The following is a 57671-nucleotide window of genomic DNA, read 5'->3' as shown; positions in this document are numbered from 1 at the left end:
GAACACTTATGTAACTGATAATCAACATTATAAATTCAATTATTAACTTATGATTAAAATTAAGCTGGCGGACTGTAGTTCGATATCTGAATTTATCTCGCGCAAAGACGCAAAGTGATTTACTTCTTTTTTCTTTGTTGGTTAATTTCTATATAGTGTTCCTGTTTTCACTATAAATGCACTTTTTTGAAGAAAAATCAATTTATATCGGGATATATAGAGCCGGACTAATTGGAAACTTATCATCCGCCTATCTCACAAATCCGGCTAATTTTAGCCTCAATTTAAGAACCACAAAAGTTATAAATCAAAAAACCATAGTTTAATGGAACTTAGAAGCTGTCTAAAAATAAAAAAACAGACCGTCGAGGTACGAAGCAATCCCAAACTATACAGATCGGATTTACAAAGCTACTCTGTAAGGCGGGGATTGCTTCGTGCCTCACAATGACGCGTGGAGATGGCCTTCATTAGAAGTTAAAAAAATTAATAAATCAAATTTAGACAGCTTCTTAGATATGTCGCAAATTAAAAATATCAGCATCCCTAAACCTTGTCGTGAATCATGGCATAAAATGACAGCCGTTGACCCTTCTGTTTTTTTAGTTTATTAAAATACTAATCTTATTTGTGGAAATATCCAGACGCTATCTTAATAGTTTTTGAATCCAGTCTATACAGTTTGAAGAGGAAACTATCGACCATGAATGTGGATGCCTTGTTCCATCTAACCTATAGCCCTTACCAAGAGCTGGTACCAATTCAGCGTTGTTATTGCCATTTAAATTTAAAAAATTAATCATAGCTGATAAATCTGCTGCATTTATATCATAATAGTCTCGATTTCGTTCTTTTAATTGCCACAAGATATCGGGGTCACAATAAAGTCTGATAGGAACTTTTAGAAGATATTTAGCATTTCCACCATCTTTTTGGGATCTTGAATACATTGAGCGTTTAATATATTGTTCCGGATACTGGTCGGGTGAACCACCATACATTTTATTACAACTATTTACAATCGATTTGGATTCTATGAGGCCATTCAATCTTCCTACACTTAGATTGTCTCTGCCATCGTTCATTGATATGAATCGTTTAGAAGTATGATAAAGACCTGCAATGTCAACAGGTGGATCAACGCCAATCACAGCAACAGGAACCACAAAAGTTTTGGCGCTATCTTCTCTTGATATTTCGGTATATCTCAGCGCAAGCATTCCGCCACCTGACAAACCACTTAAAATGAACTTATCTTTTGGTACATGGTAAATAGCTGTAACTTCTTTAAACGCTTTGTTTAAGAATTTTAATGTTGTGTTATCACCATCAATGTCGCCATTATTGATCGATAAGATTAATGTTAAAATGTGATTTTCTGATGCCGATTGTATTAACTCCTTATTACAGCAAATTACACTTTCTGCCGACTCGCCGCTGCTGGGTAGCAAAACTAAAGTGCCTATAAATGGAGCTTTAGGAGGCAAGGTATAGTAGTATAAAGAATCTGGAGTTACATTATTTGAATAAATATTTTCATTGTCAAAACGAGTTGGGCTGTTTTTCTTTAGTGAATTCAAATAAGGTTCATCTAAATTTACAAATTGACCATCTAAAAAATGCCCTTCAAGTGATAATCCTGATTCAAAAGTAATCTTGCCTTTACCCTGTAAAACATTATTTACAAAGGAACCACTCAGAATGTCTCCATCATCATTTATTTTACCATTGCCTTGAAGAATTCCATTATTAAATAGGCCTTCAAGTGAATAATTATTAGGCAACAAATATTTACCCTGACCATTCAATTTACCTTTTTTTAAATAGCCAATATATTTGCCAGCCTCTTTACCGTTTCTTCTCCAAATAACTGTCCCATATCCATTACCGTAGCCCTCATTGCAATCTCCTTTCCAAATAATAGAATCTTTGGGTGAATAATTATAATCCCATATCCGGCATCCTGAACCTTCAACTTTTACGTATTTTCCTATAGTTTTTTGAGCGAAAGTGGCATAAGCTAATAAACAGAATATTGGAGTAAGAATAAACTTCATGTAGTATTTTATAGTAAGGTTTATGTTAATGAAGAAGTAAATATCTTACATTTATGGATCTCTAAGAATAGTTTAACGTTATTTAACAAAGGAAGATTTTGCTAAATAACGCTTTTTTGTTTCAAAATGGGAAGATGGCTCTTTGATGCTTAAATGTACACGAGTATTAGTTCGGTTGACCTTATAGTCGGAGGCATTTCTGTACGATATTCTTTTACCAGGGGCATGTGGCATAAAATAAAAAGAATATTTTAGTGTTTTACTAAACATCTCATTTTGCACTTCCCCGTAAACCTCCCCATAGGCAAATCCTCCATCCCGGTACATTTTGTGTGCGAAACATTGGCCTATTTTTTAGGTTACCGTTATTATGCCTGGTTGCGCCGGAATACCCGTGACCAGATCAGTACCGAAAACCGGCTCATCATTTTTATCGGCGCAGCCTTCGGTGCATTTGTAGGCTCGCATGTGGTTGGGATTTTAGAAAATCCTACATTGCTGTCAAAGTTTAACCTTATTTATTTTATGGGCAATAAAACCATAGTGGGCGGGATGTTAGGTGGGCTGATAGGAGTAGAGCTTACCAAAAAAAAGATTGGCGTAAACGTGTCTTCCGGCGATATGATGGTTTACCCTTTGATATTGGCCATGATCATCGGCCGTACAGGCTGCCTCCTGGCCGGACTGGAAGACGGTACCTATGGCATAGCTTCTAAACTTCCCTGGGCAATTAACTTTGGCGATGGTATTCGCAGGCATCCCACCAACCTGTACGAAATTCTATTCTGGATAATGCTTTGGATTGTATTAAAAACGATTGAAAAGCGCCATCATTTTACCGATGGTTCAAAGTTTAAGCTATTTATGGTGAGTTACCTGCTATTCAGGCTTTTGGATGAGTTTATTAAACCCGATTACTTTTTTAGTTTCGGTCTTTCGGTAATACAGTTAGTTTGTATCGCAGGTATTTTGTATTATTATAAAGTATTTCTGTATCCATCAAAACTGATAAAAACCTATGCCTGAACGCCCGTATATTTATTATGATTTTACCCTAAGTATTTGTTCTACTTGCCTGCGCAGGGTTGATGCCAAGATAGTTTTTGAGGACGATAAGGTGTACATGCTTAAAAACTGCCGTCAGCATGGTTTTGAAAAGGTGCTTATAGCCACCGATATAGCGTATTATAAAAACTGCCGCAATTATGCCAAGCGTAGTGAAATGCCGTTAAAATTTAATGCTAAAACACATTATGGCTGCCCTTATGATTGTGGTTTGTGCCAGGATCATGAACAGCATTCCTGCTTAACGGTTATCGAGGTTACAGATAGGTGCAATTTAAGCTGCCCAACCTGTTATGCCATGTCGTCGCCCACGTATGGCAGGCACCGTACCCTGCAGGAAATTGAGCAAATGCTGGATGTAATTGTAGAAAATGAAGGCCAGCCTGATGTGGTACAGATAAGCGGGGGAGAGCCAACCGTACACCCACAATTTTTTGAGATCCTGGATATCGCCAAAACAAAACCCATCAAACACCTGATGCTGAATACCAATGGCATAAGGATAGCCAAGGACGAAAACTTTGTAAAACGACTGGCCACTTATATGCCCGATTTTGAGATCTACCTGCAATTTGATTCTTTTAAAAAAGAGGCGCTGGAACAGCTAAGAGGAGAAGATCTGCGCGAAGTACGATTAAAAGCCATAGAACATCTTAATAAATATAACCTATCCACCACATTGGTAGTCACTCTGCAAAAAGGCTTAAATACCGATGAGATAGGTGCGATAATTGAATACGCGCTTAAACAACCATGCATCCGCGGCGTAACCTTTCAACCAACGCAACAGGCTGGCAGATTGGAGAATTTTAATGAGCAAACCGACCGTTATACACTTACCGAAGTGCGTACCGCTATATTGGAGCAAACCAACATCTTTAATAAAAACGACCTGATCCCGGTACCCTGCAATCCCGATGCGCTGGTAATGGCTTATGCTTTAAAATTGGGCGACCAGGTATTCCCGCTCACCAGGATGATAAACCCTGATGACCTGCTGGATAATTCCAAAAACACCATTGTTTATGAGCAGGATGAACAATTGAAAGGGCATTTACTCAATATGTTCAGCACCGGTAATTCGGTTGATAAGGCTAAGGAGCATTTGCATTCTATATTATGCTGCCTGCCGGAGATTGATGCGCCAAGCCTAAGCTACGATAACCTTTTCAGGGTAATTATTATGCAGTTTATTGATGCGCAAAACTTTGATGTGCGCGCCATTAAAAAATCATGCGTGCATATTGTAAACAAGGATATGCAGATCATCCCGTTTGAAACCATGAATATTTTTTATCGCGATGACAAGCGGGAATATTTGGAACAATTAAGAAATGAAATATTGATATGACAGAAGAAGAAAATAAAATTAACCTTCCGGAAGACGAGCCAGGAGCTAAACCAACCACAGGTATGCGATTAGTTGGCATCAATTTGGGCGTGTTGGTTGGTTATACTGTTATTTGTGCCGTAGCCGGCGATAGCGGGTTAATACTCGATGCATTTATCATTGCAATTCATGTTATCATTTGTATTGGCATGGCTGCTGCAGCACGCAGATGGGCGTGGCTGCTAAGTGGCTTAATAGTTTTGGTAATTGGGTTTTCCACATGTGTGGGTGTTATGAATCTTCGGGGCGGGATAGGATAATGGGGGGAAGTAAACCAAAAACAAATCCTCAAATGCTTATCATCGGCATAAATTTATTGGTGCTTATTGTTTATACACTATATCTAAAAATTGAGTACCAAAAAGATGAGTTTGCTTTAATTGGTGAAGCGTTTTTTATAGCCATTCAGATTATAATATGTTTAGTTATGGCGATTGCTGTTTTTCACAAAGAGTTTTTACTAAGCGCCCTGGTGGTTTTGCTCATCGGTTTTTCAACTTGCTGGGCTGTTTTTGTAAGTTAACCCCAACATATCCGCCAAAATCCCTTCCTTTAATGAGTTACTACACATGCTCACGTTATGAATTTCCAGTTTATGCATAATAAAACGGGTGATGAGTGATGCTGTTACTATCATATCCACCCTTACCGGGATAATCGCTTTGTTGGCAGCTCTTTCTTTATGTGTTGAAAGCACGAATTTATTGGTGAGTGTTAAAAGTTCATCCTCATCAAAACTATAATTTTTGGTTACTTTTAAATCAAAGGTATTACCTTTTTCGGTTTCAATCACTTCGGCAAAAGTTTCAAACGCGCCCGATGAACCAATGAGCTTATCAATTTTAAGGTCAGCTACTGCTGCAAAAAGATCGGTTAGATGATCTTCTACGTACAGGTTCAGGGCCTCAATAGAAGAGGGCGGGATCGGGTCGGTGCGGTGGAACAGGTCCATTAAGCGGGCTGCGCCAATTTCAAAGCTTTGTTTCCAGATAATGTTATCGGTATTGCCTAAAATAAACTCAACGCTGCCGCCGCCTATATCCATAATGAGGGAGTTTTGGGCCGATAAACAGCCGGTGATCTTTACGCCCTGGTAAATAAATGCTGCTTCGTCTTCGCCATTAATAATTTCTATGCTAATGCCGGTTTTATCTTTTACCTCTTTAATAAAATCTTTCCCGTTTGATGCGCCACGCAATGCCGATGTGGCAACGGCCCTTGCCTCGGTAACATTACTGGCCTTTATCTCTTCATGAAACTGCTGCATCGTATTGATACCGCGCTGATAAGCCTCGGGCAAAATATAGCCTTTGTTAATGCCGCCGCCTTCGCCAAGCTTTACAGCTTCGTGATAATGAACTAATTCGTGGTAATCGTGGATCTCGCCATCGGCAATCAATAAATGGAAGGTATTGGTACCAAGGTCCATTACGGCAACGCGTTTACTCATACAGCTAAAATAAATAATCTCCCAAATTGTTTAGCAATTACAGGGATTTAAATAATTTAATGACAGTAAAATGGGTTATTCTTTATAAAAGAACCATTTAGAAAGCTCTTTAAAGTTCACCTTTTTACCGTACATCAGGATGCCCACACGGTAAATACGTGATGCTACCCAGGTAGTAAATACAAAACCAACTACCATCAATGCCATTGATAAACCTAACTCCCAGCCCGGTACTCCAAAAGGCACACGCACCATCATTGCAACAGGCGCGGTTAACGGTATTATTGATAACCAAAAGGCCAGTGTACTATCGGGTTTTTGAAATAGATACGATACAGATAGTATGTAAGTGAATAATAACGGCAGTGTAATGGGAAACATAAACTGCTGTGTTTCGGTTTCGCTGTCAACTGCCGAGCCCACTGCGGCGAATAATGCGCTATACAGCAAGAAACCACTGATCCAGAAAAACAGAAAACAACCCAGTTCATAACCTGCATTTGCACCCAGGTTATGGATAAAAGTGTAAACCGGGCTTGCCTGCGCCGCGTTTTGCCCCGCCAGGTAACTCACCAATGCCGACAGGCTTATCCATAAAGCAAATTGAGTTAAACCTACAAGCCCCACACCAATGATCTTACCCATCATGAGCTGGAATGGCTTAACAGACGATACTATCACTTCAATTATCCGGCTGGTCTTTTCTTCAATTACACCACGCATTACCTGTGCTCCATAAATAAATAGTGACATGTAGATCAATATCGCCCCTGCAAAACTAAGGGCATAAGTTGCCGCCATACTGGTGCTTTGATCGCCAGTTTCGGTTATTTCGTTTGCATTAACAGTGATGTCGCTTTTTATTTTATGTAAACGGGCAGTATCAATGCCTGCTTTTACAAGCGCCGAGCCCGATGCAATATCGTTAAGCTGGCGCTCCATATCGTCGCTTAAAGATAAGGTCGACTTTTTTTTTGCAAACACTTCGGCCTTTTCTGGTTTGTGAGTAGGGATATATAACACAAGGTCGTTCTCCTGTTCCTTTACTTCGGCCTTTAACGCTTTTAGTGATTTGGAGGAATAGTTGAACACAATATACTGGCTATCCTTGAATTTTCCCTTATATATTTCTGCGCTATCAACCACATTTACTATGTGCATAGCTTTTACCTCGTTTTTGTCATCTGCAACATAGGCAATTACTTTATACATTAAAGCAAACAAAGCCGGAACAAGCAGGGTCATCACAATGAACGATTTTTTTCTTACCCTGGTAAGGTATTCACGCTGTATAATAAGTAATACTTTATTCATGGCTTAGGGATTTAGCATTCACTTTTTCAATAAATATCTCGTTCATACTGGGGATTACCTCCTGCAGCATATTGACGCGGGTTTTGGGAATAAGGTATTGCAGTACATCGTTTGATGTTTTACCCTCATTTAGTTTTATGCGGATGGTATGGCTGTCATCATCGGTAATAGTTTCGCCTATCTGCGCGAATGGCTGTATCCCGTTAAAGTTTAAAGGTTCGCCCGTATATTCAATTAGGTAAGTATCGTTGCGGTAAGAGTTACGGATATTTTTAACTTTCCCATCCAGTATCTTGTGCGATTTGTGGATGAGGGCAATGGCATCGCAAAGTTCCTCAACAGATTCCATACGGTGGGTTGAGAAAAGGATGGTAGCGCCTTTGCGGTTAAGCTCCAGGATCTCGTCTTTAATCACTTCGGCATTTACCGGGTCGAAACCGCTGAAGGGTTCATCTAAAATAATCAGGTCGGGCTCATGCAGTACGGTGGCCACAAACTGGGCTTTTTGTTGCATGCCTTTGGATAATTCTTCTATCTTTTTCTTCCACCAGGTTTCCATGCCCAGCTTATCAAACCAAAACTTGAGTCGTTTTTGGGCCTCATCACGGCTTAGACCCTTCAGGCGGGCCAGGTAGATCATCTGCTCGCCGATCTCCATTTTTTTATACAAACCGCGTTCTTCGGGCAGGTAGCCAATGCGTTCGATATGCGATTGATTGAGCTTCTCGCCATTGAAGTAAATCTCGCCCGAGTCGGGTGCGGTGATCTGGTTAACGATACGGATCAGTGAGGTTTTACCGGCGCCATTCGGGCCAAGCAAGCCGAAGATCTGCCCGCTTTCAACTTCCAGGCTTACATCGTCCAGCGCGCGGTGACCGGCGTATTGCTTAACAATATTACGGATGCTTAACATTTTTGCAAAGGGTTTATCATAGTTAATAGTACGTTTTAGATACGGCCGGTTTTAAAATGTTACAATATTTATTGAAACACGAATTGCACCAATTTATTCGAATTACACGAATTGTATAAAACACAAATTGCACGAATTTATTCGAATTACACGAATTGAATAAGACACGAATTTCACGAATGGGGCTAATTACACAAATCAATTCGAGAAATTAGCACCCATCATTCAATTCGTGTAATTCGAAAGAATTCGTGAAATTCGTGTCTATTTCATTTTAATTGGTTGATGCTGAACCTTAGTGCTTCTATAGCTTCCTTTTGCCTCGAAATAATTACATAAATATAACCATGATAGATGATGGTATGCGGATATCCGTATTGTCCTCCTTTCCAAAGGCCTTCTTTTTTGAGGTGATAAAGTTCATTGGCGATGATATAGTTTTTATCAAAAGTATCGCCGTTTTTGGATAAGGAGATCACTAAAGGATTCCGATCGTAATGATGTAATGTATCGGGGATGCCTACATAATAAAAACGTTTATCGGGCAGGCGGCCAAAGTGGAATTTGCTGTCGTTATCAGAAAAAGCAGCCTCCACGGGGCGCGACCAATGGGTGCCATTATCCTTACTTTCGGTTAACCAAAGTTTACCCTTCCAGCCCTTCCCGGTTACCCTGAGTAACATGTGCAGTATACCATCGTCTGTTTGAAAAAAAGATCCCTCGCACAAAGGCGGCAAACCCAATTTTGCCGCCGGTGCATAAAAGGCGGCGGAATTATCCTGCTTATAAAGCGAATCGGGATAAAAGCTGCTCAACTTCCAGCCCGAGATGCCGCGCGGGTCATCGGTATAGGGGAACAGAAAATTACCGCTGATGATGAGCCTGCCGTTTTTGATGGCCTCCGGTCCGTGGTTTGGGATTAAAGGCACATGCATATCAATGGGATTGCTCCAATGCAAGCCATCGGCACTTGTTTTGGCCCAAAGGTGGGTATTTTGCCGGTGTTTGGTGTACTCGCCATAGTAGGCTACCAACGTGCCTTTATATTGGTATAAACCAGCGGCAGTTAAAACGGTTAAAGTATCATTAACCTTGCCCGGCGATGCCAGCACAGCAGGTGCCGACCAGTGTACAAAATCCTTAGAGGTAGCATAAACCACCCGCTGGCCCGGCGAATCCTCGTCTATTAAACCATTACTCCATATGGCGATAAACTTATCCTTAAAATGGATGATAGCAGGGTGATGATTATACAGCCATTCCTTATCAGGCGAGTAGATCATCGACCGTTCAATGTTTAATTTTGGAACACCGGCCTCGGTTTGGTAATTATTACTGATGGATGGGGTTTGGGCGTATGATTGATTGAAAATTATAAACAGCCAGGCTGTAAAGGATACTATTTTTTTATATAAATTCATCTCGGTAATGCGAATTGCAATATACCCAATCCCAAAAACAAAAAAACCTGGAATGATAAAGATTAATCGTTTCTATGGCTATAACTATTAATCACCTGCATCAACTTATTATGCGGGATAGCATAAACAGTGTTGCCGTTTATGCCCGTCATATCCTTAGCAGCTATCATAGCGTTCACAATAGCTTCTTCAACAGCTTCAACCGTAGCCTGGTAAACCTTGTCCATTTGTTCTTTGGGTAGTACAGTCCATGTTTGCAGGGTGCCTTTGGCGTTATCTTTCGGGCCTACAGTACTAAATGCCAGGAAAATATCGCCCGAACTGTTACGCCCAAGGCCGCCGCAACGCGCAACACCCAGCGAAGCCCGTTTGGCAACCATTTTTAGCTGGGCTGGTAACAATGGAGCATCTGTAGCTATGATGATAATAATGGAGCCATCTTTTGGTTTGGAGTTGATAACCGGCATATCGCCTTTCCACTCCTTACCAACAGGAACGCCGGATATGACGAGATCTGTACGCCGGCCAAAATTGCCCTGAACAAACGCGCCAATGGTATAAGCAGCGGTGTCGATTTTAATTACCCGTGATGATGTACCGCTGCCTCCTTTAAACATAAACAACGACATCCCTGTACCACCGCCTACATTGCCTTCCTCAATTTTGCCGCCATGAGCGCTGTTTAAGGCATCAAAAACATCCTCTTTTTTAACATGGAAGCCATTGATGTCATTCAACACCCCATCAAAAGTTTCGGCTGCCACCGGCAGGCCGAAAGAGAAATCAACTGTGGCGCCTTTGCTGAAGTTTTTAACATTCCACTCGCCAATTGCATCCCTTACCACACCCACGCTATTGGTATTGGTTATGCCGATTGGGCCGTAGTTAAGGCCGTACTCCTCAATTACAGTTGTGCCGGTCATCTCGCCATCGCCGTTGAGGCAAAACCACCCGGCGGGTAGGGGATTGATAGATTTTCCATTGGGCATAATCACCGTAACACCGGTACGCACCGGCCCTTTACCGCTAACTAAAGCGCCATCACCCTTAATTAAAGTTTTATAGCCTACCAAAACGCCTTTAACATCTGTAATGGCATTGTAATGGCCGGGTGTACCATCAAATTTTATCCCCAGATCGCGGGCACGTTCTTGTGCCTGTGTGCCGCAGATACCTGCAATTACAAACAGTGCGACTGGCCCGATTGCTTTAATTAATGATCCCTTTTTATTGGATGGTGTAAAATAAGTGGAGCGTATTACAAGAGTGGGTAAAAATGTTTTCATTTTTGCTGGCAAGAATGTTACTGATGTCGGCCTACAATTTAATGAATATTTTAAACCAAAAAAGCCCAAAGTCATAAACTCCGGGCTTTTGATATGTTTTAAGCTTTCCGCCTTCGGCTTTCAGCTTTACTCAAAATATTCCTTCATCCTTTCAAAGAAGCTTTTCTCGTTCTTACCAGGATTTGGTTTAAAGTTGGGTGATGATTGTAGTTTTTCCAATATCTCGCGTTCTTCGCGGCTCAAGGCCTTTGGCGTCCATATGTTGATGTGTACCAGCTGGTCGCCGCGGTGGTAGGAGTTTACCTCGGGGGTACCTTTGCCTTTAAGGCGTAGTATTTTGCCGCCTTGGGTGCCGGGTTCAATTTTTATTTTGGCTTTGCCGTCAATGGTTGGCACTTCTACCGTTGTACCTATGGCTGCATCAACAAAGTTTACATGCAGGTCGTAAATTACATTGTTGCCATCGCGTTTAAGGGTTTCATGCGGAATCTCTTCAATCAGGATGATCAGATCGCCCGGTACACCGCCTCTTGGGGCCGCGTTTCCTTTGCCGCTCATGCTCAGTTGCATGCCTTCGCTTACACCGGCAGGTACGTTTATGGTAATCAGCTCTTCGCCGCGCACAACGCCGTCGCCATGGCAAACATTACATTTTGATAGTATGGTTGATCCTTCGCCGTTACAGGTAGGGCAGGTGCTGGTAGTTTGCATCTGGCCCAAAATGGTATTGGTTACCCTGCGCACTGCGCCCGATCCACCGCATGTTTTACAGGTTTGGAAAGATGATTTATCTTTAGCGCCACTGCCATCGCAGGTTTTGCAGATGATCTGTTTGTTAACCTTTATTTTCTTTTCGGCGCCGTTGGCAATTTCCTCAAGCGTTAAACGCACTTTAATACGCAGGTTGCTGCCGCGGGCTACACGTCTGCCGCCGGCACCACCACCCTGGCGACCACCGCCGCCAAAGAAACCTTCAAACGGACTGCCGCCGCCAAATATATCACCAAACTGGCTAAATATGTCGTTCATATCCATACCGCCGCCGCCATAACCGCCGCCGTTTGGCGATGAAGCATTAGCCGCATGACCAAACTGATCATAACGCTGGCGTTTTTCGGCGCTGCTTAAAACTTCATAAGCTTCGGCGGCTTCCTTAAATTTTTCTTCCGCCTCTTTATCACCGTGGTTTTTATCGGGGTGATATTTAATAGCCATTTTACGATATGCCTTTTTTATATCATCAGCATTAGATCCTTTAGCAACCCCCAGGATATCGTAATAATCTCTTTTAGCCATAATTTACTTTAATTTCGGATTTCGAAATTTCGATTTCGGATTTTTATTTTGTTTACTTTTTTGATATAAGAAAAGGGGAGTTAAACCGGATCAAAATCCGAAATCAAATGTCCCAATTCCGAAATCAATTTACGCTCCTACAATTACTTTGGCAAAGCGGATCACCCTGTCTTTAAGGGTATAACCTTTTTCCATTTCGTCAATTACCTTGCCTTTAAGGTCATCGGTAGGGGCGGGTATATTTGTAATAGCCTCCTGCAGGTCAGCATCAAATGGCGAACCTATTGATTCCATTTCCTTCAGGCCTTTTTGCGCAAGTATGTTTTTTAATTTATTCTGAATTAATGCAACACCCTCTTTAACGGGGGCTACATCAACTGCTTTTTCCATTGAGCGTTGTGCGCGTTCAAAATCGTCTAAAACAGGAAGTAGTGCAATGATCAAATCCTTACCCTCAGTTTCGCGGGCTTCTGCACGTTCTTTTTGGGTACGCCTGCGGAAGTTATCAAATTCGGCATACAAACGTAAATATTTATCATTGGCCTGTGCCAGTTCATTTTTTAATTTATCTTCGGCAGACAGATCTGTTAATTTAGCAGCTTCTTCATCAACTTCAACAGTTTCGGTGTGCTGTGCTTTCAGCTGTTCTTCTTCTACTAAATTTTCCTGGGTTGGCTCATTAATATTTTCAGGAGTATCCATATTTTCTTTCTTCTTTTTCTTCAACATGTCGTTAAATTTCATAGCTGATAGTGCCAATCAAGTATCCTGCCATTAGCTTAAAGCCGACAAGGTGTCAGTGGCACGTTTTATTATAGGCAGGAGTGGCGCAATATGCGCAAGGGTGACAGGATTATTTGTCTGATTATTTTTTCTGAACGAGGGTTGTCTGAACCGGAATTAAACGAATCTATTGATTAATCGAATTTTAAAATTCTGGTCATTCTTTAATTCGTTTAATTCCGGTTCAGAAACTATATCTCAGCATCTTCCAAAACCTTACCATTCTCGCATTTAATAATACGCGATGGGAAAGTACGGATGATATGGTAGTCGTGTGTAGCAATAAGCACTGCGGTACCCATTTGGCTTATTTGTTTTAGCAGCAGCACAATTTCTTCGGATGTTTCTGGGTCAAGGTTGCCTGTTGGTTCATCGGCCAGGATGATCTCCGGGTCGTTAAGCAGGGCACGCGCAATTACTACCCGTTGCTGCTCGCCGCCTGAAAGCTCATGCGGCATTTTTTTTAATTTTGAGCGCAGGCCAACTTTCTCCAATACATCAAGGGTACGTTCGGCTATCAGTTTTTTATCTTTCCAGCCGGTTGCACGCATTACAAAAAGCAGGTTTTGCTCAATTGAGCGGTCGGTAAGTAATTGAAAATCCTGGAAAACAATGCCAAGCTTACGGCGTAAATAGGGTACATCGCGGCCTGGTAGTTTGCTCAGCTCGTATCCGCAGGCATTTCCTGTGCCGCTTTTAATGGCAAGGTCGCCATAAATAACCTTAAGCAGGCTGCTTTTTCCAGAACCTGTAGAGCCAATTAGCCATACAAAATCCCCCTTATCAACATGCAGGTTTACGTTTGACAATACCAGGTGTGTCTGCTGAAAAATATCAACATTATTTAGCTTTATAATAGAGTTCCCCATCATCTTTTTTATAGCTCCAGTTTTAAAATCTGCCCAAAAGGCAAATCTTTAATAATATTCATAATATAGTCGGCTTTATCAGTAAGCCCAACCTTATCCAGTGATTTTTCGGGCCTATCCACCCTAAAATATGCCAGCAGCGTAAACTTATCATCCCTCAACTGTACATAATCGGGTATTTTGGCAACGCCTTTAACTTTTATAATATACATTTTTTTAAGCTTAAGGCTTAAAGCAAAAAGCTTAAAGCATTTTTTATCTCAAAGATGGCTTTCAGCTTTAGGCCTTCGGCTTTCAGCATTTTCAAAGGTATTGTAATTTTAAAGATTTGACAAAAATTCCATCGTATCAATCCCATCGGCATAATCCCATAACGCGGGTTGCTGGCTTTGCCCAAATTCAACTACCTGGCTGTTTACCTTTATAGGGGCAGTGGTAACAATACATTGTATGTTTTCGGCCTGCTGATCTAATGTTTGTTGTGCCAGTGCCAGGTTGTCATAATAACTAAAATACAGCACTGCCAGCGGCGAAGCTATCCTGTCATCTTCCTTAAGCAATAAAAAGCCATTATCCAGGTGCTTATTGCTGTTAACAAGATAAATAGATTTGTTGTAATCGTAATTGTTGTTGTATTTATGGTGATGGATGATGGCCTTATGATCTTCTATCGACTCAAAAAAGAAATTGAAATTATAATCCCGGGGCACCAATAGCTTGCTTACATTGCGGCAACCCAAACCATAATAATCAAAAATATCATGACCAAGGTTAAATAATTGCTCTGCCGTTTCATTTCCGGTAATTAATGCAATACTGTTCCTGTTTTTGCGGATGATGTTGGGCACCTTGCCAAAGTAATAATCAAAGTACCGCGAGCTGTTGTTGCTGCCGGTGGCAATAATGGCATCAAAATCGGCCAGCCTTTCCACAAAACTAAATTGATTGGCAAAACTATCGTCAATATCAACTAATTTTTGCAAAATAACTTTTATCAGGCGGGCATCCTGTGATGACGCTTTGATGAGGGCGTGGTTGCCGGATGCCAGCACGCAGAGCACGTCATGAAAACCCACCAATGGGATATTGCCTGCCAAAATAAGCCCAACTTTTTTGCCAGGAGCTTCATTGTTGGAAGGATATTTAGATAACCAGGTTTCCAAATCGGCTTCATTCAGCATTTTGCCGATGGACGTTACGGCTTGCAAAACACTTTCGGGCGTGAACCAGGCGTTATGGAAACGCTCGTTTTCAATAATAGCCATTAGTTGTGCGTTGGGCTCAATTAACTGCTTTCCTAAGCCTGAAAATGAATTTATAGAATTTTTTATGTTAGATTTTGACATATTTATGGTAAGGATTTAAACCCTTAAAGCCTTTTTTTGTTATATTTGTGCGCTTGTAAATTACGGGCAAAGTTAATTGAGATTATTATATATTTAGAAATATGGCGATTAAAATCACCGATGAATGCATAAACTGCGGAGCTTGCGAGCCGGAGTGCCCCAATAACGCTATTTATGATGCAGGTGCGGCGTGGCGTTTTAGCGATGGTACCGGCCTTAAAGGAGTTATTGATTTTGGCGATGGTAACACTTTAAATGCTGAGGAAACCCAGGCTGCCTTGTCAGACGAGATATATTATATAGTACCCGATAAATGTACCGAGTGTGTAGGTTTTCATGATGAGCCGCAATGCGCCGCTGTATGCCCGGTTGATTGCTGTGTTGATGATGAAGACATCCGCGAAAGCAAGGAAGAGCTGTTAGCCAAAAAAGATTGGCTGCACATGAACGAATAATATATTTTTATAAAAGTATTTAAGGGGAACAGCTTGCTGGTTCCCTTTTTTTATGCTTCATTTAATATTTTTAATATATTAGCTCAATAGTACTCATTTTAGTTACAGCCCCCTGACTAAAATTAACCAATTATCATATTGTAATTATCTTAGCGATTATAACGTATTGCTAATTTTACTTTTATCTAAACTATGGAATACGGTATTTGTAACCTCGCTGTTATACCGCTTCGCGCCGAACCTGACGACAGGAGCGAGCAGGTATCGCAGGTTTTGTTTGGCGAGGCATTTGAAATTACAGAGTGGACGGAACGATGGGTTAAAATCATCACATCTACAGACGGCTATGTTGGCTGGATAGGCCGGTTGCAGTTTGCCATGCTGGGCCATATTGCTTATAAAGGCTTAAAAAATATGCAGCCACCTTTAACTTACAGGGCCGTAACACAAGCCTGGAAAATTGTTGATAATTCTGTTATTTACCTGCCGGCTGGTAGCTCGCTTGCTTTTTTAGAAGGTACAACCTGCAAAATTGGAGGCGATAAATTTGAGATCATTGGCGAAATAGGAGAGAGAGAAGATATTGCAACTACGGCAAAGTCTTTTTTAAATGCACCCTATTTATGGGGTGGCCGTACCCATTTCGGCATCGATTGTTCCGGCTATACGCAAGTGGTATTTAAGCTGAATAAAATAAAGATCAGGCGGGATGCCAGTCAGCAGGCAGAGGAAGGTATTAAAGTTAACAGCCTGAAAGAGGCGAGCCTGGGCGATCTGGCCTTTTTTAATAACCCCGAGGGAAAAATTACCCACGTTGGCATACTGCTTGGCAGCGAGCATATTATTCATGCATCAGGCAAGGTTAAAATTGATGAGATTGATAATGATGGGATTTATTCGGTTGGGTTAAAAAGGCACACCCACAAATTGCATAGCATTAAAAGATTTTTTTAGCAAAACCCGGCAGCATTATATTGTTATATTCCAGATCATAATATTTTTATCATCACTTACCGATATAAGCTGATCGCCGTTCCATGCCAGTTTATTTACCGAAAGGGGATGACTTGCATAGCCTTTTTCGCGGCTGATGATCTTGTAAAGTTTAAAATCATCCGATCCCCATATTTTGATGCTTTTATCCATGCTGGCCGTAGCAAAATAGGGTTGGGTAGGGTGGTAGAGGATATGATTTACCGCGAATAAATGTGCAGGAATGTTTTTTATAAGCTGATAGGTTGCAGTATCCCAGATTTTCACCTGCGCATCGCGGCCTCCCGAAACAAGATGGATTCCATCAACACTATAAGTTAAAGAAAAAACCGACATGGTGTGTCCATGCAGTGCTTTTATCAGTGTATAATCCTCCAGGTCGTAAATCTTAACCTGGTTATCGCGACAACCAAATCCTACCTGTTTTTCGTCGGGCGAAATGGCTATGCAGCGCACTGTATCGGCAGATACTTGGAAGCTGTGTACTATTTCTAATGTATCCAGGTTCCAAACAGATACTGTGCCATCTTCTGAGGCTATTAGCAGTTCTTTTTTATGGCTAACGGACTTGATATCAAAAATTGGTTTAAGGTGCTGCCTAAGCGATTTAATCACCTTTTGTTCGATAAAATCAAATACCAAAACCTCGCCGCTACGTAAACCTGCAAACAGTAAGGGATATCCGGCCGGACAATGAATGGCATAAATAGAAGCCTGAACCGGGAACATCACCTTAATGAATGAATTGCTCTTCAAACTCCATTCTACCAGCCCTTTATCGTTCCCGCCGGTAAACAGTATGCCTGGTTTTTGTGATAACTCAAGTGCGAAAATTGGGTTACCATGCCCGGTTAGTTCAGCTTTTTTTTCTGCAATCATGTTTTAGTATCAAGTAGTGAGTATCATGTATCAAGACTGATTTATGGGTGATACCTGGTTTTTGACAAAAGTAGGGTTTTTGAGATGATCCTTTAATTACAGTCTATCACTTAAAAGTAAACTATTTAACCGCCTCATCGTAAGCAGCTCTGGCAATACGGGCTATTACCAATTCGCGGGTTTTAAGATCAACAGGGGAGTTGGTAACTAATATGGTTATGGCCAGGTGCTTACCATTTGGCAAAGTAATAATGCCTGTATCGTTAGTAGCCGCGGTAATTCCTTGTTCATTAGTACCCGATCGCCCGGTTTTATGGTAAACAACTGTGCCTACAGGTAATAATCCTTTGATCTGGTTAGGTCCGGTAGATGTTTCCTGCATGATCTTCCAGAGGTAGGCATGGCTTTTAGCCGAAAGGAAATTTGATTTAAATGCCATTTGTAACAAACGGGTAAGCTCCGTAGCTTCCACCCAATTGGTAAACTGCACATCCCAGGCTTGCGCCATCTCGTATTCGGATGCTTTTATCGAGAATTTTTTAATGCCAAGCTGGTGCATGTAAGTATTAACCTTATCAGTTCCGCCTAAAATTTTAAGCAGTTTATCGCAGGCTACATTATCACTTAATGATACCATATAGCTTAATAGTTCCCTAATGGATATATCTACATTTGCGCCCGGATATTTATCCTGCAGGGGGCTATAGGTTTTAAACAGGTCACTTTTATCAAGATGGATCAGCTGATCTAAAGCGATTTTTTTCTTATCAATCTCGTGCAAAACGGTAATAGCAATAGGGAACTTCATTACACTTTGCATCGGCTGGCGCACGTTTCCGTTACAAGTTAAGGTATCATGTGTTTCCAGGTTCAATATCGAAACGCCAACAGTGCCTTTAGTATCCTTTGCAACTTCAGCTATCTTATTTCTTAATGAGCCTGGCTGTGCATTAACCTTAGCAATGAAAAAGAAACAAAAAAGTAAAACATAAAAACAAGCAGACCTAAACATGAGTTCCCCTAATGACTAATGACTAATGACTAATGACTAATGACTAATGACTAATGACTAATGACTAATGACTAATGACTATTTATGCCTGTTCTCCAGGTTTTTAGCAATCGTCTGCAGCGTTAACCCTTTTTCCCGAAGTAATACCAACAGGTGAAAAACAAGATCGGAAGACTCGTTTATTAAATCAGTTTCGGTTTCGGCTAAAGCGGCTATAACAGTTTCAACACCTTCTTCACCAACCTTTTGCGCTATTTTGTTGAGACCTTTATTGCGGAGTTTATTAACGTATGATCCTTCTACCGGGTTTTCGTATCTATCGGCAATAATGCTTTCCAGCTCCAGTATAAAGTTTTGATTGTATTCAGTTTGGAAACAACTGCGCGAGCCGGTATGGCAGGTTGGTCCATCGGCTTTAACCTTAATGAGCAGGGTATCGTTATCGCAATCAATGCTGATGTTTTTTACATGCAGAAAGTTGCTGCTGGTTTCGCCTTTGGTCCACAGGCGGTTTTTCGAGCGCGAAAAAAAGGTAACTATATTTTCCCTAACGGTTTTATCATAAGCCTCCTGGTTCATATAACCCAGCATCAGCACCTCTAAAGTTTGCTCATCCTGTATAATAACCGGCACTAATCCGTCTGTTTTGCTAAAATCTATATTCATATCTGTTGTTCTGGCTCGTGTTTCCGGTTGCCAGGTTCGTGTTTATTACTCAAATTCTCCTTTTGAGAGCAGGGGCCGTGTTAGCCAGGTTGGAGTGCTCTTATCCCCACAGGCAGCCTTACCTCCGCAACTCACATCGCGTACCCCGCAACCCGACCCCGCAACCACCTATATCCTCACTTCTATATTATTACTCTTCAACACCGCCTTCAAATCCGGTATTAATATCTCGCCATAGTGAAATACCGAAGCTGCTAAGGCTGCATCAACATTTGTTTTTTCAAATACATCAACAAAATGTTGTACCGATCCGGCGCCACCTGAAGCAATTACCGGGATGTGCACTGCATCGTTCACTATCTTTAATAATTTATTGTCAAAGCCTGCTTTAGTGCCATCGTGATCCATAGACGTAAGCAATATCTCACCTGCGCCACGATTTTCGGCTTCCAAGATCCACTCCAATGTTTCGCGTTCAGTAGGTAAACGTCCTCCGTTCAGGTGAACTATGTTTTTATCTCCAATACTGCGCGTATCCACTGCTATTACTACAAACTGAACACCAAATGCTTTGGCCAGTTCATCGATAAGGGCAGGGTTACGTACCGCAGCCGAGTTGATGGATATTTTATCGGCGCCGGCGTTTAACAATGCGTCGGCATCGGCAATTTCGTTGATGCCACCGCCTATTGTAAATGGTATGTTAATTTGCCTGGCAACAGCTTTTACCAGCTCAACCATGGTTTTACGGCGTTCAACTGTAGCTGTAATATCCAGGAAAACCAGTTCGTCGGCTCCCTGGCGCGAGTAGTTCCAGGCCAGTTCAACCGGATCGCCTGCATCGCGCAGGTCAACAAAGTTAACACCTTTTACTGTACGACCATCTTTAACGTCAAGGCAAGGGATAATTCGTTTACTTAGCCCCCCCCGCCCCCTAAAGGGGGTGCTGATTTGCGTGGTTATTTGTTCCAATACTTTATTTAAATTGTTGAATACTTCATTATTTGTGAAGCGTAATACTTTGAGTCCCTGACGTTCAAGAAATACTTGTTTTTCAAGATCATTTAATTTAATCTCCGGAAGATTATGAATACTTCCATCTAATTCGATTACCAGTTTGTGCCGATGACAATAAAAATCTGCTATATAACTCCCGAGCGGATGCTGTCTCCTGAACTTTACGTTAGGGATACTAATATTCAACTGACTCCATAGAAAATTTTCAGCAGGAGTCATGTTATACCTCAAAGCCTTTGCATTTGCAAATATTTCTGCATTAGCCCCAAGAAATAACTTTTTTTTCATAATTGAAAGTTACACACGCAAATCAGCACCCCCTTTAGGGGGCGGGGGGGGGTTATATGGATATTAGTGACTCCAAATTCCAGTTCTTTACATCTTCAATAGTGATATGTCCCTCATAAATGGCTTTACCTACTACAACTGATTCTACTTTTAAGCGATTTAGTTTTTCGACATCATTCATAGAACTTACACCGCCCGAGGCGATCAGTTTAATGAACGGTGAATGGTCAAGCAGTTTTTCGTATAGGTCGATACCTGCACCACCAAGTTTGCCATCTTTGTTGATGTCGGTACATAAAAAACGGAAAAAGCCCAGGGCAAGGCATTTATCAACGTAATCCTTCAGCTTAATTGGCGAGCTTTCCATCCAGCCGGAGTATTTAATTACTTCATCCAGTACGTCGATGGCGATAACTACCTGGTCAGAACACTTATCCCGGCCACAGATGGATTTACCCAGTTCGGGTAAAAAATCCGGATTAGTAAGTGCCTGGGTACCAACAATAATACGGTGGATGCCGGCATCTATCAATTCTTTTACTTTATCGATACTGCGGATTCCTCCGCCATACTGCACTTTCATGTCGGTTTTACGGATCACATCAAACAGGTATTGCTGATTGCTGAAATCGTTTTTGGCGCCATTCAAATCAATGATATGGATGAAGTTGGTGCCGTTGCTCTGGTAGCGCTCAATCATTTCCTCGAGCGTTACGTCATATTCTGTTACCTGTTGGTAATCACCCTCACGTAGTCGTACTACTTTTTTATTCAGAATATCAATAGCAGGAATTATATACATGTCTTTTATAATTTTGAAAAGTTTGTTAATAATGTTTCACCATACACGCCCGATTTTTCGGGATGAAATTGTACGCCATAAAAATTATCCCGCCAAATTGATGCCGAAAATTCATTATTATAATTGGCCGACAATAACGTGTAAGTTTCATCATACTCAATAAAGTATGAATGTACAAAGTAAAAATGTGAACCTGACGGTATATTTTTAAATAATGGGTTTTCTTTTTCGGGGAATACCTGGTTCCAGCCGGTATGCGGAACTTTATATAAGTTACTATCCTTAAACCTTAAAGTTTTAATTGGAAAAACATCCAACAGTTTTGAATCTCCCTCTTCGGAATGAGAAGTGAGCAACTGCATGCCCACACAAATTCCAAGCGTCGGCTTTTTTAACGCCTTAATAGTTGGAACCAGGCCCGTTGATTCCAGCTTTTTCATAGCCGCACCGGCATGCCCAACACCCGGAATAATATACCGATCATATAGCGCAAAATCCCCCTCGCTATTGATCATTCCATAAGGAATGCCCAACCGCTCCAACGCTGCTGTGAGAGAGAAAATATTTCCGGCTCCGTATCTTATTATACCTATGCCCCCCCCGCCCCCTGAAGGGGGAGCGTTTGATTGGGCAGGTTCAACTACCTCCGTATTATTTTGCGTTATTTCATCCATGCTTTTTCAACTCTTGTTCCCCCTTCAGGGGGTTAGGGGGCTTTATAAAAGTCCCTTAGTGCTTGGTAAAACCATCTTATTTACATCACGCTTTACCGCCATTTTTATTGCCTTGGCAAAGGCTTTAAATATAGCTTCAATTTTGTGATGTTCGTTTTGTCCTTCGGCTTTTATATTTAAATTACATTTTGCCGCATCGCTAAACGATTTAAAGAAATGATAAAACATTTCGGTCGGCATTTCGCCTATCTTTTCTCTTTTAAATTCTGCATCCCAAACTATCCAGTTGCGGCCGCCAAAATCAATGGCTGCCTGTGCCAGGCAATCATCCATCGGCAGGCAAAAACCATAGCGTTCGATACCCATTTTATTACCCAAAGCTGTAGCAAAAATCTCGCCTAAAGCAATCCCGGTATCTTCAATGGTATGGTGTTCGTCGATATGCAGGTCGCCGTTGGCAATAATTTCAAGGTCAATACTGCCGTGACGGGCAATCTGGTCGAGCATGTGATCAAAGAAATGCAAACCGGTAGAAACCTTAGCTTCGCCTGTACCATCCAGGTTTATTTTAATGTAAATGTCGGTTTCTTTTGTACTGCGACGGTGCTCTATTACCCGTTCGCCCAGTTTTAAAAACTCGTAGATCTTTTGCCAGTCGGTAGTTTCAAGTGCAATGATATCACCTATATGGTCTTCTTCAGTAAACTCTCCGCCACCTAATCCCGAGTGGTTATTTAGCCAGATGGCTTTTGCACCCAGGTTTTTGGCCAGCAGCACATCATTTTTCCTGTCGCCTATGGTAAATGATCCTTTCAAATCATATTTTTCAGTGTCAAGGTATTGTGTAAGCAAGCCGGTTTTAGGCTTCCGTGTGGGAGCATTATCTGCAGGGAAGGTACGATCGATGCAGATGTTTGAAAACTTTACACCCTCGCCTTCAAATGTTTTAAGGATAAGGTTATGCACCGGCCAAAAAGTATCTTCAGGATAAACGGCGGTGCCTAAACCATCCTGGTTGGTTACCATTACCAGCTCAAAATCAAGCTCTTTTGCTATTTTGGGCAAGTAAGTTAACGCGCCGGGATAAAAAGTAAGCTTTTCGAAGGAATCGATCTGCTCATCCGGTGTTTCGTTAATCATGGTGCCGTCACGGTCTACAAATAATATTTTCTGCAGTTTGCTCATTTAAAATTCTGTAAGGTGTTAAGTAATATAGTATTCTCATCGGGCGTACCCACAGTAATGCGTAAGCTACCCTCGCACAATTCAATTTTTGAACGGTTACGTACAATGATGCCTTTACCCACTAAAAATTTATAAATACCGTTGGCATCAGTAGTCTTCACCAAAATAAAGTTGGCATCTGAAGGGTAAATATCTAACACAAAATCAAAGTCTTTTAAAGCAAGTACCAACCTGTCGCGCTGTGCAAGGGTTTCCTTTATCCAGGCGTTCACCTGTGCTACATTACCCAAAGCCTCTAAAGCCAGTTGTTGTGATGACTCATTGACGTTATAAGGCGGCTTAACTTTGTTCATTACCTCGATGATCTCCTCGCTGGCAAATGCCATGCCTACGCGCAAGCCGGCCAGTCCCCATGCCTTGGAGAGGGTTTGCATCACTACAAGGTTAGCATACTCGGTAAGTTCCTGTATAAAAGTTTTTTGGCGACTGAAATTGATATAAGCTTCATCAACCACAACAATACCATTAAAGTTGGCCAGCAGAGTTTCCACATCCTCCCGGTTGATGGAATTGCCTGTTGGGTTATTTGGAGAACAAATGAATATCAGCTTGGTATGCTCATCAATGGCTTCGGCAATGCCTTCTAAATTAAGCTGGTATTCGGGTGTAAGGTTAACTTTTCGAGCCTCAATATCGTTGATGTTGGCCGATACCTCGTACATGCCATAAGTAGGGGGCACAAGGATTACATTGTCGACACCCGGGTTACAGAAGCTGCGGAAAAGGATATCAATAGCCTCATCGCTACCGTTGCCTATAAATATGTTGCGCGGCGGTACGCCTTTAATTTCGCTCAGGCGCATTTTCACCTTGTACTGCAATGGATCCGGATACCGGTTAAATTGTTGATCCAACGGCGAACCATAAGCATTTTCGTTTGCATCCAAAAAAACACTTGCCTCTCCCTGGTATTCGTCCCGTGCGGAGGAATAGGGGACAAGGCGTTTAATGTTTTCGCGTAGTATATTATTGATATTGTACATTACTTTTTTAATCTTTCTCGATAAACGAATTTTTTCTGACCCTTCATTGCTTCGTGCCAGACAATTACGATTGTTATTTAAACATTACTCCTGATTGAAATCGCGTTTCTATGCGCATGTAACCCCTCCATTTCGGCCAAAATTTCAACGGTGGGGCCAATGTTGCTGATCCCTTCCCTGGTAATATGCTGGAAAGTGATCTTTTTAACAAACGAATCTACAGATACACCTGAGTAAGCCCTTGCATAGCTGCTGGTAGGCAGTGTATGGTTGGTTCCTGATGCATAATCGCCCGCACTTTCCGGGGTTAAATTACCCAGGAAAACCGAACCGGCATTGATAATGCTCCCGGTGATCTGCTCCCAGCTATGGGTAGCCAAAATTAAATGCTCGGGCGCATACCGGTTACTAAAGTCCATTGCTTCGGCAAGGCTGGATGTAATTACGATGTACGAATTATCCAGTGCTAACCCCGCAATTTCGGCACGCGGTAAAATCGGTAATTGTTTCTCTATTTCTGCCAATACTGCCTCGGCAATAGCAGTTGATGTACAAACTAAAACAGATTGGCTATCAATACCATGCTCTGCCTGTGCCAGCAGATCGGCAGCTATATAGGCCGGGATGGCGGTGCTATCAGCAATAACCAAAACCTCCGACGGGCCGGCCGGCATATCAATAGCGGTTGTGGTTGTTGATTGAATGATGGTTTTGGCCTTAGTTACAAACTGGTTACCCGGACCGAAGATTTTATCAACTTTACTTATACTTTGGGTACCATGCGCCATTGCCGCAATAGCCTGCGAACCACCGGCCAGGTAGATCTTATCTATGCCCAATAATAAAGCTACATAAGCTATAAATGCATTTACCTTACCGCTTTTTTGTGGTGGCGAGCAAACCACAATTTCGTGGCAGCCAGCAATACGGGCCGGAATGCCCAACATTAAAAAAGTACTCGGCAAAACGGCCGAGCCACCTGGAATATACAGGCCAACCTTTTCAATCGGCCTTAACTCGCGCCAGCAGGTTACCCCGGGCATGGTTTCTACCTTGTCCTCGGTTTTTAACTGCGTTTGGTGAAATTTGTAGATGTTACTATAAGCAGTTTCAAGGGCAGCCTTTTGTTGGGCGGTTATGGCTGTTGCAAGTTCTTCCAGCTCGGCCTTATCCAGGTAAAGCTTGCTGAGTTCAACTTTGTCAAACTTTTGGGCATAGTCAATTAAGGCCCTATCGCCATGTTGCTGAACGTTGGCTATCACTTCCTCAACAACAGCGCGGATCTCATTAGCCGGGTCAACATTACGCTGAACCAGTTGCCGGATGTCGCTTGCAGTAAGTTCTGAATAATTGTATGTCTTCATAAGCCCCCTCTAAATCTCCCCTGGTAGGGGAGACTTTTTGATTTTTCTTAATTAACCAGTATAATTTAAAGCCCTTCCGCTCACCAGCGGAGAGTGCTGGGTGGGGCCGCCGCCCTACAATATTATCTTCTCAATCGGCATTACTAAAATGCCTTGTGCGCCGGCTTGCTTTAGCTGGCTAATCCTATCCCAGAAATCGCGCTCCGGGATAACGGTGTGTACAGCAACCCAGTCAGCTTCGGCCAATGGTATTACCGATGGGCTTTTTACTCCGGGCAATAAAGCAATCACCGTATCAAGATTATCTTTATGAACGTTAAGTACCACATACTTAGTCTCTTTTGCACGCAAAACAGATTGGATACGTTGGATAAGTTCAAGCACCAGGTCATGGTTTTCGGTGGTCTTGCTGCCTATCAATACTGCCTCTGACGACATTACATCAGCAAACGGCTTTAAACCATTGCTTTTTAAGGTACCGCCGGTAGAAACAAGATCGCAAATGGCATCGCTTAAACCCAGGCCGGGAGAGATTTCCACAGAGCCGGATATCGTACGAATGTCCGATTGTATCCCTTGCTCTTTCAAAAACTTTCCTAATATAACAGGATAAGTAGTTGCAATAGCTTTGCCGTTCAAATCGGCAAGCGATTTAATGCTGTTATCGTTTGGCACTGCTATTTTAAGGGAGCATTTACCAAAACCCAAACGCTGCAGGTAGCTTACTTCAACTTCGGTTTCCCGTATCACGTTTTCGCCTACAATACCCAGGTCGGCAATGCCATCCTGTACGTATTCGGGAATATCATCATCACGAAGAAAAAGGATCTCTAAAGGGAAGTTTGATACCGGTGAGATAAGCGAGCTTTTGTAATTTTCGAAGTTTAAGCCGCAATTTTTCAATAATTCAACGGATTTTTCGTTGAGGCGGCCAGATTTCTGGATCGCTATTTTAAGTGTTTTCACAAAATGAATTTAAGGAACTATAATAAAAAAGAGTATAAACGGAGTTTGTTATTTCGCGTAGAAACATACATTTAGCTGATCACCACATGGTGGTGATGCAGATGGAGATGATGTAAAGCGATACCGTTCATTTTTTTATAGTATACTATGGGTAAGTCGCCGCAAATATAGACAGATGTTTTTTAAATCAAAATTTAATGTGAATTTGTCCGAATCAGAGGTCAGAATTTTAGGATTAACAGAATCTTGTCTTAGCCGGGATCACTAAACGAATTTAAGGAATTAACCGAATTTTAAGATTGTGTTCATTCTTTAATTTTGCAAATTCTGATTCAGACTACTACTTTCATCATACTCATAAATACCGCCTTCTTCTCCAAAATCCTTTATCAGCCTAAGGTGTTTCGCCTTTTCTATATCCTTTATATTGATAAGCTCGGGGTTTTCGAGCGCTTTAAACCAGATGAGATAGAAATGCCTGATCTGGTAAAATTTGGCCACATCCTTCTTGAAAAACCTGTGTGGGACAAGATATGATGACATGCCCGAGAAGAAATAAACAGCCTCATGTGCATCTGTATAAATGGTAACTTTAGGGTCGAACCGGCTTTTATCAATCGTTTTAAGATAGGCCGCGAATGGCGATTCCATCCAACTGTTATCGGTGTATCCGGGGTTACCATATTGGTCGGCTACCTGGTCATCATACCGGCCTTTATCAATAAAAAACTCCTTGGTAACAAAGCCCAGCATCAGCGATATCATTAAACCTGCTACTATTTTGCGGGTAGTGGTGTTTGCTATTTTTTTAAGCAGCAGTAGTCCCCAGCTGGTATAGCCCCACAGCGCTGGTATATATATAGGCGCCAGCAGGCGGTGGTTAATGCGCTCGTACCGCGAAAAAGTTGATGATATCACGATGAACAACCCATAAACCAAAGCGAAGGTAATAGCCAGGTTTTCGTAACCATCAAGGTGGCGGCGGTAATAGTTATAAGCCAACGCAGCAATAAAACCAATAAATATAATTGTGGCCAATGGTACCGACAGCCAATACTGGTTTGGTGTAAGCCCCATCCAATCGCAAACTACATTACCAAAATAATACAGGTTTTTACCAAACGACGTAATAGATGGTTCGCGCGGGCCGGTAGTAGTGCCCGACATGAAAGCGTTAAATAGCAAATTGCTTACCAGCAGAGAAATGCAAACAAAGCCATATATAAAAATGTGGATTATCTTCTTTTTAAGCGGTAAAAACCTGTCGAGCAGCAAAAGTAATCCACCGGTACCCACAATAGTAACCGCCGCATAGCGGGTAACGCAGCCTATTGCGGCTATCAGCGCTGCAATTACTAATGTTTTAATGGTATGCTTTAAAAGATATTCCCTAAACGCGACAATGAAAAACAGGGTCTCTAAGATAAACAGCGTCTCTGACCATAAATAGGAGTAAACCTGCAGCAACGCCGGGCTCAATATAATAGCTACTAACATTAACCATTTATATATACGCGATGCCGGAACAAACCTGTGCATGATCCATCCGCTGGTGTATATCAGGGTGGCAAACATTAACCCGTTCAATATCGCCCCAAAAGCAACCGGATCAATACGGGTAATAAACATGATGCTCCCTAAAAATACGGGATAAAAAACCGGGAAATCAACAATAGGAATGTGATTAAATGTTTGCAGGGTGCCATTTGTATTTAAACTGCGCGCAGCACTGGTATACATGATAGAATCCGGCGAAATACCGATGCCGCTGTACTTGCAAAACAATTGGATAGCAAAAAAGCCAATTACTGCGGCGATAAAGGTGTCGTAGTTTTTTAAATAGCGGCTTAACTGCATGTAGCGATTTTTACTGTTAGATAGTGGTAAAAGTTGTAAAGGGGCAAAATGTTTTAAAAATAGTTAAAAAGCCCTTACCTAAGATCTCCCCCGGCAGAGGAAACTTTTGAATAAAAAAGTTTTGAAGCCCTACCTTCCGGGGAGGGTTTGGGTGGGGCTGTTGTTTTTACGCTATCAAATCCAATACCGTACTTATCGGCTGATCGCTATCTATCAGTATCCCTTTTACACCTGCAGAAGTGCCCGCCTCAACATCGCGCTCACGGTCGCCTATGAAATAGGATAGGGCAGGGTCGATGTTGTATTTTTTAATGCCTTGTAATAGTAAACCGGGTTTGGGTTTGCGGCAATCGCAATCGCCGGTAAAATTGGGGTGGTGTGGGCAGTAAAAAAAGTCGGTTATTTCTACACCGTGTTCCTTATATACTTCTTTTAAGTGATTATGCATTTTTGCAAGTTCATCCTCTGTATACCATCCTTTAGCCAGGCCACCCTGGTTTGTAGCTACTAATAGTAAGTACCCCCTGTCCTGCAAAGCTTTGAGTGCCTCAAAGTTATCCAGTACATGAAAATCTTCGAAACGGCGAACATAATCGCCCATTTCCTGGTTTAGTACTCCATCACGATCTAAAAAAACGGCTTTATTTTTTGCGGACATTTGTTGAAATTTTTTGGCGAAGTTAATAGTTTTTTAGAGAGTCCATAGCCAATGGTCGATAGTCCATAGCTATAGGCCCCGCTTTTAAACGTTTAATACCATGGTCTATGGACTATCGACCATTGACTAATGAGATAAATGTCTACTCTCCACATAGATTTACCAAACAAAATTTTATTCTGTTATAAATAAATATACCGCTTGTATAAATGATTCCGGCTTGGTTGATGCAACTTTATATTGATTCTAAATAGTAAAACATTATATTTCATTTAGTAAATCATAATATTTGCTTGTTTATGTTGAGAATTTGTTAAATAAATATGATTTAAATAATTGATTTTTTAGAAATCTTTAAAAATTTCCATAAATTTTATAATTTATTTATATATCAGTAACTTCGTAGTTACACCATTTTATAAAACGGTTTAATTTACAATGAATCAAACTGAGAGCAACCAGGGCCTTTATAGGCCAGAATTTGAACACGACTCCTGCGGAACTGGATTTATAACCAATATTAACGGTCATAAAAGTAACCAGATTATTGACGACGCGCTTACCATGCTCGAAAACATGGAACACCGCGGCGCTTGCGGATGCGACCCCGAAACCGGCGATGGTGCCGGTATCCTGATACAATTGCCACATGAGTTCCTGATGGAAGAATGCTCAAACCTGGAGATCAGCCTGCCCGAACCGGGTGAGTATGGTGTTGGGATGATATTTTTTCCTAAGGATTCGGCACAAAAGAAAGCTTGCCGTATAGTTATTACCAATGCTATTGAAAAGTTAGGACTTGTAAAATTGGGTTACCGCAAATTAACTGTTGACTCGATGGCTGTTGGCGTAACTGCCCGCCAGGCCGAGCCCGACGTTGAGCAGATTTTTATAGCCCGTCCGCATCATATTACCAATGCGGATGATTTTGAGCGCAAACTTTTCATATTAAGAAGGTATATCAATAAAACTATCACCGAAACCATAGCAGGTGCGGCCGAGCATTTTTATTTTACCTCGTTATCCTGTAAAACCATTGTTTACAAAGGGCAGGTAACAACCTACCAACTGCGTAAATATTATGCTGATCTTACAGATCCGCGTATGGCTTCAGGCTTTGCCATGATCCACTCGCGGTTCTCAACAAATACTTTTCCATCATGGAAATTGGCTCAGCCTTTCCGCCTGATTGCCCATAATGGTGAGATTAATACCCTCACAGGTAATTTAAACTGGTTTTATGCAGGTTTAAAATCATATGCTTCGTCGTACTTCACTGCCGAAGAAATGGAAATGCTGTTGCCGGTGATTGATAATAATCAATCGGACTCTGCTTGCCTGGATAACATTATTGAAATTCTGTTGCACTCTGGTCGCTCGTTACCCCATGTAATGATGATGCTGGTACCAGAAGCATGGGACGGCAACGTACATATGGATCCGGTAAAAAAGGCATTTTACGAGTATCATGCAACTTTAATGGAGCCATGGGATGGCCCGGCCGCTATCACTTTTACCGATGGTAAATTGGTAGGCGCCTTGTTAGACAGGAATGGTCTTCGCCCTTTACGTTATGTGATCACCAACGATGGCCGCGTTATAGCTGCATCAGAAGCTGGTACCTTAACTATCGATGAAAGCACCGTTTTACGTAAAGGCCGTTTACAACCCGGTAAAATGCTGCTAATAGATACCGAAAAAGGCAGGATCATTACTGATGATGAAATAAAGAAACAGATCACTTCCAGGCAGCCTTATGGCCGTTGGTTAGAGAATTATAAAATAAACCTGAGCGAGCTTACCGAACCACGTTTGGCATTCGCCCAGCTTTCAGAAGCATCTGTATTCCGTTACCAGCAGGTATTTGGTTATAGCCGCGAGGATATCGATACCATTATAAAGCCTATGGCTGTTGATGGTAAAGAGCCTGTAGGCTCAATGGGTACCGATGTGCCTTTGGCTATCTTATCTGACAAGCCGCAACATTTATCAAGCTACTTTAAGCAATTCTTTGCCCAGGTTACCAACCCGCCTATCGATCCTATCCGTGAGCGTTTGGTAATGAGCCTGGCTACCTTTATTGGTAACAACGGCAATTTGCTTGATGAAGATAAAATGCATTGCCATTGCGTGGTTTTAAAACACCCGATATTAAAAAATCACCAGTTAGAAAAACTGCGCAGTATTGATACAGGTCTTTTCCACGCTAAAACACTGCAAACTTATTTTGTGGCCGACGGCATGCCTGGTTCATTAGAAAAAGGAATTGCAAGGCTTTGTCGCTACGCCGAAGATGCCGTTGATGATGGATTTGAGGTATTGATCCTGTCGGATCGTGCTGTTGATTCCGAACATGCTCCAATTCCTACTTTGCTGGCGGTATCTGCCGTACATCACCACCTTATCAAAAAAGGCCGTCGTGGTGCGGTGGGATTAGTGGTTGAAACAGGAGATGCATGGGAAGTACATCACTTTGCCTGTTTGCTGGCTTTCGGTGCAACAGCAATCAACCCATACCTGGCTTTGGCTACAATCGAAACTGTTAAAAACAACGGCAGTTTAGAAACCAGTCTTGATATTAAAACATTACAAAAAAACTATGTAAAATCTGTAAATGATGGTTTGCTGAAGATCTTCTCCAAAATGGGGATCTCTACACTGCAATCATACCATGGTTCACAGGTATTTGAAATATTAGGTTTAAACAAAAGTGTTGTTGATCGCTATTTCTGCGGAGCCGTTACCCGTATAGGTGGTTTAGGTTTGGATGAAATTGCCCGCGAAGCGCTTTGTAAACACCGCATTGGTTTTAATGCTAAAACTGCTGATAACTTATTACCAGAAGGTGGTATTTACCAATGGAAACGCAGGGGAGAGGCTCACTTATTTAACCCAACTACTGTACATTTATTACAACATGCTACCCGCAGTAATGATTACTCGGTATATAAAAACTATGCTAAGGTAATTAACGAGCAAACAGAAAAGCATTTCACAATACGTGGTTTGCTTGATTTTGCCCATCACCGTGAAGCTATCTCTATTGATGAGGTTGAACCTGCCGGAAACATCATGAAGCGCTTTGCAACAGGCGCCATGTCATTCGGTTCTATATCTCACGAGGCACACAGCACCATGGCTATTGCTATGAACCGCATAGGTGGTAAAAGCAATACCGGCGAAGGCGGTGAGGATGAAATGCGTTACGAAAAAATGGCCAGCGGCGACTCAATGCGTTCGGCTATTAAGCAAGTGGCATCGGCCCGTTTTGGGGTAACTTCAAATTACCTTACCAATGCCGATGAGCTGCAGATTAAAATGGCGCAAGGTGCAAAACCAGGTGAAGGCGGACAGCTGCCGGGTCATAAAGTTGATGACTGGATTGCTAAAACACGCCATTCCACACCAGGAGTTGGTTTGATTTCGCCGCCGCCACACCACGATATTTACTCTATTGAGGATTTGGCCCAACTGATATTCGATCTTAAGAATGCAAACCGTGCCGCACGTATTAATGTGAAGCTGGTTTCAAAAGCCGGTGTTGGTACTATAGCTGCCGGTGTTGCCAAAGCACATGCCGATGTGATCCTGATTGCAGGGTACGATGGTGGTACAGGTGCATCGCCAATAAGCTCTGTAAAACATGCAGGCTTACCGTGGGAGCTTGGTTTAACCGAGGCTCACCAAACACTGGTACGTAACAAACTGCGTAGCCGTGTAGTGTTACAAACAGATGGCCAGTTAAAAACAGGCCGCGATTTGGCTATAGCCTGTTTAATGGGTGCCGAAGAGTGGGGTGTTGCTACTGCTGCGCTTGTAGCAGGTGGCTGTATCATGATGCGCAAGTGTCACTTAAATACCTGCCCTGTAGGTGTTGCTACACAGGATCCAGAATTGAGGAAACTATTCAGCGGCAAACCCGAGCATGTGGTTAACTTGTTCCGTTTTATGGCCGAGGAACTTCGGGAGATTATGGCTGAACTTGGTTTCCGTACTATTAATGAGATGGTTGGCCGTGTTCAGTTCCTGAAAGTGAAAGATCACCTGGATAGCTGGAAAGCTAAAAAGATAGATCTGAGCGGCATATTGCATCCGGTAACCAATACCAAGGGAATGACACTGTATAACAGTGAGCAGCAGGATCATGGTATGAGCGAAATACTTGACTGGCAATTGTTAGAGACTGCAAAAATCGCGCTTGAAGATAAAACGCCTGTATTTGCATCATTCGATGTAATCAACGTTAACCGTACTGTCGGCACGCTTTTATCAAACGAGATCTCTAAAAAATATGGCTCGGCAGGATTGCCCGACAATACCATCAACTATAAATTCAAAGGTTCGGCCGGACAAAGCTTTGGCGCGTTTGCAACCAAAGGGATTTCCTTTGAGCTTGAAGGCGAAGCCAATGACTATGTAGGTAAAGGTTTATGCGGAGCACAGCTGGCTATTTATCCGGCAGCAAACGCAACGTTTGTTCCAGAGGATAATATCATCATCGGTAACGTTGCACTTTACGGTGCTACGTCAGGTGAAGTATTTGTAGGTGGTATGGCAGGCGAGCGTTTCGCAGTGCGTAACTCCGGCGCAACAACAGTTGTTGAAGGTATTGGCGATCATGGCTGCGAATATATGACCGCTGGCCGCGCACTTATCCTTGGTAAAACCGGGCGCAATTTTGCAGCAGGTATGAGTGGTGGTTTAGCGTGGGTATTCAACCCCGATAACAGCTTCGCCGAAAACTGCAATACCGAGATGGTGGATCTTGATCCTTTATCATTACAGGATGAAGAGCAGATACTGGCTTTATTGCGCAAGCATATCAGCTTAACAGGCAGCAAGCTTGCCCAGCAGATATTAGACAACTGGAATGAGGCTTCAACCCAATTTGTGAAGGTGTATCCAAAAGAGTATAAAAAAGTATTAGAGAAACTACAATATCAAACAATAGGCTAAATTTCAATGGGAAAACCAACAGGATTTCAGGAGTTTAACAGGGAATTACCAACCAAGGTTTCCGCTACTGAACGCGTAAAAAACTATAATGAGTTTGTTAATTTGTATACCGACGAGAAGCTAAATCAGCAATCGGCCAGGTGTATGAATTGCGGGATCCCTTTTTGCCATTCGGGATGTCCGCTGGGTAATATTATTCCAGAGTTTAACGATGCCGTGTATCGTAAAAACTGGGAAGAGGCTTACCATATTTTATCATCAACTAATAATTTTCCTGAATTTACAGGACGTATATGCCCTGCACCTTGCGAATCGGCCTGTGTTTTAGGTATTAACAAACCGGCTGTAGCAATTGAGGAAATTGAGAAGCATATCATCGAGATAGCTTACCAGAAAAACCTGGTTAAGCCAACCGCACCCTTAGTTAAATCTGGTAAAAAAGTAGCCGTTATTGGCTCTGGTCCGGCCGGATTGGCAGCAGCTGCCCAATTGGTGAAAGCCGGTCATGCAGTAACCGTTTATGAGCGTGATGATAAACCAGGTGGTTTATTACGCTACGGTATTCCAGACTTTAAACTGGAGAAAAATGTTGTAGAACGCCGTATCGAGGTAATGGAAAAAGACGGTATTGTGTTTAAACTGAACAGCGAAGTGGGTGTAAATGTAGCAGCCGACGAACTGTTACGCAATAACGATGCTGTGGTATTGGCTGGCGGTTCAACTGTACCACGTAACCTCCCGATCCCCGGCAGGGAATTAAAAGGAATCCATTTTGCTATGGACTTTTTGAAACAGCAAAACAAACGCGTAAGCAATATTAGTGTAGATGCCGATGATATTTTGGCTACCGGTAAAGATGTAGTAGTAATTGGTGGTGGTGATACCGGCAGCGACTGTGTGGGTACTTCAAACCGCCAGGGTGCAAAATCTATCAAACAATTTGAGGTAATGTACCAACCACCGGCGCAACGTACACAACACATGCCATGGCCAACATATCCAATGATCCTGAAGACTACCAGCTCGCATGAGGAAGGTGCAGAACGCTTTTGGGGCGTTAATACCCTGGAATTCCTGGGCGACGAAAAAGGTAACCTTAGGGCATTAAAAGTTGTTGATGTATCCTGGGAGCAGGATGTTATGGGCCGGCCTTTAAAATTTAATACAGTGGAGGGTTCTGAGCGAGAAATTCCTTGTCAGCGTGTATTTCTGGCCATGGGTTTCCTTTATCCTCAGCCTACCGGTTTATTGGCACAATTAGGCGTTGAACTCGACGAACGTAAGAACGTTAAAGCTAAAGAGGGCGTTTACCGTACCAACGTAAGCAAGGTATTTGCCGCCGGCGATATGCGCCGTGGACAATCGCTGGTTGTTTGGGCCATTTCAGAGGGTCGTGAAACTGCCCGCAAAGTAGATGAATTTTTAATGGGCCACTCTTTACTGGAAAGCAAGGATGCCGTTAACCAGTTTGACCAGGTGTTTTAAAAGATCGCCTATCTGCTGAAGATATAACCACTTTGTAATACCTTTTTTGGTATAGCAAAGTGGTTTTTTTATTTAGCAAATCGAGCTTCGGAAAGTTTTTGCCTCTGTGTTTTCGGATCTGCTCTGTTGTTGCTGTGGCAGGAATTACTAATAATTACGTTATCTGGTAAACCAGACAGTAGTTTTTTTGTTAAATCTGAACAATAGTATAATCCAATTATAAATGAAGCAAATAACAGGTCTTATATTAGCGGCGGTTACCCTGGTTTTGGTACAATCGTGCCAAAGTAACAAACGGGCGAATAATTATAATAATAAGGTACTTGTTGATAATAGCGGTTTATTATTCCTTAAAAATAGTAGAGAAGCAAGTAATGCGACTGTGAAGGCATCGGGATTGGCTATTTCTAACTCAAAAAATCAGCGGGTAATCCAATTTGCTAAAGCCATGATAGATGATCATACGCTGCTTGCCGATGATCTTAGAAAATTAGAGACTGACAATTTTGTAGCTGCTATGGATACGATATATCCCGCCCATTTGCAAATGATAGCCGGGCTGGAAAAAAAGAAGGCTGCAGATTTTGATAAAGCTTATTTAGAAATAATTATAAGCCAGCATGAGCAACAAATAAACCTGTTTAAAGCTTCCACGCAGGATAAAAGTTCAAATGTATCCGCATTTGCACAGAAAACTATACTGTCATTACAAGCTCATCTCGATTCGGCTAAAATGATTAGTGCAACCTTAAAATAGTTTTAATTGCTGTTGTATCGGCGGTTTAGCTTTACCCATCACCGTTCTGCCTCCATATTTCCAGGAATCTTCACGTTCTTTGGCTATTACCTCGTCGAAATTTGTATTAGGTGTAAAGTCTTTTTCAGCATTTACTGCAATTTTATGTAATCGTTTAATAGCCTCGTTTTGCTCAGACAAGCCCAATTTTGCTTTGTAAACCGCGTTTTGCAAGGTGCTGATGGTTTCATCATAAACTTTAATAGGTACCGGGAAAGGATGGCCATCTTTACCGCCATGCGCAAAAGAAAATCTTGCCGGATCTTTAAACCGCGATGGTGTGCCGTGAATCACCTCGCTCACCAGCGCCAATGATTGCAAAGTGCGTGGCCCAAGGCCTTGCAATAACAGCAGATCCTCAAAGTCGGCGGGCTGTTTTTCATGCGCAAGCCAAAGTACCGCGCCAAGGCGTTTAAGGTCCACATCTTTAGCCTTTACATCATGGTGATTGGGCATAACCAGTCTGCCAATCTCCCTGATCATCATCTCCGGGTTCTCACCTGCAATCTGCATCACGCCATTTCTGGCAGAATCAGCAAGCTTATCGGTCATATTCAGTATTAGTCCGGTATTTTTTCCGTAGATAGAAGTATGCGGATCATCCACAAAAGAGGTGAGGTGTTCCGAATGCCAGTGGTAGCGTCGGGCGGTACTGCTGGCATCACTCATGCCTTGTTGTACTACAGCCCATTTACCGGTATCGCTCAAAATAAAATTATGGGTATATAGCTGGAAGCCATCCTGTATGGCTGTATTATCAACCTTGGCGCTCAGTTTGCTGCATTTAACCAGGTAGTTACCGTCAAGCCCTGTAGATTCGCTGATCTTTAACAGTTCTGCCGGAGTTTGTTTGGAGTGCTTGCCCTTGCCGCCGCAAATGTAAATACCCAATTCTCGGCTATGTGGATTAATGGCCCGCTTCAACGCACCCATTACAGAGGTGGTTATTCCGGAGGAATGCCAGTCCATCCCCATAACAGCGCCCAGGCTTTGGAACCAGAACGGATCGCTCAAACGGCGCAACACTTCGTCTTTACCGTAATCAATCACAATAGTTTCGATTACGGCAAGGCCTAACTTTGCCATACGTTCGGCAAGCCATGTGGGTACATAGCCGTAGTGTAAAGGTAAGTCAGCAGTGCCAGATCGCTTCATGCTAACAAAATTAGTAAAAATTACGCGATTTTAAGATTTTGACGATTAAGTCAAAAAATAGTGTGAGTTTGGCCAACAGAATAGAAACACGTTTACAAATCTTCAAATAAAATCATTAATCATCAGCATCCGCTTCTCCCGCATACATATCATCAATATCTGCCGCGTATTTCTTTTCGATCACTTTGCGCTTCGCTTTCATGGTAGGCGTAATTTCGCCTTCTTCCATACTGAAAGGGTTGCGCTTTACTTTGAATGATTTTACGCGTTCAAATTTGGCAAGTTCGTTGCTTAGCTTACGAATATCCTGGCCAATCCAGTCAATGATCTCTTTATCCTCAATAAACACTTCTGATCGTTCGAAAAACTCGTTTTTCAGATTAAAGGCTTCCTGCAGGGTTTCTTTGCCTGGCACTATAATAGCTGCAATGTACTCGCGCTTATCGCCCACTAAAAATACCTGTTCAATTTTGGGGCTTTTAAGGTAGGTGTTTTCAACCGGGGTAGGATAGATGTTTTTGCCATAGGCGTTCACCAGCATATTTTTAAGGCGGTCGGTAATTTGCAGGTTGCCCCGAAAAAAGCGGCCGATATCGCCGGTATGGAACCAGCCATCAGCATCAATCACGGTAGCTGTTTCCCCCGGTTTATGCCAGTAGCCTTTCATTACACAGTGGCCGCGTACAATGATCTCGCCTTCTTCGGTAACCAGGTCTTCCCTGAAATTATCGTGGGTTTGTATGGTATAGATCTTTTTGGTATCCACGTTTTGAATGGCAACTTCAATACCCGGGATAATACGGCCAACGGTACCATAAATTACCCTATGCCGTTCGGTAACGGCCATAACCGGAGAGGTTTCTGTTAGCCCAAAGCCTTCCAGTATCACAATACCCAGATCGCCAAAAAACTCACCGATATTTTTAGGCAGTGCACCTCCGCCCGATACCATGAATTGTAATTTACCACCGGTTTTTTCTTTTATTTTGCTGAATACCAGTTTTTCTGCTATCGCGTGCTGTGTTTTTAAAATGGGCCCGGGTTTTTTACCTGCTTCCAGCACCAAGCGTACCTTTTTACCAATCTCAAACGCCCATAAAAATATTTTGGTTTTAAGGCCTCCTGCTGATGTTCCGCTTTTGATGGCTTTATCATGTATGCGTTCGAGCAGGCGTGGTACGCAGCATAATATGGTAGGTTTAACCTCTGCCATATTTTTGGCCAACAACTCTAAACTTTGGGCAAAGGCAATTTGTGAACCTTTTAAAATGGCGATATGATAAATGGTACGCTCAAACACATGCGATAAAGGCAGGAACGAGAGGAAGCGGTCGTTCTTTGATACAAATGGAATCTGGATAACACTGTTTAAAGCATTCTGGGTGAGGTTATAATGAGTAAGCATTACCCCTTTAGGGATCCCTGTGGTGCCAGACGTATAAATAAGGCAGGATAGATCTGTAGGTAAAATAGCTTCACGGGCAGCGCTAATGGCTTCGCGATATTGCCTTACCAATACCAACCCCTCGCTGATCACCTGGTCGAACCCGATAATACCCGCATTAAGGTTTAGCTTACTGCTGTATTTTTCAAAATCGTCAAATGCAGGAATAATGCGGATAAGTGAAGCGCAGTTGTTAGCTATTTTAAGCACCTTACGGAAAAGGAAGGGATTGCCGGCAATAATGGTTTTAGCGCCGGAATCATTCAGGATATATTCAATTTCGTTTTCGGTAAGGGTTGGATATATAGAGGCATTAACCGCACCTATCTGCTGCAGTGCCTGGTCATAATAAACGTAGTTTGGGCCGTTTTCGATGATGAGGGAAAGCCGGTCGCCTTTTTGAATACCCAGGCTAAGTAACCACGCAGATATAGCATCTATCTTTTCTAAAGCCTCGCCGTAACTGATCTCTACCCAGGTATCGTTCACTTTATGGATCATAAACGTTTGGCTTTCCGGGTGAATATGGGCTACTGTATTGCGGATAAATGATGGAACAGTTGATAGATCGCTTACCTGGCTCATTAAGTATGAATGATTTATATAAGCATCAAACTTATGTTTTTTAAGCTAAATACTAAAATGAAATAATGCTTTACTTAGTCTCCGGCATCGGTGCTGCCAGGTATTCTTCCAGCATTGCAACAAACAGCTCCGGCACTTTACTATCGGGATTTGGCGACATCGCTTCACCCATATAACTGCCATGGTTATCAGGGAATATTGACAACCGGCCATGACGTAACAAGCGGTACATTTCTACTGCATGTTCCGGGCGCACCACGTCCTGGTCGCCAACAACTACCAGCGTTGGGGCCTGTATCGATCTGATGTCTCCGTCTTTCCAATCCACAAAAGTTTGCATCCTTCCGGCATCATTATCGTGCATGCTTTGCAACCCGGCCCGGGTATTACCAGGGATACTTAAATATGCATCCTGGTATAATTTGGGCATCTGTTCCAGTTTTGCATGCTGCATCCCTTCCCAAAACCAGGAGTACATACCTTCGCGTTTATAAAATGCCGATGCCAGGATAAGTTTGCGCACACATTCGGGATGTCTTAAGGCTATTTTCATGGCTGTATTACCTCCGTTGCTGAAGCCCAGGATATCTGCTCCGGTAATGTTCAGTTGTTTAAGCAGTTCGGCTACATCATCCGCGTCCTGCTCAAAACTTGTAGGGACGTCCCTGTCGCTTGTATGCCCGTGAGCCTGAAGTTCTACGGCTATAACTTTATGAGTTTTGGCAAGCATAGGCATTATCTTCCCAAAAGAAGTTTGTATGGTTGACCCGCCACCATGAATTAATACCAATGGCTGACCACTACCATGGATCTCGTAATACATTTTTATGCCGTTTACATTGGCATAGTGGCCCATTTCCTGGCCCTGGGTTTTATTGGCTGTTGTCATAGTTATCAGGATAAAAACGGTAATTTTTATAAAATGGTTAAACAAGTTTTGCATGAATCAAATATACTATTGGTCATTAAAATTACAGATGGCTCTTTGCGACAATTGCAGATCAGTTTCCGACAGTTTTATAAACCTTTCCAGGGTGTTTATAAAACCCATTGGTAACAATTCATTTACAAAACAAACAGGCCCCCAAATAAGCGTGTATTTATTACACAGTGATGGGTTATAAATACTAATATTGTATTAGCCAATTAATCTGCCGATACATTTTTGCCCCTACATAATACGTTTTTATCATTAAGGATCAGCTTTTTATGTGGAATTTTTAATAGGGTATATTGCTGTGGCGAACGGTAGGTAATAAATTAAACATCAACTAAATCTCTCAAATAATGTCTTTAAAGTTAAAACTCACCTGTATTTTATTGATAGGGCTCAGTTTTGGGCTGTATTCATTTAAAAAGCCTGTACCTATGCAGCACGTACTGGTTTTTTCAAAAACATTGGGCTGGCACCATTCCTGCATCCCTTTTGGTATAGCAGCTATTCAAAAGCTGGGTAAAGAGAATAATTTTGAGGTGGATACCACTACCAATGCCGATGCTTTTACCGATGATAATTTAAAAAAATATGATGCCGTAATATTTAACTGCACTACCGGTAATGTGCTCAATGCTGTACAGCAGGCAGCCTTTGAACGCTATATACAGGCAGGTGGAGGCTACGCAGGCGTACACTCTGCTGCCGATACCGAATACGATTGGCCATGGTACGGCAAACTGGTTGGGGCCTATTTTTCAAGTCACCCAAATAACTCCAACATTCGGAAGGCTACTATTGATGTTACCGACAGAACAAATCCTATAACCGCAAACCTGCCCGCCCGCTGGGAGCGTACTGATGAATGGTATAACTATAAATCCATTTACAATGGCATTCATGTGCTGGCCAGTTTGGATGAGAATACGTATGATGGGGGCACCAATGGCGCAAATCATCCCATTACCTGGTTTCATGAGTTTGATGGTGGTCGCTCATTTTACACAGGCTGTGGTCATACCGATGAAAGTTACAGCGATCCTTTGTTCCTTGGTCAGCTGCTGGGTGGTATCCGGTATGCTATGGGTAATAGTAAATCGTTGGATTATAGTAAATCCTATTCAAAGGTATCGCCAGATCAAACCCGGTTTATAAAGACGGTGTTGGTTAGTAACATTGCATCCCCAATGGAACTGGCAACGGCTAAGGACGGGCGTGTGTTTTTTACCCAGCTGATGGGTAATTTCTCGGTCTATAATACCCACACCCGCCAGTTTAAGGTAATCCATAAATTCCCTATTACTTATGAGGGAGGGACAGGAGTTATCGGTTTAACGCTCGACCCTAAATTTGAAAGTAACCAGTTTGTATATATTTATTACATGCCAGCCGGGCAAACTATCGAACCGCTCAACTTCCAGCTCTCGCGCTTTAAGGTTAGCCCTGCAAATGTACTCGACCTGAAATCAGAAAAAATTCTGTTAAAAGTTCCTGTACAAAAAGTGAGTGGTGCTCACCATGGCGGCTCATTAGCCTGGGATAAAAATGGTAACCTGTATTTATCAACGGGAGACAGCTCGAGCCCTTTCCCGGCTGATGGTTATGCCCCGTTGGATGAGCGACCCGGCCAGGAGCACTACAGTTTAGATGCACAGCGTAGTGCGGGTAATACCAATGATTTTAAAGGTAAAATACTACGGATTCACCCCGAAGCTGATGGTACCTATACTATACCCGAGGGGAACCTTTTCCCTAAAGGCACGGCCAAAACCAAACCCGAGATTTATGTGATGGGCTGCCGTAACCCTTATAGAATAGCGGTAAACCCGGTAACTTCGGTGTTATATTGGGGCGAGGTTGGACCGGATGCGGGTAAAGATTCGCCGCGCGGCCCGCGCGGATACGATGAATTTAACCAGGCCCGCAAGGCCGGGAATTTTGGCTGGCCATATTTTGTGGGCAATAACTTTGCCTATTCGCATTGGGATTTTGTAACCAATACGCCGGGCCCAAATTTTGATCCCAGGGCGCCGGTAAATAATTCGCCCAATAATACAGGTTTAAACCTGCTGCCACCGGCTACACCAGCCATGATCTGGTACCCGTATGCTGCCTCTGACCAGTTTCCCGAATTAGGGATGGGTGGCAGGTGTGCTATCGGTGGTGATTTTTATGTGTACGATGCCAACATTAAAAACCCGAATAAATTCCCTGAATATTTCAGCGGTACATTATTTATGGCCGATTGGATGCGTAACTGGGTTATTAGCCTCAAGTTTGATAAGGATGAGAATTATCTCCGTAACGAAGCGTTTATGCCAGCCAATGGCGATTTCAGGCGGCCAATTGATATGCAATTTGGTCCTGATGGTGCATTGTATATGCTGGAGTATGGTTCTGTTTACGGTGCACAAAATGAAGATGCCCGCCTGGTGAAAATTGAATACAATACAGGTAACCGCGCACCTATTGCTAAAGCTGGCATTACAGATACGGCCATGCAATCCTACTATCAGCATACCAAATATTTGACGGCCGAATTAAAGGAAATGCCTGTAAAAAAAGAGATTTCGGGCCAGGCCCCGCTTAGTGTAAGCTTTAATAGCCGGGATAGTAAAGACATGGATGATGATGACGCAATAACTTACCAATGGTTGTTTGATGGTAAAACAGTAGGCGCAACAACTGCATTTGCAAGCTATGTTTACACTAAACCCGGTGTGTACAAAGCGATATTAAAGGTGAAAGATAAAGGGGGACTAACGGGCATGGATACCATAATGGTAAGAGTTGGTAATACCAGGCCTGTAGTAACTATTGCCAGCACTGATAACAAATCTTTCATCTGGAAAGGCCAGCCCTTTAAGTATAAAGTAATAGTGAAGGATAAAGAAGATGGCAGGATTGATCCCAAACGTGTAAAATTATTTTACATCTATAACCCGCAGCCATCTGCAGATGGTAAAACGGTGCAAAGCCTGGCAGCTTTATCGGCAACAGAGGTTAACTATCCGGGTAAGGCCTTAATGGCATCAAGCGATTGTAAATCGTGCCATATGATTAATAAACTTGCAGTCGGCCCAAGCTTTACGGCTATAGCAAACCGCTACAAGGCAGAAAAAGGCGCTACCGATAAGCTATCTAAAAAAATAATTGCAGGTGGCGCAGGCAGCTGGGGAACCGAGCAGGTAATGAGCGCTCATCCGCAATTGTCAAAGGCCGATACAAAAGAGATTGTAAGGTATATATTCTCTTTAACCGATAAGAAGGGCAAGGCGATGCCTTTACCTTTGAATGGCAGCCTTATCCTGAAATTTAACGATACCGAGCCACACGGACAGTACACCATACTGGCATCTTATACCGATAAAAGCGGCAAGGCAGTCGGTCCGCTAACGGGCACTGATGTGGTTACTTTACGCGCAGCAGATGTAAAGGCTATTTATGCTGATGAAGTGAAAGGCTTCAATCGTTATAATAATGATCTTTCGCAGGGCAGTCATAAGTCATTTGCATTATTCAGGGATGTCGACTTAACCAATATCAGGAAGCTTAGCTTTCAGTATGCATCTAAGGGCATTGACGGCGAGATTGAGGTTCGTATGGATTCCCAGGCCGGGCCGGTTATTTGCTCAACAGTTTATGGCGATACGGGCGGCTGGGATAAACAGGCCTGGTTAAGTGGTGATATACAGAAACCAATTACCGGCAAACATAATGTATTCATATTTGCTATTAAACGTACCAAACCAAACGACGGGATCCTAAAACTAAGCGATATCCGGTTTGATCAATAATATTCAATAATTAAGTAAAACGCTGGTCATGAAAAAATTACCTGTAATAACAATGGCTTGCCTGGCAATGGGTTTGCTATCAACACAAACTTTTGCCCAAAATGGCAAGCCGGTTTTTGTTGGGTCTATTGGGCTACAAGCCTATACTTTTCGCGGCAGTATGCCTAAAGCTACTATAGCTGTGCTGGATACCATCAAAGCCATGGGGATAACCGAGCTGGAGGGCCAGGAGCCCAAAGGCATGCCACCCGAAGAATTCAGGAAACTGTGTAATGAGCGCGGTATAAGCATTCCATCTATTGGTGCGGGGTATGATGATATTGTAAAAAGCCCGGGCGATGTTATTAAGCAAGCCAAGATACTGGGTGCCGAATATGTAATGGTGGCCTGGATCCCTCACGGTAAGGAGTTTACACTGGAGGATGCCAAAAAGGCTGTTGCAGATTTCAACAGGGTAGGGCAGATCCTCGCAGAAGCCGGACTTACCTTTTGTTACCATAACCATGGATACGAATTTGGCCCTTATGAGGATGGCACCCTGTTCGATTATATTGCCAAAAATACCAATCCCAAGTATGTATCCTTCGAGATAGACTTGTTATGGTCATTCCATGGCGGGCAGGATCCGGCTAAGCTGATAAACAAATATCCATCGCGCATTAAACTAATGCACCTGAAAGATATCCGCAAAGGTGTGGCCAATGACCTTACCGGGGGAACCGATACCAAAAATGATGTAGCATTGGGCACCGGGCAAATTAATATCCCCGAGGTACTAAAGGCTGCAAGAAAAGCAGGCATTAAGCACTATTTTATTGAGGACGAAAGCCCATCATACGCTACCCAGATACCGGTTACCATAGCCTATATCAAGAGCTTAAAATATTAAAAATGACTGAGGGATTAAACAGGCGGCAGGTATTAAAAAAGATGGGTTTAGCGGCAGGCGCGGCTGCGTTGGGCAGTAACGTTGCTGCATCGATTAAGGTGGATAAGAAAAACGATCATGGTTTTGCGTATTCGCTAAATATGAGCACTATCCGCGGTCATAACCTTGGTTTTGTGAAGGAGCTGGAAGTGGCCGCTAAAGCAGGTTTTACATCTGTAGAGATCTGGCTGGATACACTGCAGGCATATCTGCAAAATGGCGGTTCGTTATCCGAAGCAAAAAAAATCATTGACGGCCTTGGACTTAAGGTTGAGGATGCCATAGGCTTTGCACCCTGGATAGTTGATGATGATGCTATCCGGCAGAAAGCCCTGGTTCAGCTACAGGCAGATATGGATATGCTGGCTAAAATTGGTTGCCACCGCATAGCCGCGCCGCCTGCGGGTGCCACAAAACTGCCTGCTATTAACCTGGATACCATTGCCGAACGTTATAATGCCATACTTAAAATGGGTAAGCAGAGCGGTGTTATCCCACAGCTGGAAATGTGGGGAGGTTCGGTAAACCTTAAACGGGTGAGCCAGGTGCTGTATGTGGCAGCAGCCTGCGGCGATGCTGATGCACGCATTTTGTTGGATGTATTCCATATTTATAAGGGGCAGTCGCCGGTTGAAAGTTTGGCTTTTGTGGGTGTGTCCGCGCTGGAGATCTTTCATGTGAATGATTATCCTGCTGGTATCAGTCCTGAGCAGATCTCGGAGCCGGATAGGATTTATGTGGGCGATGGTATTGCTCCTATAAAGCAACTCCTGCTGTTGGCCAGGCATCCCGATAAACCTTTGATCATATCCTTTGAAGTATTTAACAAAGGCTATTACGGCCAGGATGCGCTTAAGGTAGCCAAAACAGCATTGAAAAAAATGAAGGCGGTGACGGCCTCAATTTAATAGTGCCGTGAATGAAGCGTTCCACCGGAACGGGTGGTACGCCCCGAACGGTGTGAAACGCATTGGGGCTGATAGTCAGTTGTTTAAGCTTTTCATAAGGCAGGGGTGGAACGCTATTTGTGTTGATTGTCAATGTTTTATATTTTTTTAAAATCGTGGTAAAAACCCAGATCCGTGTCTTTTTTCCCGAAAAAAAACCGACCTGTTTTGCTACCATAACAGCTTATTCGGTTTTTGCTTGTTTACACTTTTCGTGTACCTTTCACATACTTATGGATACCCTTATATTAAGTTTATTAATTAATTTCACGTAAGTTGATTTATATCCGGTTGTATCAATAATTATCGATCTTTAACGCCGTTTATTGGTATAGCTAAATATAATAAGCAGTACATGATGTTTATTTTCAATTTGATAAAAAGCTAAAAAACGGAACCTTTTAACCTCCACAGTTTATGAATTATAGAAAGTACCGGCACACTTTTATCCTTTCACTTTGCGGCGCTTTCGCCTTATCACCCGTGTGTTTAGCTCAAAAAAAGCGAACAACAGTGAAAACCGGGAATAAGGTTATTTTTTTTGATGATTTCTCAGGCAATAAACTTGATCGTACTAAATGGAATGTCGAAGTAACGGGCATGCATGTTAACGATGAACTACAGGCATACGTAGATACCACTTCTACCATATTTATAGTTAGCGGAGTAGCTGCAGAAGGCGCTAAAAACGGAGCCCTGGTATTGCGCCCACAATCGCTGCCGGGTTTTAAAACAAAGGACGGACAGGATTTTGATTTTATCTCGGGCAGAATAAATACCCGGAATAAATTTGATTTTATGTATGGCACCGCCGAAGCAAGAATTAAATTGACAGCAGGAGCCGGCCTTTGGCCTGCCTGGTGGATATTGGGCAATGGTATGTGGCCCGAAACCGGGGAAATAGATGTGATGGAATATGTGGGCGAAAAAGATTGGGTAAGCGCAGCAGTACACGGCCCCGGTTACAGCGGCGAAACCCCATTTGTGAACCGGCAATATTTTGATACCGGCAATGATGTTACCCACTGGCACGTTTACGCTGTTGACTGGACACCCGATAACCTTGATTTTAAATATGATGGTAAGCTAATGTTCAGGGTAAACAGGCATATGGCCGAGCACTATGGCAAATGGGTTTATAATAACAAAAAATACCTCATTTTAAATTATGCCTTAGGTGGCGCTTACCCTGTAAAAATTAACGGGGTAGCAACGCCTTATATCGGAATGCCTGCTGCAACTGTAGCGCTTATTAAAAAAAACCAGGTAAAAATGTTGGTGGATTGGGTAAGGGTTACTCAAAAAAAATGATTGTTCGTTTAAAAAAAGTGTCGTATATTTAGGATGTTGAATAGAAATGCAAAACGGACATTCTGAAAGTTCTTTAAATGAAACGTAACCCATCAGTGGCCCTAATGTTAGAGAAAAGAGGGTGTTAGCAAAATTATTAGACGCCTCTTTTTATACCGCTTGATATTCATCAGCATCCAAATATAAAAAAGAACAATTTAAGTTAATAATGTTAGTTTACAAGCAAACCATTTTAATTGTTTTGTGTATATAGAGGGATATTTGCCTTTCTTATAAGAATTTTAAGGCCTTATATCGTAGGTTGTAATTAGCTTACTCTTTTGAAAGAGTTGTTTCAACCTTACCCATTGTCAAAAACACTTAAAACTAAAAGGTACTAAGGTTAGATGAAAATTCGTTTACTTCTGTTTGTTTTTTTATTTATTATATCTCTGCATGGTTATGGCCAATCATGTTCATTAAGTGTAAGCATTTCATCTTCAGAACCTGCAATTTGTTCAGGTAATAGTGTTACGTTAACCGCTAAAGTTACGGGGGGGAGCGGCAACTATACTTATGCCTGGAGTACAGGTGAAACCACAAACCCAATCTCTGTAAATAAAGCCGGTAAATATTCAGTAGTTGTTACCGATAATAGTTCGGGCTGCAGTGCTTCCCAAAAAGATTTTCCTATGTCCGTATCGCCAACACCAGATGCGCCAATTGCCAGAAGCGTTACTGTTTGTGCCGGTAATAGTGCACATCTTGAAGCCACCGCACCCGGAGGCAGTTATCAATGGTATGATGCGGATGGTAATTTTAAGCATGCCGGTGCAACTTATGATACAGATCCCGTTACGGCTTCCTCTACATTTTATGTTCAAACAACTGTAAACGGATGTACAAGTTTAAGAACTGCAGTTCAGGTAAGGATTCCTAACAGGCCCGGTCATACAGATGCTGAAGCATGTTACGGCAGTCCGGTTACCCTATCTGTTAGCGGCGGCGATAACTACAGGTGGTATACTTCGCCAACATCAACGGCTGTTGTGCATACGGGAGCATCTTTTTCTATTGCTTCATTAAGGGTAACTATTACATATTATGTGGAAGCAGATATAAATGGCTGTACAAGCCAGCGTACGCCGGTAACTGCTACCGTAATTCCTCCGCCTCAACCGCCTGTAATTGGTAATGTTCCAGGCATTTGTTCGGGATCCTTGGTGAGTTTACATGCTTCTGCACCTGCGGGGATAATTGAGTGGTTTGCTGAGCCGGCTGGTGGGGTACCTTTAATATCGAGCCCGGATTATACCACACCTGAGCTTACCACGACTACAACTTACTATGTACAAACTACTGTAAATGATTGCCAAAGCACCCGTGCCAGGGTTGTAGTGCAGGTAAACCCTATTCCGGTTGCCCCCTCATCGCAAACACTTACTACCTGCTATGGTGCAAGTGTTCATTTAACGGCCTCTGCTGCACCATCAGGAACCTATCAATGGTATGCCGATGCCGATGGCAGACAAATGGTAAATGTGGGAAACAATTATGATACACCACCCATTACACAGGCAATTACTTATTATGTAGCTAATATTAATTCAGGATGTATGAGCACCCTTAGCCCGGTGAATATAACCGTGGACTCAATTATTCGCTCTCCATCAGTGATTGCACCGCTCACGTGTTACGGCTCTACTGCAACGCTCACCGCAACGTCTCCCGGCGGCGAATATAAATGGTATGCCACAGCAACCGACAACAATGTTTTATATACCGGCGAGGAGTTTGTAACTCCTCCGTTAACCGCTTCAACTACTTTTTATGTTCAAACTACAGTTGGGGCATGTAGCAGTGAGCGGATTGCTGTAACTGTTCCTGTTATCGCGCAGGTAACTGCTCCTGCTGTTGCCCCTGCAAGCATATGTGAAGGCAATGAGGCAACGCTTACGGCAACAGGACCTAACGGCGATTATACCTGGTATGACAATGCTGCCGGCAGTAATTTGCTACAGGTCGGGAAAGTGTTTGTAACTCCATCTTTATTGGCTACTACAACCTATTATGTACAGGTAACCGTAAACGGTTGCCAAAGCAAGCTTACACCGGTAACCGTAACCGTAAACTCATTGCCATCAGCGCCGGTGGCCGGGAGTGAGCCAGCAATTTGTTCAGGTGACGGGGCTGCGCTTTCTGCCAGCGTTACGGGAGGCGGGACTATTAGCTGGTTCGAAACAGAATTTGGTGGGCAATCAGTTCATTCAGGTAATACATACACAACACCTCCTTTATCTGCCGACAAAACTTATTATGTTCAGAACAACTTAGGTTCATGTAGTAGCGCCAGGACAGCTATAACTGTGCACATAAAAAAAAATACTACAACCTTCAAGTATTCATCTGGTACGTTTACTACTACGGGAGCAGATCCCATCCCTGTAATATCTAATCCTTCTGCAGGTACTTTTAGCGCTTTACCAGCGGGCATGGTGTTTATTAATAACACCACAGGACAAATTGATGTAAGCGCGACCGCCGTAGGGAAGTATAAAGTTACATTTACCGGCAGTGGCACTTGCTCTGGCACATATAGTGATTCTGTTAGAATTACAGACAAGCCCAAAACAGATTTCTCATATGCACGCCCTTATTGCCAGGATGGAACCAATCCATTACCGATTTTTGCTCTGGGAGCAAATCCCGGGGTTTTTACAGCATCGCCGGCAGGCCTTGTTTTTGTAGATAAGAATACGGGAGAGATAAATTTGAGTAGTAGTAAACCCGGAACTTATACTGTAACTAATACTATCCCGGCCTCCGGGAGCGATCCGGAGGTATCATCCACCGCACCTGTAACTATTAATGAAGGGGTTGTGATAAGTGCAGGCCCGGATAAAAGTGTGCCGACGGGTACACCAGTTACTTTAGATGGAAATATAAGCGGTGGTGCATCGGGTGCAACATGGTCGGGTGGAACCGGTCAATTTTCTGATTTGACTAATCTTCATGCTGTGTATACCCCTGCTGCAGGAGAAAGCATCGTTAAACTAACTTTAAGATCGGACGACCCTGCCGGACCCTGTGGGCCTAAATCAAGTACTGTTACCATCACCTTTAATACAACGCCGCCAGCGCCTACTGCGCAGCCAGGTTCTGTTTGTTTGGGTGACAGCACTAAATTATTCGCAACAGCGCCTGGCGGTACTTACAGGTGGTACCAGGATGCCGTGGGGGGGAGTACGCTTCATACAGGAGCTGCATTTCAAACTCCCCAGTTAACAACCAGCACAACCTATTACGTTGAAACAACTTTAAACAGGCTAACAAGCCCGCGTACTTCTGTCCCTGTAACCGTTAATGGCCCGCCGGCAGCGCCAATTGCACCAGATACACTTACTATTTGCAGCGGTAGTATCGCAAAGCTAAAGGCAAGTGGCTCCACAGGAACCTATCAGTGGTATACTAAAACTGCCAACGGTCAGTCGAAATTACTTTGGGTTGGCGATACGTATACAACGTCGCCATTAACTGCCACTACTAATTATTTTGTTCAAACGGTAAATGGAAAATGCGTTAGTCTTCAAAAACAGGTAGTTGTAAAGGTTAATCCGGTGCCAACCATAACCAGTAAATCATTTGATTTTGCCTGTAGTGGCAACCCGTTAAATTATACCATAACGGCAAACCTGCCTGGTGCTACATTTACATGGAGCCGTAAAGCTGTAGCCGGCATTAGTAATGCCGAAGTAACTGCCCAGGCGTCGGCTACAATTACCGAAACATTAATAAATACAACATCCAGGGCTATAAATGTAAATTATGTAATTACACCTGTTAATGACAGTTGCTCCGGGAAGTCATTAAATTATGTAGTCACTGTTTATCCTACACCTGCAGTTGTCAGTTCCAAAAGGGACACAATCTGTTATGGTACTACAGCAAATTATGCCATAAAATTCAATACTCCAGGCATAATATTTAATTGGAGCAGGGAGGCAGTACCTGGCATAAGTAATGCGGCAGTATCCGGCCAGGCCGCTGATACCATACGCGAGGTTTTATTTAATACCACTAACGCACCCCTTGATGTTACTTACACCGTTAATTATAAAACAAGCAATTGCCCCGGAACACCATTTAACTGGGTAGTTACCGTGAATCCACAGGTTAATATAACCGGCGATACTTTAAGTTTGGCCTGTAGCGGCATACCCCAAAATTATATCATTACATCTAATATACCTACGGCCACATTTACCTGGCAACGGGATCAGGTACCTAAGATAAGTAATCCCGCAGTTAGCGGACAAACAACATCCACAATTGACGAGACTTTAATAAATACCGGAACGTCTGATGTTAATGTAACATACATTATAACACCAATGGCTTTTGGCTGTACGGGGAAACCTTTTTTACATATGGTGAATGTTGGCCCCAAGCCAGTTAAACCTGTAGCTAACAGCAACTCCCCGGTTTGTGTAGGAAATACGATACAGTTAAACACTCCTTCAAGGGCAGGGGCTACCTATATGTGGACGGGCCCAAACGGATTTTCATCAACATCACAAAAACCTGATATTCCTGCAACAGAGGCAGCAGCAGGCGTTTATAATTTATTTGTTACCGTAGGCGGCTGTACAAGTGATGCCAGCCCTGTTACTGTACAGGTAAATCAGCCACCGGTAGCAAAGGCAAATGGGCCGGATATTGCTTGTACCACTGTGAAATCTATAACACTTACGGGATCGGTTTCAGGGGGAACTACAACAGGAGTTTGGTCATCAAGCAACCCTTTAGGTAAATTTTTGCCATCCCCTAACACAGTTGGAAGCGTGCAATACATTCCAACGGATGACGAAAAAGTTGAAGGATCTGTTACCATTACTTTATCATCTACAAGTACAGATGATTGTACTATAAGTACTTCATCAATAGTTATAAAGTATGGGCAAGAGCCCGGGGCCGATGCAGGACCTCAAAACATGAATGTTTGTTCGCAGGATACCCGCATACCATTGACGGGTAAAGTGCTTGTACCGGGAGGTACCGGTTTCTGGACAACTGCGGGCGATGGTACATTTGAATCTGTAAACCAACCCAATGCCGTTTATTTACCAGGTGATAATGATAAAAAAAGTGGTTCTGTAGTTTTAAAGTTCAATGTAAATAATGCCGGCCTGTGTTATACACCGTTTGATTCCGTTAAAATAACATTCTTTGCCCCGCCGGTACTTACTACAGAACATAGAAGATATGTTTTGAAGGATAAGCTTATCACTTTACATCCAACGGTAAGTGATGAAACTGTTACTTATCTATGGACACCAAATATTGGCATGAGCGATGTGCATGTTAAAGATCCGGTTATAACGGGAGACATAGACCGTACCTACACACTTGTAGTAACCGATAGTTTAGGATGTACCGCTTCGGATACTACGCGTATAGTGGTATCGCCGCGTTTATTTGTAAACAACGCTTTTTCTCCTAACGGAGATGGAAAGAACGATACCTGGGAAATAACCGGCCTGGTGGCTTTTGAGAATTCAACGGTTGATGTATACAACAGGTATGGCACCCAAATATTTCATTCAAAGGGCTATGGGGTTCCGTGGGATGGCAATGCTAACGGGCAGCCGGTACCAGCCGGAGTATATTATTTTATTGTTGATACCAAGGTAAGCAACCAAAGATTTACAGGTTATGTAACTATTTTGAGATAGCCATTAAAAAGCTAAAAGCACAAAGCAGAATGCACAAAGCAAAAAACTAATGATTTGATTATTAATCATATAATATTGATTTGTGTGAAATTATTTAATATGGTATTTAATATAATCGTTGGTGATAAGATTATAGTTGTTCGGAAGATTATAAAAAGCGGAGGATATGCGATTCCTTCCTTGCGGAAGGTGGCAATCTCAATAAGTTAAGAGGCTGAGGCTGACAGGTGACTCCATGGGAGCAAAAGCTTGGTAGCACAGATAAAAAATTGACCTTTGCGTGCCAGAGGTACGCTACCTAAGGTTCCGTACTTCTGGCACGGAGCTCCATCTTTTTTTTCTACAAAGCTATTCCCCCGCAGGGGGGGAGAAAACACTTTTTAGAGCAGGTCTTCTTCTTTTACAGTCCCGAGACAGAGCTTTTTCTGGTGTATATTATTTACTAGTTTTTTAAGTTCGTGAACAGTCGCATTGCTGTCACAATTTTCTTGCAGCTTTTTGTTGATAATATTCAGATAGGTTTATGAAGCGAGGCCTTTTTTAATAAGCTTGAGGTCTTGTATAATATTGTCAATAAAAGACCACTCACTATAGTTCATAATATACTTTTCTTCTAATGTTGCACAACGAACAAAACCATCGCCGTCTCCTTGATAAGTTTTGTAAATTTCTATATGTTTTAGTGTAACCATAACCATTTAACTAAGTAGTAAATAATTTCGTTTCCTTTTTCCTTTTGCACTTTGTTGGTGATAACATAGATGGGTACTTAATGCCTACGCTTAATAATACCTTTTGCTTAATGCTAACCCAGTATACTCAACAGATCTGTTTTTGATAACGATTGAAGGAACGAAGAACCTGTGTTTACCAGGTTATCTGCTAAACTTTTTTTGAATTCCTGCATCTGCATTATCCTTTCTTCAACGGTATCCGGGCAGATCATCCTTACAGCAACCACATTTTTATTTTGGCCAATGCGGTGCGAACGGTCTATGGCCTGGTTTTCAACAGCAGGGTTCCACCATGGGTCAACTATATAAACATAATCTGCTTCGGTTAAATTTAAACCGGTGCCGCCCGCCTTCATGCTGATAAGGAATACGCTTATTGCCGGGTTATTTTGAAATTCGTTTACTACAGCCTCCCGGTTACGGGTACTGCCTGTAAGCCAGCTAAAACCAATTTGGCGGTTAGTTAATTCTTTTTTGATCAGCTCAAGCATCGAAACAAATTGCGAGAATACCAGTATTTTATGCAGGGGTAATTTGCTTTCAATCTGCTCCATCAGCATATCTATTTTCGCCGATTCATTTCCGGGTGGTTTTTCACCGGTAATTAACAATGGCGAATCGCATACCTGCCGTAATTTTGTTAGTCCCTTGAGCACGTTCATCGGCGTTTTTCTTAATTCATCGCTTGTTGTGGCCGATATAAACTCACGGAACTCCTTTTCATAGGCATCATAAATTTTGCGCTGTTGCTCCTTCATTTCGCAATACAATACCATCTCGGTTTTTTCGGGCAATTCTGCGGCCACCTGCTGCTTGGTTCGTCTTAAAACAAAGGGTTTTATTTTGTTTTGAAGTTCTGTAGCCCGTTTGTAGTTTTTAAATTTATCAATAGGCACGGCATAAATATCTTTAAAGTACTGTTTGGTTCCCAACAGGCCAGGGCACGCAAAAGACAGCTGCCCATAAATATCAAAAGTATTGTTTTCGATAGGTGTACCCGTGATGGTAATTCTGTTACGTGATTTTAGCAAACGTGCAGCTTTATAACGCTGCGAATCGGGATTTTTGATTTGCTGCGATTCGTCAAGGAAAATATAATTGAACTGGTAGTTTTTTAAAAAGCTGATATCGGCAAGCAAGGTGCCATATGAGGTAAGGATTATTTCATACTGGTTAAAGTCGCTGATACTTTTTATCCTGTCAGCACCATAAATGGTATGGATCCTGATGGATGGCGCAAACTTTTGCATCTCGGCCTGCCAGTTAAAAATAAGCGATGTAGGTACTACCAGCAGGTTGGTATTGTGATTTGCTTTTTTTCTCTGCGATAGTACAAAAGCGATGATCTGCATGGTTTTACCCAGGCCCATATCATCAGCCAGGCATCCGCCGAAGTTAAAATCATCTAAAAAGTTAAGCCAGTTTAACCCCTGTTTTTGATAGGGGCGAAGGGTAGCGTGTAACTCCGGTGGAACTTCAATATCAGTTATCACATCAAAATTTGATAGTTTTTCGCGGTATGTTCTTAGTTCGGTCTTAACTTCCTCGTCCATTACCTGCTCATCAAATAGTTCGGCAATGGCCGTGTAATTGATTTTATGGACACTTAGTATATCTTCATCGATTATTTCGCCGGCATTAAAATATTTAGTGAACTTTTCTATCCATTCTACAGGCAGTATACCTAATGTTCCATCATCCAGCTGCACGTATTTACTTTTGTTACGTACCGCTTTTTGTACTCGTTTTAAAGTAGTTTTTTTATTGCCAAACTTAACACCTATCTCGGTATTGAACCAGTTGATGCCACTTAGCACTCTTATGGTGATATTTACTTTGTTAGGGTTAAGTTTATTTCCTTCCAGCTCGTTAAACCCTAAAACTGTAATACCATGCTTTTTCCAATCTTCAAATACGTTTAAAAACCAATCTTCCTGCAAAAAATGTCTTTTATGCAGGTAAAAGTAATGCAGGTCATTGTCCACTTGTTCGGCAAAGTAGGGGTGTTGTTTAATAAGCAGGGCGGTCAGCTCAATTTCGGCTTCGTCGTCCCGCTTTACAATAAATTCCATGCCTTTATGGTCAACGCCGTGGATCGTCCGCTTTGTACGTACAGGTATTTCGGCCTCGCCATAGCGCATAACGGGGATGATCATTACATGGCTGCCAAAATCCGACAGGTAAATGATCTTTTCGGTTTCGCTGGTAAATCCCTGTTGTTTTAACTGAACAGTGGTGGCCGGTTTAATATGCTGGTAAGCAATGCTTATCCTGTCTTCGAGTTTGGTTAACAGGTGTGTTTTAAACTCTTTGTATTTAGAATGATGGATAAGCAGGCTTTCGGGGCGCTTCCGCATCAGGTCGATAATGCCTAATAACTGCATATTATCGGCAAGGTAAAGTGTATCGTTAACCAAAATAAAATAGGTAAACTTGATACTCAGGTCTTTTAGCTGATATAAAATCCCATTAATTTTAAGCTGCCCCGAAAATTCATAAAATGGCCCCTGGGGCTTAATGTTAAGGTTAATATCATGGGGAAGTAAGCCCACTTTTACGGGCGCTACCGAAGCTGCCGTAATATTATCAGATACATCGCTGTTATGATAATAAAAATCATACTTCAATGGATTTTTAACAATGGCCCGCAAAGCTAAAATATCTGCTGTCGACCTTTTAGCATTGACATGATTTTGAAATTTATTAACCCCGGTAAAAAACTTCAACTGCTCATGATCCTCGGTTTCCCAGATGTGATCTAAAGGATTTACCGGTTTTAAAGGATTCTTTATTTTACCATCTTTAGTAGTTTGGGCCTGATAAAGCTCAATAAAAAGGTACTTGTAATACTTATGCTGTTTTAAAACAACACAAACAGTTTGGCCGGTATCATCTGTTGATTGCTCAGGAGCGGTAATTTGCGGCGCCAGTACCATTTGACTGTACGACGCTAAACTTTCTTTTGTAACAGGGATAAGCGAAGCTAATTTGGGGCGGATTTCGGCTTTTTTGTCCTCGTAACTAACCCCAAAAAATGCATCAAGATCGGTTTCATTTTCAAGGCCGTAATCGTGGGCTGCTTTTCTGAGTTTATCATCCCTTAAATACGCATCATAAAAAATACGCAGCTCGCTTTTTTTAATAATGGCACTGAGCACCAAGGCCTGGTGCTCACAAAGTTTATGATGAGGGAAGTTGCAGCCGCAGGTGAGTAACAACTGGTTGTTTTGCTGAATTAGAGTTACCACAGGAAAGTTGGCCGCATTGTACTCATGGCCAAATGTGCCCTGGTTTATTGTTATTAATTGTGGAATAATATGTTTATAACCAGAGGGATGGTTATCAAATCCGGCTTCTGATCTTTGGAGTATTATAGTTTCGGTAATAGCAGCAAAAGGTATATCATCTATAATGTAGGTATGTCCATCAAAATCATCTTGCTGTATATCCGTTGCTATATTCACTAAGTTTCCCTTACTGCTGTATGTGGTAAATATCCTAAGAAATGGGGAGACTTACGAAACTGAATGAGATTTATTGCCAGTTACAGCATTGTTTTTGGTGTTTTGAGAGTGACGAAAAAAGGGACAGCCAGGGCTTGCTGAAGAACAAAAGGCATCATGTTTAGCCAATCGCCCTGTATTATAATTCAAAAAAAGCGGAAATCACATGCCGGGACTTCATTTTTAGCTGCTTAATATTTCGTTTAAAAAACCTTTTGGTTAATTATTATGCAAATATGTAAATGGTGATTGAGCTATTTTACATCTTTTTGTGTAAAAAACCGGTGCTGTTTACAATTTGGGCTTCAATCGGTGTATACCATAGGGTATTGGAAA

Annotated in this window: 40 protein-coding genes and 2 pseudogenes; 14 read left to right on the top strand and 28 right to left on the bottom strand. The window is 42.3% G+C overall.

All coding sequences use genetic code 11. The features are described from left to right. Positions 1–647 precede the first annotated feature (647 nt). On the bottom strand, positions 648–2057 hold the full coding sequence (locus tag AC1DO4_RS17675; RefSeq protein WP_477418164.1) for an MORN repeat-containing protein: 1410 nt from the start codon (positions 2055–2057) through the stop codon (positions 648–650). A 276-nt stretch (positions 2058–2333) separates the two neighbouring features. On the opposite strand from AC1DO4_RS17675, the gene AC1DO4_RS17670 reads away from it, so the two are divergent. The 4 genes from AC1DO4_RS17670 to AC1DO4_RS17655 are packed head-to-tail and all read left to right on the top strand — an operon-like array spanning position 2334 to position 5035. Next, a complete protein-coding gene (locus AC1DO4_RS17670; protein WP_477418162.1) occupies positions 2334–3083 on the top strand; it encodes a prolipoprotein diacylglyceryl transferase in 750 nt (249 codons plus the stop codon). Further along, on the top strand, positions 3076–4473 hold the full coding sequence (locus tag AC1DO4_RS17665) for a radical SAM protein (protein ID WP_477418160.1): 1398 nt from the start codon (positions 3076–3078) through the stop codon (positions 4471–4473). Before AC1DO4_RS17670 ends, AC1DO4_RS17665 begins: the two co-directional genes overlap by 8 nt. Next, on the top strand, positions 4470–4772 hold the full coding sequence (locus AC1DO4_RS17660) for a hypothetical protein (protein WP_477418158.1): 303 nt from the start codon (positions 4470–4472) through the stop codon (positions 4770–4772). The genes AC1DO4_RS17665 and AC1DO4_RS17660 overlap by 4 nt, the downstream gene beginning before the upstream one ends. After that, positions 4772–5035, top strand: coding sequence for a hypothetical protein (locus AC1DO4_RS17655; protein ID WP_477418156.1), 264 nt, complete (start codon positions 4772–4774; stop codon positions 5033–5035). Before AC1DO4_RS17660 ends, AC1DO4_RS17655 begins: the two co-directional genes overlap by 1 nt. Here AC1DO4_RS17655 and AC1DO4_RS17650 read toward each other — a convergent pair. From AC1DO4_RS17650 to AC1DO4_RS17605, 10 genes are all read right to left on the bottom strand, one after another. Beyond that, complete coding sequence (locus AC1DO4_RS17650; RefSeq protein ID WP_477418154.1) at positions 5006–5962, bottom strand: Ppx/GppA phosphatase family protein; 957 nt, start codon at positions 5960–5962, stop codon at positions 5006–5008. The two genes, AC1DO4_RS17655 and AC1DO4_RS17650, sit on opposite strands and share 30 nt — an antisense overlap. A 75-nt stretch (positions 5963–6037) precedes the next feature. Next, positions 6038–7276, bottom strand: a complete 1239-nt coding sequence (locus tag AC1DO4_RS17645) for an ABC transporter permease (protein ID WP_477418152.1) — start codon at positions 7274–7276, stop codon at positions 6038–6040. Beyond that, positions 7269–8189, bottom strand: a complete 921-nt coding sequence (locus AC1DO4_RS17640) for an ABC transporter ATP-binding protein (RefSeq protein WP_477418149.1) — start codon at positions 8187–8189, stop codon at positions 7269–7271. Before AC1DO4_RS17640 ends, AC1DO4_RS17645 begins: the two co-directional genes overlap by 8 nt. Before the next feature lie 269 nt (positions 8190–8458). Next, the gene (locus tag AC1DO4_RS17635; RefSeq protein WP_477418147.1) at positions 8459–9610 is read right to left on the bottom strand and encodes an exo-alpha-sialidase; all 1152 of its coding nucleotides are present in this window, start codon (positions 9608–9610) and stop codon (positions 8459–8461) included. A 62-nt stretch (positions 9611–9672) separates the two neighbouring features. Then, on the bottom strand, positions 9673–10896 hold the full coding sequence (locus AC1DO4_RS17630) for a DmpA family aminopeptidase (protein ID WP_477418145.1): 1224 nt from the start codon (positions 10894–10896) through the stop codon (positions 9673–9675). A 126-nt stretch (positions 10897–11022) separates the two neighbouring features. After that, positions 11023–12192: a molecular chaperone DnaJ gene (gene dnaJ / locus AC1DO4_RS17625; protein ID WP_477418143.1), complete on the bottom strand. Its 1170-nt coding sequence runs from the start codon at positions 12190–12192 to the stop codon at positions 11023–11025. Positions 12193–12321: 129 nt separating this feature from the next. Then, on the bottom strand, positions 12322–12936 hold the full coding sequence (locus AC1DO4_RS17620; protein WP_477418141.1) for a nucleotide exchange factor GrpE: 615 nt from the start codon (positions 12934–12936) through the stop codon (positions 12322–12324). A gap of 230 nt (positions 12937–13166) precedes the next feature. After that, positions 13167–13847, bottom strand: a complete 681-nt coding sequence (locus AC1DO4_RS17615; protein WP_477406359.1) for a cell division ATP-binding protein FtsE — start codon at positions 13845–13847, stop codon at positions 13167–13169. A 5-nt stretch (positions 13848–13852) separates the two neighbouring features. Then, on the bottom strand, positions 13853–14056 hold the full coding sequence (locus AC1DO4_RS17610) for a fructose-6-phosphate aldolase (protein ID WP_295716372.1): 204 nt from the start codon (positions 14054–14056) through the stop codon (positions 13853–13855). A gap of 108 nt (positions 14057–14164) precedes the next feature. After that, the gene (locus AC1DO4_RS17605) at positions 14165–15190 is read right to left on the bottom strand and encodes an acyl-CoA reductase (protein ID WP_477418139.1); all 1026 of its coding nucleotides are present in this window, start codon (positions 15188–15190) and stop codon (positions 14165–14167) included. Between the two features lie 101 nt (positions 15191–15291). Between AC1DO4_RS17605 and AC1DO4_RS17600 the strand changes: the two genes are divergently transcribed. Both AC1DO4_RS17600 and AC1DO4_RS17595 read left to right on the top strand, forming a co-directional pair. Next, the gene (locus AC1DO4_RS17600; protein ID WP_295716369.1) at positions 15292–15645 is read left to right on the top strand and encodes a 4Fe-4S dicluster domain-containing protein; all 354 of its coding nucleotides are present in this window, start codon (positions 15292–15294) and stop codon (positions 15643–15645) included. 192 nt (positions 15646–15837) lie between these two features. Further along, a complete protein-coding gene (locus AC1DO4_RS17595; protein ID WP_477418136.1) occupies positions 15838–16599 on the top strand; it encodes a C40 family peptidase in 762 nt (253 codons plus the stop codon). A gap of 15 nt (positions 16600–16614) precedes the next feature. Here AC1DO4_RS17595 and AC1DO4_RS17590 read toward each other — a convergent pair whose 3' ends face one another. The 13 genes and pseudogenes from AC1DO4_RS17590 to AC1DO4_RS17530 form a co-directional block, all read right to left on the bottom strand. Continuing rightward, complete coding sequence (locus AC1DO4_RS17590; RefSeq protein WP_477418134.1) at positions 16615–17517, bottom strand: WD40 repeat domain-containing protein; 903 nt, start codon at positions 17515–17517, stop codon at positions 16615–16617. 121 nt (positions 17518–17638) lie between these two features. After that, a complete protein-coding gene (gene bla / locus AC1DO4_RS17585) occupies positions 17639–18529 on the bottom strand; it encodes a class A beta-lactamase, subclass A2 (RefSeq protein ID WP_477418132.1) in 891 nt (296 codons plus the stop codon). Positions 18530–18607: 78 nt separating this feature from the next. Then, a pseudogene (gene hisIE / locus AC1DO4_RS17580) lies at positions 18608–19198 on the bottom strand (bifunctional phosphoribosyl-AMP cyclohydrolase/phosphoribosyl-ATP diphosphatase HisIE); the annotation flags it as partial. A gap of 165 nt (positions 19199–19363) precedes the next feature. Beyond that, the gene (gene hisF / locus AC1DO4_RS17575) at positions 19364–20146 is read right to left on the bottom strand and encodes an imidazole glycerol phosphate synthase subunit HisF (RefSeq protein WP_477418313.1); all 783 of its coding nucleotides are present in this window, start codon (positions 20144–20146) and stop codon (positions 19364–19366) included. Positions 20147–20155: 9 nt separating this feature from the next. After that, positions 20156–20500: pseudogene (locus AC1DO4_RS17570) on the bottom strand (endonuclease domain-containing protein); the annotation flags it as partial. Between the two features lie 52 nt (positions 20501–20552). Then, a complete protein-coding gene (locus tag AC1DO4_RS17565) occupies positions 20553–21302 on the bottom strand; it encodes a 1-(5-phosphoribosyl)-5-[(5-phosphoribosylamino)methylideneamino]imidazole-4-carboxamide isomerase (RefSeq protein WP_477418130.1) in 750 nt (249 codons plus the stop codon). A gap of 5 nt (positions 21303–21307) precedes the next feature. After that, positions 21308–21976, bottom strand: coding sequence for an imidazole glycerol phosphate synthase subunit HisH (gene hisH, locus AC1DO4_RS17560; protein WP_477418128.1), 669 nt, complete (start codon positions 21974–21976; stop codon positions 21308–21310). Positions 21977–22018: 42 nt separating this feature from the next. Beyond that, positions 22019–23161: a bifunctional histidinol-phosphatase/imidazoleglycerol-phosphate dehydratase HisB gene (gene hisB / locus AC1DO4_RS17555; RefSeq protein ID WP_477418126.1), complete on the bottom strand. Its 1143-nt coding sequence runs from the start codon at positions 23159–23161 to the stop codon at positions 22019–22021. Further along, entirely contained in the window at positions 23158–24204 is a 1047-nt protein-coding gene (gene hisC / locus AC1DO4_RS17550) for a histidinol-phosphate transaminase (protein WP_477418124.1), read from the bottom strand. Before hisC ends, hisB begins: the two co-directional genes overlap by 4 nt. Positions 24205–24281: 77 nt before the next feature. Further along, positions 24282–25568, bottom strand: a complete 1287-nt coding sequence (hisD, locus tag AC1DO4_RS17545; RefSeq protein WP_477418122.1) for a histidinol dehydrogenase — start codon at positions 25566–25568, stop codon at positions 24282–24284. Between the two features lie 114 nt (positions 25569–25682). Next, on the bottom strand, positions 25683–26534 hold the full coding sequence (gene hisG, locus AC1DO4_RS17540) for an ATP phosphoribosyltransferase (RefSeq protein WP_477406079.1): 852 nt from the start codon (positions 26532–26534) through the stop codon (positions 25683–25685). Between the two features lie 312 nt (positions 26535–26846). Next, complete coding sequence (locus AC1DO4_RS17535; RefSeq protein ID WP_477418120.1) at positions 26847–28391, bottom strand: hypothetical protein; 1545 nt, start codon at positions 28389–28391, stop codon at positions 26847–26849. 166 nt (positions 28392–28557) lie between these two features. Then, positions 28558–29049: a D-glycero-alpha-D-manno-heptose-1,7-bisphosphate 7-phosphatase gene (locus AC1DO4_RS17530; RefSeq protein ID WP_477418118.1), complete on the bottom strand. Its 492-nt coding sequence runs from the start codon at positions 29047–29049 to the stop codon at positions 28558–28560. Positions 29050–29487: 438 nt separating this feature from the next. Here AC1DO4_RS17530 and gltB point away from each other — a divergent pair, with 438 nt between their 5' ends. The 3 genes from gltB to AC1DO4_RS17515 all read left to right on the top strand — a co-directional run bounded on the left by gltB (position 29488) and on the right by AC1DO4_RS17515 (position 36247). After that, the gene (gene gltB / locus AC1DO4_RS17525) at positions 29488–34005 is read left to right on the top strand and encodes a glutamate synthase large subunit (RefSeq protein ID WP_477418116.1); all 4518 of its coding nucleotides are present in this window, start codon (positions 29488–29490) and stop codon (positions 34003–34005) included. A 6-nt stretch (positions 34006–34011) separates the two neighbouring features. Next, complete coding sequence (locus tag AC1DO4_RS17520) at positions 34012–35490, top strand: glutamate synthase subunit beta (RefSeq protein WP_477418114.1); 1479 nt, start codon at positions 34012–34014, stop codon at positions 35488–35490. A gap of 223 nt (positions 35491–35713) precedes the next feature. Then, a complete protein-coding gene (locus tag AC1DO4_RS17515) occupies positions 35714–36247 on the top strand; it encodes a DUF4142 domain-containing protein (RefSeq protein WP_477418112.1) in 534 nt (177 codons plus the stop codon). On the opposite strand, the gene AC1DO4_RS17510 is transcribed toward AC1DO4_RS17515, so the two are convergent. The 3 genes from AC1DO4_RS17510 to AC1DO4_RS17500 all read right to left on the bottom strand — a co-directional run bounded on the left by AC1DO4_RS17510 (position 36239) and on the right by AC1DO4_RS17500 (position 40413). Further along, positions 36239–37441, bottom strand: coding sequence for a DUF763 domain-containing protein (locus AC1DO4_RS17510; RefSeq protein WP_477418110.1), 1203 nt, complete (start codon positions 37439–37441; stop codon positions 36239–36241). The genes AC1DO4_RS17515 and AC1DO4_RS17510 overlap by 9 nt on opposite strands. A gap of 115 nt (positions 37442–37556) precedes the next feature. After that, positions 37557–39470 (bottom strand): AMP-dependent synthetase/ligase, encoded by a 1914-nt coding sequence (locus AC1DO4_RS17505; protein ID WP_477418108.1) that lies wholly within the window; start codon positions 39468–39470, stop codon positions 37557–37559. A gap of 70 nt (positions 39471–39540) precedes the next feature. After that, complete coding sequence (locus AC1DO4_RS17500; RefSeq protein ID WP_477418106.1) at positions 39541–40413, bottom strand: alpha/beta fold hydrolase; 873 nt, start codon at positions 40411–40413, stop codon at positions 39541–39543. Between the two features lie 344 nt (positions 40414–40757). Between AC1DO4_RS17500 and AC1DO4_RS17495 the strand changes: the two genes are divergently transcribed. From AC1DO4_RS17495 to AC1DO4_RS17475, 5 genes are all read left to right on the top strand, one after another. Next, positions 40758–44201 (top strand): ThuA domain-containing protein, encoded by a 3444-nt coding sequence (locus tag AC1DO4_RS17495; RefSeq protein ID WP_477418104.1) that lies wholly within the window; start codon positions 40758–40760, stop codon positions 44199–44201. A 28-nt stretch (positions 44202–44229) separates the two neighbouring features. Further along, positions 44230–45090 (top strand): sugar phosphate isomerase/epimerase family protein, encoded by an 861-nt coding sequence (locus AC1DO4_RS17490; protein WP_477418102.1) that lies wholly within the window; start codon positions 44230–44232, stop codon positions 45088–45090. Positions 45091–45092: 2 nt separating this feature from the next. Further along, the gene (locus AC1DO4_RS17485) at positions 45093–46037 is read left to right on the top strand and encodes a sugar phosphate isomerase/epimerase family protein (protein ID WP_477418100.1); all 945 of its coding nucleotides are present in this window, start codon (positions 45093–45095) and stop codon (positions 46035–46037) included. Between the two features lie 456 nt (positions 46038–46493). Then, positions 46494–47387 carry a glycoside hydrolase family 16 protein gene (locus tag AC1DO4_RS17480; protein ID WP_477418098.1) on the top strand — a complete coding sequence of 298 codons (894 nt, stop codon included), beginning with the start codon at positions 46494–46496 and terminating at the stop codon, positions 47385–47387. A gap of 386 nt (positions 47388–47773) precedes the next feature. Next, positions 47774–53098, top strand: a complete 5325-nt coding sequence (locus AC1DO4_RS17475; protein ID WP_477418096.1) for an Ig-like domain-containing protein — start codon at positions 47774–47776, stop codon at positions 53096–53098. An 805-nt stretch (positions 53099–53903) separates the two neighbouring features. Here AC1DO4_RS17475 and AC1DO4_RS17470 read toward each other — a convergent pair. Further along, the gene (locus AC1DO4_RS17470) at positions 53904–57296 is read right to left on the bottom strand and encodes a DEAD/DEAH box helicase (protein WP_477418094.1); all 3393 of its coding nucleotides are present in this window, start codon (positions 57294–57296) and stop codon (positions 53904–53906) included. Between the last annotated feature and the right edge of the window lie 375 nt (positions 57297–57671).

It is taken from the genome of Mucilaginibacter sp. P5_A6, from assembly GCF_056400585.1.
This window is presented reverse-complemented; position numbering and strand designations above follow the sequence as displayed.

What these genes read in the sequence shown, in the direction of transcription:
- AC1DO4_RS17675 (WP_477418164.1), bottom strand. Translation starts at nt 2,057, where the DNA reads ATGAAGTTTATTCTTACTCCAATATTCTGTTTATTAGCTTATGCCACT.
- AC1DO4_RS17665 (WP_477418160.1), top strand. Translation starts at nt 3,076, where the DNA reads ATGCCTGAACGCCCGTATATTTATTATGATTTTACCCTAAGTATTTGT.
- AC1DO4_RS17660 (WP_477418158.1), top strand. Translation starts at nt 4,470, where the DNA reads ATGACAGAAGAAGAAAATAAAATTAACCTTCCGGAAGACGAGCCAGGA.
- AC1DO4_RS17655 (WP_477418156.1), top strand. Translation starts at nt 4,772, where the DNA reads ATGGGGGGAAGTAAACCAAAAACAAATCCTCAAATGCTTATCATCGGC.
- AC1DO4_RS17650 (WP_477418154.1), bottom strand. Translation starts at nt 5,962, where the DNA reads ATGAGTAAACGCGTTGCCGTAATGGACCTTGGTACCAATACCTTCCAT.
- AC1DO4_RS17645 (WP_477418152.1), bottom strand. Translation starts at nt 7,276, where the DNA reads ATGAATAAAGTATTACTTATTATACAGCGTGAATACCTTACCAGGGTA.
- AC1DO4_RS17640 (WP_477418149.1), bottom strand. Translation starts at nt 8,189, where the DNA reads ATGTTAAGCATCCGTAATATTGTTAAGCAATACGCCGGTCACCGCGCG.
- AC1DO4_RS17635 (WP_477418147.1), bottom strand. Translation starts at nt 9,610, where the DNA reads ATGAATTTATATAAAAAAATAGTATCCTTTACAGCCTGGCTGTTTATA.
- AC1DO4_RS17630 (WP_477418145.1), bottom strand. Translation starts at nt 10,896, where the DNA reads ATGAAAACATTTTTACCCACTCTTGTAATACGCTCCACTTATTTTACA.
- dnaJ (WP_477418143.1), bottom strand. Translation starts at nt 12,192, where the DNA reads ATGGCTAAAAGAGATTATTACGATATCCTGGGGGTTGCTAAAGGATCT.
- AC1DO4_RS17620 (WP_477418141.1), bottom strand. Translation starts at nt 12,936, where the DNA reads ATGAAATTTAACGACATGTTGAAGAAAAAGAAGAAAGAAAATATGGAT.
- AC1DO4_RS17615 (WP_477406359.1), bottom strand. Translation starts at nt 13,847, where the DNA reads ATGATGGGGAACTCTATTATAAAGCTAAATAATGTTGATATTTTTCAG.
- AC1DO4_RS17610 (WP_295716372.1), bottom strand. Translation starts at nt 14,056, where the DNA reads ATGTATATTATAAAAGTTAAAGGCGTTGCCAAAATACCCGATTATGTA.
- AC1DO4_RS17605 (WP_477418139.1), bottom strand. Translation starts at nt 15,190, where the DNA reads ATGTCAAAATCTAACATAAAAAATTCTATAAATTCATTTTCAGGCTTA.
- AC1DO4_RS17600 (WP_295716369.1), top strand. Translation starts at nt 15,292, where the DNA reads ATGGCGATTAAAATCACCGATGAATGCATAAACTGCGGAGCTTGCGAG.
- AC1DO4_RS17595 (WP_477418136.1), top strand. Translation starts at nt 15,838, where the DNA reads ATGGAATACGGTATTTGTAACCTCGCTGTTATACCGCTTCGCGCCGAA.
- AC1DO4_RS17590 (WP_477418134.1), bottom strand. Translation starts at nt 17,517, where the DNA reads ATGATTGCAGAAAAAAAAGCTGAACTAACCGGGCATGGTAACCCAATT.
- bla (WP_477418132.1), bottom strand. Translation starts at nt 18,529, where the DNA reads ATGTTTAGGTCTGCTTGTTTTTATGTTTTACTTTTTTGTTTCTTTTTC.
- AC1DO4_RS17565 (WP_477418130.1), bottom strand. Translation starts at nt 21,302, where the DNA reads ATGTATATAATTCCTGCTATTGATATTCTGAATAAAAAAGTAGTACGA.
- hisH (WP_477418128.1), bottom strand. Translation starts at nt 21,976, where the DNA reads ATGGATGAAATAACGCAAAATAATACGGAGGTAGTTGAACCTGCCCAA.
- hisB (WP_477418126.1), bottom strand. Translation starts at nt 23,161, where the DNA reads ATGAGCAAACTGCAGAAAATATTATTTGTAGACCGTGACGGCACCATG.
- hisC (WP_477418124.1), bottom strand. Translation starts at nt 24,204, where the DNA reads ATGTACAATATCAATAATATACTACGCGAAAACATTAAACGCCTTGTC.
- hisD (WP_477418122.1), bottom strand. Translation starts at nt 25,568, where the DNA reads ATGAAGACATACAATTATTCAGAACTTACTGCAAGCGACATCCGGCAA.
- AC1DO4_RS17535 (WP_477418120.1), bottom strand. Translation starts at nt 28,391, where the DNA reads ATGCAGTTAAGCCGCTATTTAAAAAACTACGACACCTTTATCGCCGCA.
- AC1DO4_RS17530 (WP_477418118.1), bottom strand. Translation starts at nt 29,049, where the DNA reads ATGTCCGCAAAAAATAAAGCCGTTTTTTTAGATCGTGATGGAGTACTA.
- gltB (WP_477418116.1), top strand. Translation starts at nt 29,488, where the DNA reads ATGAATCAAACTGAGAGCAACCAGGGCCTTTATAGGCCAGAATTTGAA.
- AC1DO4_RS17520 (WP_477418114.1), top strand. Translation starts at nt 34,012, where the DNA reads ATGGGAAAACCAACAGGATTTCAGGAGTTTAACAGGGAATTACCAACC.
- AC1DO4_RS17515 (WP_477418112.1), top strand. Translation starts at nt 35,714, where the DNA reads ATGAAGCAAATAACAGGTCTTATATTAGCGGCGGTTACCCTGGTTTTG.
- AC1DO4_RS17510 (WP_477418110.1), bottom strand. Translation starts at nt 37,441, where the DNA reads ATGAAGCGATCTGGCACTGCTGACTTACCTTTACACTACGGCTATGTA.
- AC1DO4_RS17505 (WP_477418108.1), bottom strand. Translation starts at nt 39,470, where the DNA reads ATGAGCCAGGTAAGCGATCTATCAACTGTTCCATCATTTATCCGCAAT.
- AC1DO4_RS17500 (WP_477418106.1), bottom strand. Translation starts at nt 40,413, where the DNA reads ATGCAAAACTTGTTTAACCATTTTATAAAAATTACCGTTTTTATCCTG.
- AC1DO4_RS17495 (WP_477418104.1), top strand. Translation starts at nt 40,758, where the DNA reads ATGTCTTTAAAGTTAAAACTCACCTGTATTTTATTGATAGGGCTCAGT.
- AC1DO4_RS17490 (WP_477418102.1), top strand. Translation starts at nt 44,230, where the DNA reads ATGAAAAAATTACCTGTAATAACAATGGCTTGCCTGGCAATGGGTTTG.
- AC1DO4_RS17485 (WP_477418100.1), top strand. Translation starts at nt 45,093, where the DNA reads ATGACTGAGGGATTAAACAGGCGGCAGGTATTAAAAAAGATGGGTTTA.
- AC1DO4_RS17480 (WP_477418098.1), top strand. Translation starts at nt 46,494, where the DNA reads ATGAATTATAGAAAGTACCGGCACACTTTTATCCTTTCACTTTGCGGC.
- AC1DO4_RS17475 (WP_477418096.1), top strand. Translation starts at nt 47,774, where the DNA reads ATGAAAATTCGTTTACTTCTGTTTGTTTTTTTATTTATTATATCTCTG.